Below are 57,671 nucleotides of genomic sequence, written 5' to 3' on the forward strand. Positions count from 1 at the left end.
GTTGAAGGCTTTAATGTTAATGAGCCTATATCTATATCCTTCAAAGATACTCCTGTGCAGACTGTTTTACAGGTTTTATCAGAGTTTGCTGGGTTAAACTTGGTTGTAAGTAGTAGTGTGCGTGGAAACATGTCTATAGACCTTAAGAATGTTCCGTGGAACGAGGTTATGAATATTGTTCTTGTTAGCAAAGGTCTTGCTACTAAGAAGATGAGTAGTATCCTGTATGTTGCGACTGCAGCTGAAATCGCTGCTCAGGAGCAATTAGAGCTACAAACAAAAAGGTCACTAGAGAATAATGCTACATTGGTAACAGAATTCATTCCTCTAAATTACACCACAGCTCAAGCAGCTCAAACAGTTATCACGTCTATGGCAAAACAGAATGGTGGAATTATGTCACCACGAGGTAGTATAACTTCAGATGCTCGTACAAACACTCTCATAGTAACAGATACAGAAGAAAAAATTCCGCGTATTAAAGAAGTTGTGAATGAGATTGATATACCTAATGATCAGGTGCTAATAGAGGCAAGAATTGTCGAGGTTACTAGAACAAGCGGATTAGAGCTTGGCTTTAACTACACAGTTAGCCATCCTTCGGGCGTTGATATAGGTCTTAATACATACGGTACGCAGACAGATGCTGATGATACGAGTGTAGTTGCAAGTACTGCTAAGTTAGCATACACATTGGCAGGTGGTCTTAATTTGGAAATGGAGATTAGAGCTTTGGAGAATGAATCTTTGGCTAATGAGGTATCATCTCCACATTTGGTTGTCGCAAATAATGAAACTGCATTTATTAAAGATGGTACAGATGTACCGTATCAGCAGGCTACTGCATCAGGGGCAGCATCAGTAGCATTCCAAGAGGCAGTTTTAGAGCTACAAGTTACACCTCAGATTGCACCAGACGGTAATATTGTAATGGATGTGCTTGTGACGAAAAATAGTGTTGGAGCATCTTCAGGTAAGACTTCGACTGGTGAGGACTTGCCTCCAACTATTAAGAAACGAGAAGTAACTACAAAAGTTATGGTTAAAGATAGTGATACAGTTGTAATTGGCGGTATCTATACCAAAACTCAAACAGAGACTCGCAATAAGATACCATTTTTAGGTGATATTCCATATCTAGGTTATTTATTTAGTTTTACTAAAATTAGTGATAGTGATGCTGAACTTTTAATTTTTATCACTCCTAAGATTATTGAGTCACAACTCCAAAAATGATAGTAGATAATAGTTGCAATAATATTAATATTTAGGTATCTTATAGCCTATAATTTTTTATGTACAAGGGGTGATTAGTAACAAACTATCACAGTGTGTAATCAACTTATAATTTTGAGTCAAAAATGATAAGAACAAAAAATATTTTCTTAATTGGTCCAGTTGGTGCTGGAAAATCTACTATTGGTAAGCAATTAGCAAAACAGTTAAAATTAGAGTTTATAGATTCTGATGATACAATAGAAAAAAAATGTGGCGTTGATATTAATTGGATCTTTGACCTAGAGGGGGAAGAAGGTTTTAGGCAGCGAGAGAGAGATGTTATCGCTGAAATTTTAGCGGAAAAACAAAATATAGTATTGGCTACCGGTGGTGGAGCTATCCTTGATTCTGATACTAGATCATTACTATCATCACGTGGCAAAGTTGTCTATCTTGAGGCGACTATTGAGCAACAACTCGAGAGAACTGCTAAAGATACAAAGAGACCTCTTCTGAGAGTCGATGATAAAAGACCTGTTTTAGAACAGTTAATGGCTGAGAGAGAGCCTTTGTATAGAAGTATTGCTGATGTTGTGGTTGAGACAAATGGTGCAACGGTTAAAAATATAGTTAATAAAATATCTACATTCCTAGTTGAAGAAACAATTCTGTGATTAGTAAATTATTAGTTAGTCCCACATCTAGTGCAGCTTATGATATTTTAGTAGACTCCTCACTAGATTTTTCTCATATTTTCCCATGGATAGAAAACAAACAGATTTTGGTCGTTACAAACACTACTGTAGCTGACTTGTATCTCAGTATGTTTTTAGACTCAGTACCTAATGAGTTAAACATCAAAACATGTATACTTGAAGATGGGGAGCAATATAAGTCACAACAGAGCTTGGATAAGATTTTGTCATGTTTGTTGGAGAATCAGTATACACGCAACTCTACCGTTTTAGTGGCATTAGGAGGAGGTGTTGTTGGTGATATCACGGGATTTGCAGCTGCGATATATCAGCGAGGAGTAGATTTCATTCAAATTCCGACTACACTATTGTCACAAGTGGACTCTTCTGTTGGTGGTAAGACAGCGATAAATCATTCTCTAGGCAAAAATATGATAGGAGCTTTTTATCAACCAAAGCTTGTATATACATCTGTACAGTTTTATCAAACTTTACCCCAAAGAGAATATATATCTGGTATGGCTGAAGTTGTTAAGTATGCTTTTATATCTAGAGATTTTTATATTTGGCTTGACTTAAATAGAGAAAAAATCTTAGCTAAAGATACTTCTACTTTGATTGAGATGGTAAAAAGAAGCTGCCATATTAAGTCTGAAGTCGTAGCTGAAGATGAAAAAGAAACTACAGGAGCTAGAGCTATACTTAATTTTGGCCATACTTTTGGTCATGCTATTGAGAAGTGTCAAAAGTATTTGGGGCTAAAGCATGGCGAAGCTGTGGGTGTTGGGATGGCACAAGCTATAGATTTTTCTTGCTATCTAGGGATGATATCAGAGCAACAAGCAAAAGACTTTAAAGGGTTCATAACTAGCTTTAGAATCTCAACTGACTTTCCTAAAGATATTTGTCAAAGAGAATTTTTAAATGCTATGCTTTTAGATAAGAAAAATAGCAATAAAGAGCTAAAATTTATTCTTATAAAAGACATTGGCAATTTAGCTTTGCAAAAACAGTCTAAAAGAGACTTAGAATTATTCTTAATAAACTCTAATAGAAAATAAGTAGTTACTTTGGTAATATGTTTTTATAAGTAACTCTTAATATGTTATGTAATATGAAAGGTAAAATTTTAGTAACAGGATTGATGTTTTTATCACTTTTAGGCGTTTCTTATGCAAGTTATGGTGTTTTAGATGATCAAGGTAAGGTTATAACTAATTGTGCTGATTTAGAAATAGAAAAAGATAATCAAGATAGGTTTTCAAGAGCTGTTTTTTCGAGGTGTAACAACAAAGAAGTGTTTTCCTATACTGGAAATTTTAGATATATCGATAGGTAGTATTGGTTTTCTTAATTTTAATCGAAGCAAAGTAGTTATTTGAAACTAGCTATACTGATGATTTAATTTTTATTTTCTATTAGATTTTTAGTAGCTTTTTTTAGTTCTTTTCTATAGTAGTCTAGATTTTTTGAAGACTCATCTTTCAAATCTTTAATTTGTTGAGTCAAAAAAGTAATTTGACTTTCTAGACTTTCTTTCAAGTCAGATATGCGTTGTTTAGATTGTTCTTGAACAAGATCGCAATATGACCTAGCATCCTTAGCTAATCTTTCTGCAGTCTCACGACGGATACTTTCCTTTACTAATGCAGAATATAGTTTTTTGATTTTGATTTCTTCATCAGGTTCATTAAGTAGTGTTGACCACTCATCTGAAATATTGCTAAATAAATCCAGTTCGTCAATATCTTGAAGTATTTTTGTAACATTTTGACTGATAGCCATTAAATTTAAATCCTTTTAGTATTTTTTTTGTTTGAATAAACTTATTTTAGATAGGTAATAAATGCTATGAATAAACCTAAAATTATAGAGCAAATAATACCGGAATGTTTAGCTAAATAAAAGAGTATTTTTTGAAATAATTCCTTTAACGATATTGGTTGTGCTAAGTGTATAGTATAAACTAGTGTAATCCTTATATTTAATAAGCTTGTCTATCATGAAAATAAAAAATGATCTTATATTCAATTCAGTTGAAAAAATAAAATATTCTGCACGTAGAGGGATGCTTGAACTTGATATAATCTTAGCGCCATATTTAAATAATTGTTATATGCAAGAAGATCTTACTGGTAAGAAACTTTTTGTTGAGTTTTTGGCTAGTGAAGATAATGATATGTTTGATTGGTTATTTAAAGGGGTAACTCCACCTAATAAATATAAAGAGCTTGTTGATAAAATTATTCAAGAGAAAAAGAAGTTTAATAAAAATATACTAAAGTAAATATAAGAGGAAACTATATGAATAACTTATTAAATCATTCAAGTGAGTATCCTATTTCAAGTGAAATAATGAATATCTCTAAATATTGGTTAGTAGAAGAAAAAGAAGCTGTAACTAAGCTTGTTGAAAAAGCTCACATGACAAGTGTCCAGAAAGCTCAGGTAAGAGAAAGAGCATATAGCCTAGTAGAAAAAGTTAGAAAAAATAGATTAAAAAAATCTGGTATCGATGCTTTTATGATTGAGTACGATTTATCGTCTGAAGAGGGCATAGTTCTGATGTGTTTAGCTGAGGCGTTATTAAGAGTTCCTGATAAATATACTATTGATTTGTTAATAAAAGATAAGCTTACAAGTGCTGCTTGGAAAAATCATGTTGGTAGAGAAAAGCATTTGTTTGTCAATGCTGCTACGTGGAGTTTGATGCTAACGGGTAAAATACTAAAAAATCCTCATGGAGCATATCGAAAAGTATTTCAAAACTTACTAAAAAAATCGAGTGAACCCGTAATTCGTCAGGCTATGAAGCAAGCGATGAAAATAGTTGGTAAGCAATACGTACTTGGTGAAACTATTGAAGAAGCATTAAAAGTATCAGAGGTAAAAGTCGCTAGAGGCTATAGCTACTCCTATGATATGTTAGGTGAAGCAGCGATGACAATGGCTGATGCTGACTACTACTATGAACAATATATACATGCTATTAATGAATTGGCTAAATATGCTACAAATAAAGAAATTAAAAAGAATCCAGGTATATCCATAAAACTATCTGCTTTGCATCCACGCTATGAGGTTGCCAAACACCAAAGAGTTCATCAGGAGTTATATCCAAAACTTTTAAAGCTTACTCAATTAGCTAAACAGTATAATGTTGGCATGAATATTGATGCAGAAGAAACTGAGAGGTTACAAATATCTTTGGAGCTAGTAGAGAGATTAGCTCATGAGCCATCTCTAGATGGATTTGATGGAATTGGTATAGTTGTTCAGGCTTATCAAAAAAGAGCTCCTTACGTACTAGACTACTTAGCTAATCTTGCTAAGAAAACAAATAGAAGATTTATGATTCGTCTTGTAAAAGGTGCATATTGGGATGCTGAAATCAAACATGCTCAAGAGCAAGGTTTAGATGGCTATCCGGTATTTACACGTAAATATCATACAGATGTTTCTTATCAAGCATGTGTAGAACAACTTTTTGAAAACCATCAATATATTTACCCTCAATTTGCTACGCACAATGCGCAAACTGTAGCTGTAGTTATGGAGTTAGCTAATGGTAATAAAGATTTTGAATTTCAATGCCTACACGGTATGGGAGATCCTCTATATGATAATATCGTAGGTAAAGAGGGATATGAGGAGATTCCTTGTAGAATATACGCGCCTGTTGGAGGCCATAAGCATTTACTTGCATATTTAGTTAGAAGATTATTAGAAAATGGCGCTAATAGTTCATTTGTAAATAGAATCGTTGATGAAAATTTACCTATTGAAGAGCTAATAGAGGATCCAGTTAAAAAAGCTATAGATTATGGCTGTGGTCAGCATCCTAATATACCTTATCCTAAAGATATAGTAGCTCCTAGGTTAAATTCACAAGGCTACAATACAAATGACTTTGCTGAACTTGCTAGTATGTATAAAAATATTGAGAAATATACTCATAAAAATACATACAGAGCAAAACCAATAGTCTCTAATGTTGATATTGACAAAACAACTGCTGAAGAGGTTATAAACCCTAATACTGGAAATACAATAGGGTCTGTTATTAATGCTGATGCCAAAATGGCTAAAAGAGCATTGAAAAATGCTCAGAGTGCTTTTGAGGATTGGAACAATACTCCTGCATCCCAAAGAGCAGAAATCTTAGAGAAATTCGCAGATCTATTAGAGAAAAATACTAATGAATTTATCGCTATAGCTATGATTGAAGCGGGTAAAACTTTATCAAATGCAATTGATGAAGTTAGAGAAGCTGTAGATTTTTGTCGCTATTATGCAGCTCAAGCTCGTAAAGAATTTAATGGACCTATTGATTTACCAGCGTTATCTGATCATTTGAAACAGATTGAGTTTACAGGTAGAGGAGCTATGGTATGTATTAGTCCTTGGAATTTCCCATTAGCAATTTTTTTAGGTCAGATAACCGCTGTATTAGCTGCTGGTAATACAGTAGTTGCTAAGCCAGCTGAGCAGACTCCAATCATTGCCTATAAAGCTGTTAAATTACTATTCAAGGCAGGTCTTCCTAAAGGGGTGTTGCAGTTTACTCCTGGAGATGGAGCAACTGTTGGTAGTGCTTTGGTTCAAAGTCCTGTGTGTAAAGGTGTAATATTTACAGGTTCAACTGAGGTCGCTGGAATTATAAACCAAACGTTAGCATCAAAATCTAGTGAGATAGTACCGTTTATAGCAGAAACAGGTGGACAAAATGCTTTAATTGTTGATTCATCTTCACTTCCTGAGCAGGTTACTGCTGATGTTATACGTTCTGCTTTTGATAGTGCCGGCCAACGATGTTCAGCATTACGTATATTATGTTTACAGGAAGATATAGCAGATAATTATATCAAAATGATTGTTGGTGCTATGAAAGAACTTAAAATAGGTGATTCAAAATACATCGATACAGATGTTGGACCTGTAATAGACAAAGAAGCAGCTGATAATCTAAATGCGTATATAGAAGAGAAGAAAAAACAATTTAAACTAATATATCAATCACAGCCAAATGAAGATACTCAAGAGGGTACTTTTGTATTGCCAACAGCATTTGAAATAGAGAAACTATCTGACCTTGGTAGGGAGCAGTTTGGTCCGATTCTTCATATCCTTAGGTTTAAAGCTAATGAGCTTAATAAACTTGTAAAAGATATTAATTCTACTGGATATGGTCTGACTGCTGGTGTTCATAGTAGAATTAATGAAGTTATGAACTATGTTAAAAATAATATTAAAGCTGGTAATGTCTATGTCAATAGAAATATTGTTGGTGCTGTTGTAGGTGTTCAGCCTTTCGGTGGACAAGGTAAGTCTGGTACTGGTCCAAAAGCAGGTGGTCCTTATTATATGCATCGTTTGGCAAATGAGAAGCTATCAGGTGTTGGAGCAGTAGAAGAGATTTATAATCCTGAAAAAATTTCTAACGATGAAAAAGCCACAAATAAACTAATAAAAGATAAGTACAGTATTAGTAGTATTGTGGCTGGTGAGAAAGCCAAAAAGGATAAATATATCGATTTAAAATCGGCTGATGGCAAGAATATTGGTAAAAAACATATTGCTTCAGTAAGTACTGTAGATAAAGCTATAGAAATCGCCAATGCAGAAGCAGATATTTGGAATCATATAAATGCTGAAGACAGAGCTGTAATTATTGAGAAATTCTTAGATTTATTAGAAAAAGAACGTCATCTAGTAGCATCATGCTTGGTCGCAGAGTCAAATATATCTGTAGAAGATGCTCATATTCAGATTGATAAAACTATACAGCAGGTAGCATACTACTGTTTACAGGCTAAAAAAGAATTTGCTCATCCTGAACTACTGCCTGGACCAACAGGTGAAATTGATGAACTAAGCTTGAAAGGTCGCGGTGTAGTAATTAGTATGTGTTCAAGCTGTGACATGTTAATAAGATTTGTTGGTCAATCTACAGCAGCACTATTAGCTGGTAATACTGTAGTTACAAAGCCGGCATATACAGGCAACCTTACAGCTTATAATATTGTTAAGTTAATGCTTAAAGCAGGAGTTAACCCTAAAGTTATCCATCTAATCTTATCTGATGATGAGGAGATTATTTCGGCATTACTCTTTAATAGTAAGGTAGCTTTAGTAGCTTTTTCTGGAAGTATTTCTTCTGTTAAACAGATTCATCAGGCTTTAGCGTTACGTAGAGGAGCAATTATCCCGTTTGTTGCTGAGAGTGTTGCTAAAGATGGTAAGTGTACTAGCTTGGCAATAGAAACAGCATCGCCTCTATATTTGCGTAGGTTTGTTGTAGAAAAAACAGTTAGTGTTGATACTACAGCATCTGGTGGTAATGCCTCTTTAATGAGTCTAGAGGAATAAAAAATATTGTAAACTCATATTCTTGATGATAATTTAAAAGTTACGTTGTTAAATTTTTTTGTCAGTTAATGATCGAAAACTATCAAATAATCATAGCTTAAAAATATGAAAAGTATTTTTTTGTCTAGTTTTAAATCAATTATAAGGAATGAATATGAGTGATAATGTATCTGTAAAAAAGATGTCGTTGTTTAGTGCCGTTTTAATCGGTACTACTTGTATGGTCGGCTCAGGTTGGCTATTTAGTGCTCAGCTTACAGCTAAAAATGCTGGTAACTGGGCGTTCTTAGCATGGATCTTAGCAGCATTAATTGTTGTGATGATTGCGCTATGTCTTGGTAAAGTTGTATCTCTGTATCCAGTAAGAGGAGCTACTACTAGATCGAGCGCGATATCTCATAATAGTATTTTTGCAATGCCATTTGCTTTTGCAAACTGGTTTGGTATTGTAGTGGTTATTTCATCAGAGGCTTTAGCAACTACACAATATTTATCAGGTGTTAAAGCTATGGAGTGGTTGATGCACGATGGTGTTTTAACTATGTCAGGGATGACTTTTGCACTAGTTGTACTATTTATATATCTAGTAATTAATTTTTATGGTGTCAAACTACTAGCTAGAGTTAATAATGCTATAACAGTTTTTAAAATGGCGGTTCCATTTATAATTGTTATTATATTTATAGCTTATGCACTTATGCATAGTTCTGATCATGTAAGTATGTTCTCAGATGATATCCCTAATAATTCCCAGTTTGGATTTAGCTCAGCATTAACAGCTATTGTTGCAGGTGGTTTAATATATACTTTCAATGGCTTTCAAACTGTAGTTGCTTATGCTAGTGAAGTTAAGAATCCTGGTAGAAATATCCCATTAGCTATTATTCTAGCGCTACTAATAGTTCTGACTTTATATCTAGGCTTACAATATGCATTCATGCAAGCGGTACCTCATCAATATCTTTTAGAAAAAGGTGGTTGGGCTGGTTTAGATTTTGATTCACCATTATTACAGCTAGCGACATTATTAGGACTTGGATATATATCATTTTTGCTTATAGTTGATAGTGTTGTTAGTCCATCCGCTACGGGGTATACATATTTAGGTGCATCTTCGAGAATGCTATATGCAATGTCCTCAGAAGGGCAGATGCCTAGATACTTTGCTAAGATTACTCCAGTTGTAAATATTTCGCGTAGATCTCTTCTTGCAAACTTTATATTGTCAGTTATATTTCTGTTTTTCTCAGACAACTGGACAGGTTTAATGTTGGTTGTGACAGGCTTTCATATTATTGGATATATGGCAGCACCTGTGAGTATGGGAGCTTTAGCACCACGTACTAGATTATTTGGTTTAGTTGTATTTGTAGTTTTGACATTACTACTTAATACTGTGGAGATTCAAACACAAATTAATATGAGTGCTATACTCGTAGTTCTTATAACTATATATGCAAGTCTTGAGTTTAGAAGAGTTGGAATTAAGAACCTTCTGATGCTTATATTACCATTTATAATTTTTGTTTGTTTGACTACACCTATCACAAACTATTTTGCTGATGCAGTTGTTGGTATTGTCTTCTATTGGTTTGTGACTGATAAGCGTTATGTAGCATTTTGTAGATCTACAGCAAATGAGAAGAATATTATTGTCGATTAATGCTTTTTAGCTATAGTCATTAAACTTTTATCTATCTATAATACATCTCTAATATTATCAATTTATTTTGAGTAATGAAAAATGCAAAATGGATTTTAATAATCCTTTGTTTAGGTTATTTTATAGACTTTTATGATTTAACGGTGTTTAGTGTTTCTTATGTTGATTTATTAAAGCAACAATTTGGAATTTTTGATTCTACTAAAATTCAACAAACTTATTACTTGATAAATAATATTCAAATGGTTGGTATCTTAGTCGGTGCAATCCTCTTTGGTATCTTGGCTGATAAGTTTGGGCGTATTACTGTTATAAAATATAGTATTTTGCTTTATTCGTTGACTACTTTATTGTGTATATTTGTGAATAATATTTACATTTTTATGCTGCTAAGATTTTTAGCATACTTGGCTCTAGCGAGTGAGTTTGCTGTATCTAGTGTTTTGATAGTAGAATTTTTTCCGCCTCGATTAGCCGCTTGGGGAATGAGTCTTTTGTATATTTTAGGTGTAATGGGTGGAGTTGTTGCTACACTTTTTGGTGTTTTCTCTTACAAAGTGATGTTCGTTTTCGGTGGATTTGCTGGTTTGGGTATATACGCATTTCGAAGAGTGTTAGAAGAGTCCCCACATTTTATAGAGTTGTATAAATCTGATAAATTTAAAAATACGGGAAGTATTAGTTTTCTTATCAGAAATTATAATAAACCACTGATTCTTAACTTTTTAATTACGCTGCCTTATTTTTTTGTAATAACTGTAATGTTTGCACTGGTGAAATTCATCGCGAATGACATAGATTTTGCAAGTTTAGTTAAGCTGTTTCTATTTGGATTTTTTGCAGGAAATATTATTAGTAGTATTCTTAGCGGAATATATAACCAATATTTTAAATCACCGAGTTTATTTTTTGTAATAAATATAGTTATATTTCTAGTGAGTATCTTTGCGTATAAATATGTATCTAGTGATTTCATATTTTTCTATGGAATACTTATTGGGCTTATTGGTGGTGGTTATAACATTATGTGGGCACAATATGCAGCCACTGAATTTCCGACAGAAGTTCGCTCATTAGCTACTAATATGATATTTGCCTTAGGTAGGACTAGTAGTATTTTCTTTGGGATTATTTTTGCTTATTGGATTACTAATGAAAGCACATTTAGAATGAATGTAAATATCTTAGCTGTATTGGTAGCTATTATGGTTTTACTAATAATAATGTTTTATAAAAGAGAGAAGATATTAAATAAATAGAGATTAATATTTATGAGTAATAAGATTTTATTTGGGATTACTGGTAGTGTATCAGCTTTTAAGACTATAAATTTGATAAGACTTTTTATTAAAAGTGGTGTTGAGTGTAAAGCTATAGTCACTAAAGGAGCACAGCAGTTTATAAAGCCTGAACTTTTAGTTGCTTTAGGCTGTAATGTCTACACTGATGAATCTTTGAATATGAGTGAATATAGTCAAAGTATGGCACATATTAATTTATCACGTTGGGCTGATAAGATATTTATAGTTCCTGCTTCAGCAAATACTATTGCAAAATTAGCTCATGGTTTAGCTGATGATTTATTAAGTCAAACAATATTAGCTAATGAGGATAATTCTAAAGTATATATAGCTCCTGCTATGAATGTAAATATGTGGCAAAATCAACTAACTCAGCTTAATATCACAAAGCTTCAAAATATAGGATTTAATTTGATTGCTCCAGATCAAGGCATTCAAGCTTGTGGAGATATAGGTAGTGGCAGATTACATGAGCCTGAAGTTTTATTTGAGTTATTGAATGTTGCTCAAGATTTCAAAGCTAAAAAAGTAGTGATAACAGTAGGAGCAACTGTAGAAGATATCGATGGTGTTAGATACTTATCAAATTACAGCTCTGGTAAGATGGGTATTGCTTTGGTGAGAGAATTACTTGTAAGAGGAGCAAATGTAGTAGTATTAAAAGCAAAAACTACAATAAGTTTTGATATTAAACATCCTAACTTAGAAATCATTGATACTAAAAGTGCTGATGATATGAATCAGGCAATGCTCGAGAAAGCTAAAGATAGTGATATTTTTATTGGTTGTGCTGCAGTAGCTGACTATAAGATCAAAAATAAATTTAATAATAAAATTAAAAAAACTGATGAAACTTTAACTTTAGAGTTTATTAAAAATCCTGATGTTTTAGCAAATTGTAAAAAGTCATATCCAAGTATTTTTGCTATAGGCTTTGCGGCTGAGTCTGAAAATATAGTTGAATATGCTCGATCTAAGCTTGCCAAAAAAAATCTAAATATGATAGTTGCTAATTCAACCGAAGTATTTGGTAATGATAGTTCAAGTGTAACAATCTTATCTGAAAATAATTTAAAAGAGTATAATAATATATCAAAATCACAAGTTGCAAAATTGATATTAGACTATGCTAAAAGTATCTACTAGAAGAATTAAAACTGCACCAAACTTCCTAAATGTAATTTCATTAGAAAATGATAATATCCAATTAGAACTATTAGATATTGGAGCTACTGTATATTCTCTTAGAATTAGAAATAACAGTGGTAAGTTTGAAAATATAGTCTTACAGTATGCAGATATAGAAAATTATTTTAATAATCCATCATATTATGGTGCTAGTATCGGTAGGGTAGCTGGGAGAATCAAAGATGGTCAGTTTATCTTAAATAATAAAAAGTATAGTGTTAGTAAAAATGAGAAATCTATTAATACTCTTCATGGAAGTTTTAATAATATCTCTCATCAGCGATTTGATTATACAGTTAATCAAAATAAAGTTAAATTTAGTCGTATTCAAAAATCATCAGATGATGGTTTTCCAGCAGATGTACAGATTGATATAACTTATGAATTACAAGAAAATTCACTAATAATCTATTTTGAAGCTATAGCTAATGAAGATACATTATTAAATCTCACAAACCACAATTACTATAATTTATCTGGAGATTTTAAAGCTACTATAGAAAATCATAAACTACAAGTATCTGCAAAGAGAGTAGTAATAACTGATACGAACAGTATACCTAAGCAAATTATAAAAATTCCTTATGAAATGGATTTTAGTCAAGAATCAGTTATTGCAGATAAATTAGAAACTAATTTTGAATATTTTAGTGGTGGTGGGATAGATCATTGTTATATTATTGATGGGGCTATTAAATTGACAGATGAGATCAGTGGACGAAAGCTTGTAGCAACAAGTTCTTATCCAGCTACGCAGATATATACTACTAATTTTCCTGATGGTTTGAAGTTATCAAATGGTTTAAATTCACAGAAATTTCATGCAATATGTTTTGAGCCACAGTTTGTACCAGTAATTGGCAAAAACTATGATAAGTCAGATATTAAGCTCAAGAAAGGGCAGCAATATAAGCAATTTATTAAGCTTAAATTTTAGAGAACCTCTTAGGTAATAAAATATTTAAAAATTATTAATAATAAGAAAAGAGAAGGTAATATATATAAAAGCTTTAGAAGATTATTTGTAAGTTAAATTATATGCATATAAAGTCTGAGATAGAAAAACTAGAGCGACAACAAATAGTATTCCAAAAGCAATTCCTAATTCTTGAAATATATAACCAAAAATACAAATAAATATGATTAGAAGAAAAATAAGAAAAATAGAACTAAGTATAACAAATTTACTTTTACCTAGATAAAGCAAAGTTGGAACTGATAGAAACCCTATCCAAACAAATCCTTGGACTAATATAAAGATGATAAATATATTGTTGCCTTTAATATATTCTTGGCCATAAATAGATAATATGTCCTGACCATATAGGCATACTACTAAAAACATTAATGTACTTAATAAAGTCATTGCTATTATATTTCTTGTAATTATTTTCCTTAGTCTAGTCATGGATTTTTCATGTATTGCTATCACAATATAAGGTAAAACTAAAGATTGCATGCATATTATAATAATATTTGAGATTATTTGTGAAGAAAAAGCAGCAACAGCAAATATACCAACCATTCTTTCATCTACTAAAAATATTTCAGCTCCAATAACGCCTAAGTATGAAATAGTAATTATAACTAGATTATAAGGCAAACCGGATAACCCAATAGATATCCATTCTTTTATTCGTAAATTCTCTGCTTTAGAATTATATATATTTAGTTTCTTTAATACCATTATAAATAACGTTAAACATATACCTATCCAAGGTAGCATAATTAGTAAAATTATTATATTTGTACTACAATGCAAATTATTTATAAATATAGTTAGTGTAACAGCTAACATCATTGAAGTAAGAAGCAATCTGAAAATGAAATTTGCAGAAATTGGCTTAAATAAAGCTATCAATATCTTATAAAAAAAGAAACTCATAGCCATGATGGGTATAAAAATAGTGGTTATAAATATTGGATGCAGATGGGTAAAAGATAAAATATATTTAGTAATTATATATCCAATGAAAGCAATTAAATAATAAAAAATAGACATGAATAATACTATAATAAAAGTATAGATTAAAAAAGATTTAATAATGGGTTTATTATTAGATTTTACTGCAAATCCAATAACTTTAAAAGCCGCTATATCTGCACCAAGTAAGCATATAATATAAGCAATTGTAGTGGCGCTATAAGCTACAGAATAGTCTCCAAAGTCGCTAGTACTTAATTTTTTAGTAAGTATAATTTCCATTCCTAAAAAAAGAAGTGATGTGCTAATTTGAATCATAAGTAAAAATATAATGGTTTTAATATTTAATGATGAGGAAGAGTTTTTTTTAAGCATTATTTATAGTTTGAAAAAATAATGATTGTATCTGATTTCTAACTAAAACAAAATATTATTTATAGCATAAGATTAATGTTTAAATTTAAGATGCTATACAGCTAAGATATTTAATTTCTTATGCAACTCTAATGCCTTGTCTCGAGATTTTTTGAGGTCTACTACAGGTTTTGGATAATTATCGCCCAATTTAACTCCTGCTTCTTGTAATACTAGCTCGCTTGCTTCCCATGGCTTTGCAATTAGCTTATCCGGTAGAAACTTAAGTTCAGGTACATACTTACGGATATATTCAAAAGCTTCAAATTTTTCAGCTTGTAGTACAGGATTAAAAATTCTAAAGTAAGGAGCGGCATCTAGACCACAACCAGCAACCCATTGCCAGTTAGCATTATTACTAGCAAAATCAGCATCAAATAAAGTATCAAAAAACCATTTTTCTCCATATTTCCAGTGGATAAGACAGTTTTTGATAAGAAAGCTAGCAACTATCATACGTACGCGATTATGCATATAGCCAGTCTGCCAAAGCTCTCTCATGCCCGCATCTACTATCGGGATGCCAGTATGTCCTGTTTGCCATTTTTTGAGAAGAGTAGGATCATTATCCCATTCAAAACTATCAAATTTTTGGTCGATGTTCTTGTTATGTAGTTCAGGATAATAATATATCTGATAATAAGAGAAATCACGCCAAACTAACTCTTTGATAAAGTGCTCTTCATTGTTACCAATATAGTCTAGACTTTGCACGGCATTAAAAATTTGGTTAGGTGATATCTCACCAAAGTGTAAATATGGAGATAATTTAGAAGTTGAGTCTGTACTCATGAAGTCTCTGGCTGTTTTGTATTCTTTTACTTTACTATCTAGAAACTCCTCAAGGATTTGATGCGAGGCAACTTCGCCAATTTGCCATTGATCTATTATATTTTGCCAAGAAAGTTTTGGCTCTAATAGTTTTAAAGAGCTTAAGTCAGCTGCAGTCTCTAGCTTTTCTAGCGAATTAAAACATGGTTTGGCAATATTTGAGCGATATTTTCTAATTTTGATAAGCTCCTTGTAGAACGGAGTGTATACTTTATAATGTGTGCCATCATCTTTTTTACATTGCCATGGTTCGATAAGTAGACTTCCATTAAAACTACTTATATTTATATCTTGCTCTTGCAGAAATTGTTTAATCTGAGTATCTCTATCAATACTGTACTTGTCATAACATCTATTCCAATAAAAATCTGTGATATTATTTTCTTTGACAAGTTTTTTTATGATTTTTAGAGGGTTACCTCTAAAAAAATGGAGTCTATTATCTAGAGATTTATTTAGGCTGTTCAAAGAGTGATGAAGCCAAAGTTTACTAGCACCACCAATCTCTTGATTCTCGTCTAGTATAAATATTGTAATTGTTTCATCTGCTTGACTAGCCTGATGTAAAGCAGGGTTATCCGCAAGGCGTAAGTCTTGACGAAACCAATGTATAGCTATTTTTTTAGACATATTTCACCATCTATGATTTTGTATAACATATCGACATGCTCATCAGAGTCATTTAAACATGGAATCAGATTAAACTCTTTACCACCTTTTTCAATAAAGTTTTCTTTTTCAGTGATTGCTAGCTCTTCCAATGTTTCTAGGCAATCGGCACTAAATCCTGGGGCTATAACTACAACTTTTTTATTTTGCTTTGCAAATTCTTCTAGTTTGACAGTTGTATATGGTTCTAACCATTTTTTAGGACCAAAACGAGATTGAAATGATAATTCAAAATCTATATCAGGATATTCATTTTGCAGGTTTTCTTTGACCAAGCGATAAGTTTTGTGACAATGGCAATAGTAGGGATCACCTTTATCAAAATATTCCTTTGGTAAGCCGTGGAAAGAAAATAAAATTATATCCGGATATGAGTCTGTAGCTTGCAGATAATTTCTAATTTGTTGACTAATGGTTTGAATATGAAACTTATTATCATAGTAAGGATTTATTGCTTTGATAGTAGGTTGCCATCTTAGCTTTAATAAGACTCTATAAACCTCATCATACACAGTTGCAGTAGTAGTCGCAGAATATTGAGGATATAGTGGAAATACTATTATCTCAGTTACCCCTTGATCTTGTAAGCTTTTAATCTTACTTTCAATGCTTGGATTACCATAACGCATCGCACAATCTACTATATAATTATCGCTTCTTTGATCTAGTTTTTTCGCTAGATTCTCGGTGTATAGGAGCAGAGGTGATTTATTATGTGCTTTATTCCATACGGCTTCATAAGTATGGACATTCTTTTTTGAACGAATTGGTAGAATAATTAAATTTAAGATTAGCTTCCATAATAAAGGATTAGCTTCTATTACTCTTCGATCAGATAAAAATTCTCTAAGATATTTTTTGATGGATTTTGCATCATAGTTATTTGGTGTACCTAGATTAACTAACAAAATAGCTTTTTTATTATATTTGTTACTATATTGTTGCATAGTTACTTATGTATATATTTTTACTAAGAATAATTGTAACAAAATATCGATAGTCTAAAGTTAAATTTTTTTCATATAAGTAACTAAAAAAGGTTATAATTAATTTTGGCCTAAAAGCCTTTTAAAGGAGATATAAAATGAAAAAGATAATTTTAATGACACTTGGTTTGATGAGTGTAGCAATCAGCTACTCTTATATGCGTCCAGCAAATCCATATACAATGTATTATGGTCCTGAAGTTGAGCAAGAGAGAGCTCAAGGTGCTGCTTATGTACCACCAGATAGACAATTCATTAATTCAAGATATGGTGAATATATAGACAATAAGCAAGTAGAATTTAGCCCTGGTGATGATGCAAATAGACTATTTTGGTCATATAGTCAGCCATAGGTTGGGTTATTCTTAATAGAAACTTTTTGTAGAAGATAAGCTTATGAATACAAGAAGAGCTCGAAAACTAATTAGAAAGAGAAGAAGATTAGAAAATTCTAAATTACTCGGCTTTGCTGTGCATAGAATTACAGATAAAAGTCTATGGATTGCTAATTATGACACTGTGGCAAGAGGTGTTTTTGTCGGCTTTTTTTGGATGATGATTCCTTTGCCCCTGCAAACGACTCCTGTAGTTATTTCAGCTATAATTTTGAGAGCTAATATACCAATAGCGATTTCAACAGTATGGATTAGTAATCCTTTGACTTGGGTACCGATGTATTTGGGAAACTATATATTTGGATGCTTTTTGCTTGGAGAGCAGGTTTATATCTCAGACTGGGAAACATTTGATTCTTATATGCTCAATCATTTACATGAATTTTGGAAACCGTTGTTTTTAGGTAGTTTTGTCGCAGGCTTGTTAGTGGCTAGTGCTGGATATATGGCAGTGCATGTACTGAGGATTGTTAATCATTTTTTGGTTAAGAAGAACTAGGTCAAAATAAGAAAATTAAAATGAAGATTGTTGAAATAAGGTTAATTATCAGACACTAAATAATAAATTTAATCTAGCCGTTAATTAGTATATTTAGTATTATTTTACGATATATAAAGTTTTGAACTATTTTTTTATAAAATGCAACAATGGCACCAGTTAGAATTTACGCTAAAATCTAAATATTTTGATATAGTCGAGGATTATCTCTTTGATAACAATGCAGGTTCTGTAACAAGAATAGATAAATCCGATGATATAGTCAGTATTACAGTCTTATATGAGAACCATCATAATATAGATGTTATCATTGCTAATATTCAACAAAAGTTTGAAAATATAGTTGAAAGTGAAATAAATTATAAAATAATCAAAGATCAGCAGTGGGAAGCTGCTTGGTTATATGATTACGAACCTATAGAAATAGGTAAGAATATAGTTGTTTATCCAAATTGGAAACAGCTACCTCAAGATAATGAGCATACTTATATAATAGTTGATCCTAGTATTGCTTTTGGCTGTGGTAATCATGAAACAACTAAAATGTGTCTTGAATGGTTAGAACAGCATATTAGCAAAGATTCGAAAGTACTAGACTATGGTTGTGGTACTGGAGTCTTAGCTATTGGAGCTGTTAAGCTAGGGGCAAGTTATGCCGAAGGTATAGATATTGATCCAAACTCAATAGAATCATCTATTAAAAATGCTCAAGAAAATAATGTTGCTGAGAAAACCCACTTTAGTGATAACCTACCTACACAACAGTTTGATTTAGTTGTGGCAAATATTTTTTCAAATGTACTTATAAGTCTAGTTGATAGTATTACATGTAGTCTAAAGCATGGTGGTAAATTAGCTTTATCAGGTATAATAGAAAATCAAGTTGATGAAGTTCAACAAGAGTTTAAAAAATATGGTATAAGCTTTGGTCAACCCAAACAAATGGGGCAATGGTTTCTATTAGATGGTGTAAAAGATGGGCTTTAAAATAGCTGATATTGAAATAGAAAATAATGTCGTACTTGCACCAATGGCAGGTTTTTGTGATAGTGCATTTCGTACTATATGTAAAGAGCATGGAGCAGGACTGATATATACCGAGATGGTAAGTAACAAAGCCGTAGTAGAGCGTAACTGGGAAACTATAGAAATGCTCTACATGGAAAACAGTGAAAAACCACTTGGGATACAAATATTTGGTACAGATTTAGAGAGTTTTGTTGGTGCTACAAAATATATCGCAGAGAATACTGAATGTGATTTTCTGGATATAAATATGGGCTGTCCTATGCCAAAAATTGCTAAAAAACTACAAGCTGGAGCAGCACTTCTTAAAGATGTCGATAGAATTCATGAAATACTAACAGCTGTAGTAAAGGCAGTACATAAACCAGTAACTGTAAAAATGCGTATTGGTTGGGATGATGAAAACATCAATGCTATAGAGGTTGCTAAAGCATGTGAGGATGCTGGTGTAAGTGCTATTGCTATCCATGGACGTACGCGTGAACAAATGTATACTGGTAAAGCAAATTGGGATATTATCCGTGATGTCAGAAAAGCGGTTGATACTGTGGTTATTGGTAATGGCGATGTGTTTTGTCCAAAGAGTGCAAAAGCAATGATTAACCATACAGGAATAGATGCTGTGATGGTGGGGCGCGCATCTCGTGGTAATCCTTGGATTTTTAGGCAAATTGCCGAGTATCTCAATACAGGTGAGCTAATACCGCCACCAACAGCTTTTGAACGAGTTGAAGTTTTAGGAGAGCATTTGAAAAGGCTCATCAAACTTAAAACTGCAAAAGTAGCTGTTAAAGAAATCCGTACTCATGCAAGTTTTTATCTTCAAGATTTACCTAGCTCAAAAGAGTTTAGGCAAAAACTAAATCAGTTAGTGGATGAGCAGGAGATTTTTATGGCTTTAGAAAAGTATAAAAAATCAATATAGTAATTTAAAAAAAATAAGATAAAGAAGATAACTTTTGGATATAAATAATATTTTTTATTTATACTTAACTTTTGTTATCAATTATAAAGTTAGGGTATGAGAGGTTTAATATGCTTAAAGATAGAATTATAAATTTTTTAAAATGGTTTGATACAAAAGATAAAGCAGCAATAGCTTTTTCTTTGATTTTAGGTTTTTGTGGTTTTTTATTTTTAATATTAGAAACAATTCTTTTAAAAAAAGATCTAATGATTATTGGAATTGCTCTTTTAGCTATGAGTGGAATATTCATAACAATGCAAAACCTTATAATCAAGAATTATAAAGAAGATATGTCTTTTTTTAGATATCGGGCAGAGAATTATGAATCTAGTATAGTTATTTGGAAAATATTTATGATATTTATTTTATTTGGAACATTTATCTTAATAACATATTTTTATAGTAGCTTAATTAAAGAATTTCAGAAAAATTATTTTGATGTTTTTTTGATGATACCTCTTACAATATTTCTAGCATTAGTTTATTTCTTTTTTCAGAAAAGAATTTATATAGCTGAAGTACTACACGAAGAGTACTCACATAAATATAGTGTAGAACTAGAATATAAAAAATTGCTTAGTGAGAATGAGCAAGATAAATTAGAAGAATTTCCTACCGATGAATTACATAAGCTATGGTTAAGAACATTAGAAATAAATCCTGCTAACTCAATAAAAGTTAGTAAGAGTAAAAAAATGGATATAGGATCTTTAGAAAAAATATCTCAAATAATAAAAAATATAAAATAGTAATAACTATATATTAAAACAATTCCATCTGCCTGTCATCAACTTCTCCAAGCCTTATACCTATACCAATCAATCGAATAGGGTGATTTTGTTTCTGATGTAATTCAATTATTAGATTTTTTATCACTTCTTTATCTAGTATTTTTGCTACTCTAGTCAGACTGGTTTTATTAAATTTTGTATCTGTAAATTTGACAACAATACCAATAATAGACTTATAATGCTCGTCAGTTATACGACTAGTCAATTTATCATATAAACTTGGTAGTTTCTCTAGGCAGGCCTCGAGAGTCTTTAGATCTTCAAGGTATGTATTTTCAACACTTACAGATTTACGAATACGAACTGGATTAACTTCACGATTATCTATACCTCTAGCATAGTTATATAAACTACTTCCAAATTTACCAAACTTATCTACTAGAGTAGCTAATCTTAGTTGCTGCAAATCTGAACAAGTCTCGACATTCATACTTTTTAGTTTTTCTTGGGAGACCTTACCAACACCAAAAAGTTTCTTAACTGGTAAATTTTTAACAAAATCATTAACTTGCTCAGGAGTGATTACATATAAGCCATTAGGTTTGTTAATATCACTAGCTATCTTTGCAAGTAGTTTGTTTGGAGCTACTCCAGCTGATCCTGTGAGTCCCGTTTTGTTAAAAATTTCTTGCTTAATCGCTAGAGCAATTAGTGTTGCACTATTTTTATATACTGTAACATCCGTAACATCTAGATACGCTTCATCAAGAGATAGAGGCTCCACTTTAGTTGTAAAAGAATAAAATATCTCACGAATAATCGCAGAATCTGCTTTATATTTTGCAAAGTCCGTATTTAGAAGTATAAGATCTGGACACTTTTGAAGAGCGATAGCTGTTGGCATAGCAGAATGTACACCATATTCTCTAGCTATATAATTACATGTTGATATCACACCGCGTTTGGGATTTGTACCACCTACAGCAAATGGTTTATCTTTGAGGCTCGGATTTGTTTTTTCCTCTACCTGAGCAAAGAAATAATCCATATCAATATGTATGATTTTTCTTGTTTTACTCATAAGGATATTTGCTGTATAAGTTTTTGGTTGACAACTACTCGCTATTATACACTCTAATGGATTGTAGTTTTTAATTTAGGATATATATGAAAAAGATAATTATACTTATAGTAAGTTTTATGGCCTTTAATTTATGTTTTGCGAGTAATCCAGAGCTATATTTATTTTTAGGAGGAGGTTCTGTAAAAGATCATCTCAAAGTAATTGATAATCCTCAGGTAAAAGGTGCTCAAATAGTTTATTCTTGGAAAAGGTTGGAGCCAGAAGAAGATAACTATGATTTTTCAGATATCGAGGAGGATTATCAATTACTCAAAAAATATAATAAAAAGCTATTTATACAGCTACAAGATAAATCATTTGAAATTAAGCGTATTCCAGTTCCAAAATACTTACAATCTAAAACTTATGATGATGGAGTGCTCAGACAAACTGATTTCGCAGGAGAGGGGCAGCCTTTAGGTGCTGGTTGGGTTACTAAACAATGGAATCCTAAAGTAAACAAGAGATTTCATAAGTTGATAGATCAGCTAGCTAAAAAATATGATGGTAAAATAGCGGGTATAAACTTACCTGAAACATCTATTGATATAGATGATAAGTTTTTAACGGATAAGTTTTGTAAGACTTATGTAGATTCGGTAGTTAGCAATATGCTTTATCTTAAAAAACAGTTTAAGCAAAGCAAAGTAGTCCAATATATCAATTTCTTACCGTGTGAATGGAATAATGATCATGGCTTTATGCAAGAGATATTTGATATAGCAATCAAAAATAATATCGGCATAGGTAATCCTGACACAGTACCATATCGAAAAAGTCAGATGAAAAATAGTTATCAATTTTTATATAAATATAAGGCAGATATAAATACTATAGCTATTGCAGTTCAAGAGCCTGATTATACATACACAAATCCAAAAACATTGAAGAAATTTACACCAGCAGAATTATATGATTTTGATAAGAATTATATTGGAGCTAATATTATATTTTGGAATATTCAACAGCCTCAGCTTGATAGCGTTTTAAAACTCTTTGCAAATGACTAACTATTTATAAATATCTGCAAATTCATCAACATTTGCATCTTCTTGCCATGAGTATTCTAGCTCAATACTTTTTTGTTTAGCTACATCATAGCCTAAGATATCCGCGATAAAACCAAGAGACATATCTATGCCTGCACTTATGCCAGAGCTTGTATAAATATTACCATCTTTTACCCATCTAGCTTTGTCGATCCAGTTTACATCTGGAGCTATAGATTTTGTCCATTTTAGAGCTTTTTTATTAGAGGTGGCTTTTTTGCTATTAAGCAGATTTGTTTGTGAAAATAAGGATGAACCTGTACAGACTGTAAGTATATATTTAGCATTATTTGCTAATCTAGTTAATTCAGTTATTAATTTTGTATTGTATATTAACTCTCTTGTACCAATACCCCCAGGCACAAATAATATCGAGTCTTTTGAATTAGCATCTGAGAGTTTTTTGGTATTTATACAGACATTCTGACTACTATATACATTACCACCTTCTAGAGAATAATACTCAAGTTTGAAGTGTTCTTTGAAACTCCCAAAAACCTCAACTGGTCCAAAAACATCTAAGGTTTCAAACTCATTAAATAAGACAACAATTATATTTTGCATCATAGATACCAATATAGATAAATGCTTTGATTAGTATAGCATTATTAGATCTGTAAAATGATTTATAAAAATACTAAATAGTGTAAACTTTTAGTCTATATTTTATAAAGGTATTTTTTATATGTTGTTGATTGTCATAAAAATAATATTATCAGCTTTAATGGTACTAGGATTAATATATATATCTGAGAAAAGTCCTAGATTAGGAGGTTTATTTTCAGGTTTACCACTTAGTGTTGGTCTTTTTACTTATTTTTATGCGCGTGAGAATGGATTACAGTTTTTGATAGATTCAATGCCTTATGCACTTGTAGGGTTTGCTTCTATGCTGTTATTTACTATTGGCTTTTATTTCGGTAGTAAGCTTTTCTCTAATCAACGATTTATTAATACCATTAGCGCACTTGGTATAGGATTTGTCGCTTATTTCACAAGTGCTTACATTTTTACAAAGTTTAATATTACTTTGTCATTAGGACTAATAATTTTTATAATCACAATGATATTAACTATTATCTTCTTTAAGATAGTTGTCAAAGAAAATTCGGCTACAGAGAATATTAAGCTTGAGCCTGTTAATATATTTAAAGTTATAGCTTTTAGAATTTTTTTAGTAGCTTCGTTTGTCCTATTAATCACGGGGATTGCCAATATAGTAGGACATGAATGGGCAGGGATCTTTTCATCATTTCCTGTAATGTTAACCTCTGTGATTGCTGTTTTAATCTTTAGATACAAGAATTTATTATTTCCAGGAGTGCTAAAACATTTTTCTTATGGAGTATCAATACTAGTTATATATGATTTATTAATATATTGGTTATATCCAATTATGGGTATTAATTGGGGTACTGTAGTTGCTTATATTGTTTGCTTTGTGTATCTATCATTACTAAATAAACTAAATCAGTAGCTTATATTTGAAAATCACTTTTATATAAATACTCAATGTATATAATTTAGCTAATGAAATATTTATATTAAAACAAATGATTTTCTTTAAAAATGTATCTTATCAAGTAGAGATAAAAGAACTTTTTGATAGTATTAACTTTTCAATCTTTCCTAATCAAAAAATAGGTCTTGTGGGCAAAAATGGTACGGGTAAAACGACACTTTTTAACCTTGTACGAGGCAATCTAACACCAGATAAGGGCGATATTGAGATTGCTAAAGATACCCGTATAGTTACTGTTAAGCAAGAGGTTGATGATTTCGAAGCTAAAGTGATAGATTATGTAGTCAATGGTATAGAATCTTTAAAACAATTGAAGATCCAAATGCAAAAATCTTTAGAGTCTGAGAACTTTGTAGATTACTCAAAATATCATGAAGAGTATGAATCTTTAGGAGGTTATGCAATAGAGTCTCAAGCTGGTAAACTGCTGTCAGGTTTGGGTTTTAGCGTTAGTCAACTCCAACAAAAGGTAAAAGAGCTATCAGGTGGTTGGCAGATACGCTTAAATCTTGCTCAAGCACTACTGCAAGAGTCAGATATTTTATTACTTGATGAACCAACCAACCATTTAGATTTAGATGCTGTACTATGGTTAGAAGAGTATCTACAAGAATATAAAGGTTCTTTACTACTTATTTCACATGATAGAATCTTTTTAGATAATGTTGTCAAGCAAATATTTCATATCGATAATAAGAATATAGATACTTATACTGGTAACTATTCATCTTATGAAAAGCAGTCTTATGAGCAAAAAGTACTACAACAAAAGCAGTTTGAGAAACAACAAAAGCATATTGCTCATTTACAGAGTTTTGTTGATAGATTTAAAGCTAAAGCCTCAAAAGCAAAACAAGCACAAAGTCGTGTCAAGATGTTAGAAAAAATACAGCGAATAGAAGCTGTTAAGTCAGATTCTGAATTTAGCTTTGAATTTAAGCAAGTTAAAGAGCATCTAGGAGGTACTTTGGTCAGTTTACAAAATACTGATCTTGGTTATGGTGATAAGAAGATCTTAAATAATGTAAAACTAAATATCTATAATGAGATGCGTATAGGTCTATTGGGTTTAAATGGAGCTGGTAAGTCAACTTTGATTAAATCTCTAATTGGTGAGATTGATATTTTATCAGGTAAGATTGAAAAGCATCCAAATCTTAGAATAGGGTACTTCTCGCAACACTCATTAGATATGCTCGATTCTGAAGCCTCGCCATTATTACATATGCAACGCTTAGACTCACAAGCAACTCAAGAAAAGCTTAGAACTTTTTTAGGCAGTTTTAACTTTGTGGGCGATAAGGCTTTGGCAAAGGCAGGAACCTTTTCTGGTGGTGAAAAGGCTAGATTAGCTCTAGCAATGATTGTATATCAAGAGCCTAACTTTTTATTACTAGATGAACCAACAAACCACTTAGATATTGGCGTTCGAGAGGCTTTAACTGTAGCATTACAGAGTTTCCAAGGAGCTATAATATTAGTTTCGCATGATAGATTTTTATTAGAATCAACAGTTGATGAGTATATGCTTGTTGGTGAAGGGCAGGTTAAGCCTTTTGATGGGGATATGAAAGATTATTATAAGTATATTCTTGAAGTTAAAAAGACTGAGAATAATATATCAAGTAAGTCACCAGAATCTAGTGATGATACTAAAAAGCAAAATAGAAAATTATCTGCAGATAAAAGAAAACAGCTAAAACCTATACAGGATAAAGTTAAAAAACTTGAGAAAGCATTAGAAAAATTACAACAGCAAGATCAACAAATGCAAGATGCTCTCCAAAATCAGGATTTATATGATGATAAACAAAAACTTCAGCAAACTTTACTTGAGCATTCTCAGTTAAAAGAAAAAATAGAACAAACTGAATTAGAATGGTTTGAAGCTTTAGAAGAATTAGAGGTTTTAAAAGAGTAAATAGTTGTTATGTTTTAAATACTAATTAAGATTTTACTGAAACTCATTCTCTATTTCTTCTAATGTTTTGCCAGCAGTTTCTGGAATAAGTTTTTTAACAATCAATAAATATACAAATGAACTTATAAAAATAATTCCAAACATAATATTAAAGCCGTATCTCTCGCCTATTTGCAAGAAGTATCCGATAAAGAAGAATGCAAATAACATTGAAACTACACCTGCTATGAAAATACCAATAATTCTTACTCTGTTAGGTAATAGTTCATTTATAAGGGTTACGATGACTCCAGAAGGACCAAATGCTAATCCGGCAATACATGTTATTAAGAACAAAATTACTAGTATGTAATTATAGTCAAAAGTAGGTAGGCTATATAATACTACTAGCAGTATCATGCTTATTAATGCAATTGTTAGTCCTGTAAAGATAACTTTTTTTCTTCCCCACTTATCTATATAAAAGATGGTTAATATAGTGACTCCAAAGTTAACAAATAAAATTAGAGAGTTTGCTATATGAGTTATATAAATGTTATTTGTTAATGGTGAAAGAATTAGCTCTGAAGAAAAAATAATAAAATTAATACCAGTCAACTGATTTAAGATTAAGATTGTTGTTACTAATAAAACAGGCCAAATATCTTTTCCAATTAAAATTTTTTGTAAAAAAGTCTTAGGCTGGTGTTCTCTGAGGCTAACTCTAACTTCTTCGATATGCTTTTGTATTTCCAGCTTTGTCAAAGTAGGTTGAGTTTTACTTATGACTAGATATGCATCATCGTACCTCTTTCTTAATACAAGCCAAGTAGGGCTGGGAGGCAATATACAAATCAAGCCGAGCAAAACTATTACAAGAAATATTGTAATGTATAAATATTGATACCAGCTAAGAGCATTATAAAAGAAAAATATTATAACTCCTGATAAACACATTCCAGCTGTCCAGAATAGTTGAAATAAAGTTACATACATACCTCTTCTATTAGCTGGAGATATTTCTGTAATATATATAGGAAATGCATAAGTACAAAGTAAAATAGCAGCCCCTTGAATAAATCTGGCTACTATTAGAATATTATAGCTATTAGATATTACAAAAAGATAAGTTCCTATGATATACATTATTGCAAAAGAAATTATCATTGCTCTTCGACCAATTCGATCTGTAGCTAGCCAAACAACTTTTGCTAAAATACCTCCTAGGAATACTAAGCCTAATAAAATAGATAACTGGTGATTATCCAGGTCGAAGTTATATTGAATATCTTTACCAATGCCTCCAACAATTGCTAAGGCATAGCCACCAATAATAGCTGAGATGATATATACAGGAAGAATAAACTTAAAACTGTATCTAAAATTTAAATTCATAAATCTAACTCCGTATATATCGAGTCTATTAATTGTCCATACATGCCTGTTCTATAAGTTTTGCCTTCAAAAATTCTAGGATAGATAATAGGACTATGCACACTGTTCGACATAATTATAATGGTAATCTTATTTTGAGAATCAGAAATAAAGCATTGACCTGTAAATCCAGTATGTCCTATAGTTTGATCACTACATTTTTCACCAAAAAAAGGTCTGTTTTTGCGTCCATTTGCTGTCCAAAACCCTAATCCAAAAGAAGGGTTAATGTTAGATGGTTGACTAAATTCTTTTATGGTGCCTTGAGTAAAAAATGTATTTTCTTGATATAACAGGCCTGCTAGTTTGGTAATGTCGTCAATAGTAGAAAATAATCCTGCATGACCAGCAATACCGCTCATTGAGTAGAGTGCTTTTTCATCGTGAACTAAGCCTCGAAGAGTATCAGTTTTTATATTATTAAAATTAGTAGTACCACAATTAGTATGGCCGTCAATTTGAGTTGCTACTATTTGATTTGGTAAATAGCCTTTTTCCAAAGGATTAAAACAGGTATTTTGAGCACCGGCTTTCGAATAGATATTTTTTTCTAGAAAATCATCCATTCTTTGATTAGTTATAGTCTCAATTAAACATCCTAATATTTTCATACCTATATCTGAGTAGATACAATACTTTTGTGCTGGTTCAATGACAGACATCTTTGTTTTTAAGAATCTGATAGTAGTTTCTCTGTCTTGGCTATATAGAGAATCTGCAATATGATTATTATAAAAATCAAAAAACGGAGCTACACCAGTAGCATGATTTAATAAATCTCGAATAGTTGGGATATAAGAGGTATTCTCAAATTTAAACTCTGGAATATATTTTGTTATCTTATCATCTAGTTTGATTTTTTTTCGCTCATATAAGTACATGACTGCATAAGTGGTTGCAAAAATTTTTGTCAGAGAAGCTATATCAAAAAGCATATTATCTCTTAAAGATTGTGGGTTACTGACAAGATTTCCTTCTTGATTATATCTATATGCGTAACCAAAATTATTTTTATAAATAGGTTTGTTATGAAAAACCACATTCACAGCTACTCCTGAGAAGCCATGTGAAATATCATGGTTAATAATATTTTCTAAATTTTGAAAATCCATTTTTAATATTTATCTATACTACCTATGAATATTAAAACATAGCTTTATACGAAATAGATATTTAAAATTTTTGTAAGGGATATAAAAGAAACTAATTATGAGAAAAAATTAATAAAAAGTAGAGTTAGTGCTGATAAGCATCATCCCAGTTACCTGTTAGACCTGCAACCTCATATTCTGTTACTCGGTTCTCAAAGAAGTTTGTATGATCAGCACCATTTAAGATCCACTCTAACCAAGTAAGAGGATTTTTATCAATACTATATATTTCATTTAAACCAAGTTGATTTAAACGTCTATCTGTAATGTGACGAATATACTCTTTTACTTCATCAGCTTTTAGACCATCGATAGCACCAATCTCATAAGCTAAATCAATAAATTTATCTTCAAGTTCAACAGCTTTGCTAGCCATTAGATATATTTCTTTTTTGAATTGATTATCAACTATATAAGGATTTTCTTGGCAGTACATTCTAAATAATGCAGCATTACCTTCGACGTGCATTGATTCGTCACGGATTGACCACTCAACAACTTTACCCATACCTTTCATTTTACCGAAGCGTTGGAAGTTGAGTAACATTGCAAATGATGCAAATAAGGCTACACCTTCATTAAATACTGTCTTAGCAAGACAAAGTCCTAAACCACGACGAGTACTAGGATCCGCATCCATCATAAAATCGATTTTATCGGTCATTGCTTTATATTCTAAGAAAGCATGATACTCAGAATCTGGAAGGCCAAGAGTGTCATTCAAAAGAGCATATGCTCTTTGATGAATACCTTCACGTGCAGCAAATGAGCCAAGCATATTTCTGACCTCATTATTCTTAAAAGCTGGAATAAATTGATCATAATAGTTTTGACCAACAGCTACATCCGATTGAGTAAATAGCCTTAGAATATTAGTAATATATTCTTTTTCAACCTTGGTGATTTTACCATTTTTCCAGTCAGTTACATCTTCTGATAAATCTATCTCGTCTTCTATCCAATGAGCTTTCTCATGTTTGACAGTTAGATCAACTGCCCAAGGATAGCTAAATGGCTTGTATGTCTTAGAAAAAGTTGTTAGAGAAGAACCTTTGACACGAGCAATAACTTCACCAGCTCTAGCCATTAAATTGTCATAGCCACCAATATGTACATCGTTAACAAATATTTGTGGTACTGATTTAACATGTTCCTCAACGAGTAGGATATTCTTATTTACTTCTGCATAGAAATTTAGTCTCTTTTCATCATCGTCAAGAGTAATTTGTGTAAAAGGAATATCATTTGCACCAAACCAACTTTTAGCGAGGTCACAAAAAGGACAGTTCGTTTTTGTATATATTTTTACTTCCACTATTATTACCTATTTCTTAGCTAAGATTTCTTTCTCATTGGCTTTAAGATCTGTAAAGCCACCAACATGCTCATCATCAATGAATATTTGTGGTACAGTTGAAATCGGGAAAGCAACTTTACCACTTTGATTCATTTCTTCGTAAAATCTAAGACGTTGAGAGTGATCATCCATTATGGTTTCTTCAAAGAATATTTCATTCTCATCAAACCATTGTTTCGCCCATACGCAAAATGGACAGCCATTTCTAGTATATATTTTTACTTTCATATTTTAGCCCTCACAAGCGATACATTCATTCTCAGATTGTTTTAACTCTGAGAATTCTACAAGCCTATTTTTTTCAACCTTCTTAGAGATATTTTCGGCTCTATTAGAAGTCTCTGTTCTTAAGTAATATAATCCTTTACAACCATATTTCCAAGCATTGAAGTGAACTTTATGGAGATAACCACGAGAAGCTCCAGCTGGAAAAAATATATTAAGAGATTGCCCTTGGCATAGATGGTTTTGACGTTGTCCACCTAAATATACAACCCAATCTTGATCCATTTCTATTGCTGTTTTAAATACAGCTTTAATATCATCACTCAAGAATTCTAGCTGTTGAACAGAGCCGCCATTAGTAATAATATCTGACCAAACTTCCTCAGTATTTTTACCAACCTTTTCTAACTCTCTTTCTAAGTATTTATTCTTAGTTAAATGTGAACCAACCCTAGTTCTTGAGGTAAAAGCATTTGCTTTCCAAGGCTCGATACTTGGCGAAGTGTTTAATATAAGAGAACTATTGGCATTAGGTGCTATTGCTAATAAGTGAGCATTTCTACGACCAGTACCAGCCATATCAGGAGCTTCACCTTTTTCAGATCCCAATATTAGAGTCTCTTCTACAGCTTGCTCTTTTATACGCTTAAATATCTCTTCATTAATTTCTTTGGCTTTTTGAGATTCAAATGGAACATTATGCTTCTGTAAATATGAGTGAAAGCCCATAGCACCCAAGCCAAGACTTCTTTCACGAGAAGCACTATATCTAGCTTTAGAAATTTCATCTCCAGCATGATCTATGAAAAACTGTAAAACATTGTCTAAAAATCTAATTAAATCTTTAATTAGAGATGTACCTTTCCATTCATCATACTTTTCTAAATTTACTGAAGAAAGACAACAAACTGCTGTACGCTTTTCATCAGTTACTAAATGAATCTCATTACATAGGTTAGAGCCTTTAATTGTTAAACCAAGCTCTTTTTGTGATTTTGGTAACGCTCTATTCGCAGTATCGATAAAGTTTAAATAAGGTTCACCAGTACGATAGCGAGTCTCTAGAATTGTTTCCCATATTTTACGAGCTTTGACTATATCTCTAACAGTTTTGTCATCAGGATCTACAAGTTTCCAATCTGCATCGTCAGCAACTGCTTGCATAAAGTCATCAGTTAAATTAACTGCATGGTGTAGATTTAAGCACTTTCTGTTCACATCACCTGTTGGTACACGTATACCCAAGAATTCAACTATATCTGGATGAGAAACATCCATATAAGCAGCATAAGAGCCTTTGCGAGTTTTACCTTGTCTATAAGCAACCATATCTGCATCAACTGTGTGCATAAAGGGTATCGGTCCTGGAGCTTTATCTGAAACAGCTCTTACATTTGACCAGTGTCCACCGACACCACCACCTTTTACTGAGAGCCATCTAAGCTCAGATGAGTGTTCTATAAGGCCTTCTAATGAATCTGGAACATAAGATAAAAAGCAACTTATTGGCAATGATTTAACTTTTGCACCTGGAAGAGGGGCATTTGAAAGCACCGGAGATGCAAACATAAACCAACCTTTAGATGCAGCATCATATATGCGTTGCGCAAGGTTCATATCGCCAAAAGAGTATGCAACAGAAGCTCTTGCAAAAGCATATTGTGGAGAGGGTTCATTCTCTAGACAATAGTAATTAGTAAGCAATTGTTGTGCTTGTTCTGATAGCTCATGATCCTTAGATATATCTATATGGATGCCAAGGTATTTTTCATTAGACATAATAAACAAAAACCCTATTTAAATTTAAAGTAATTTCAAAAATATTATATTAGTAACAAATCTATACTAATTTAGTATAATTTCTTTTTTAACTAAAGAAATTTTATCAATTTTTTTTGATTTTAGAATACCAAAAAGTCAAATATTACACTTGACTTTGATAAATCACTTTTGAGATGTAGACAGTACAATGGTTACTGTCTAGACATGCTAGAAAATTATTTTGATAAAATTTCAGCAGCGGCAATATTAAGCTCTTTAACTGCATTAATTGATACTTGAAGTTGCTCTCTTTCTTTATCAGAAATTTCAACTTCAATAGGTCTTACGCCATTAGCAGAGATCTCTGTTGGAACACCTACGAATAGATCTTCGTCAACACCATACATACCAGCTTTTACTTTTGCAGCACATGGAAGAACCATCTTCTTATCTCTTAGATAACTTTCTGCCATTTGTATACCAGCAGCAGCTGGAGCATAGTAAGCAGAACCTGTTTTAAGTAAAGCTACAATTTCACCACCACCACTTCTAGTTCTAGCTACTGTAGAATCTAATCTTTCTTGGCTAATTTTGCCTTCTTTGACTAGTTGCTCTAGAGATACGCCCGCAACATTAGACATTTTTGTAAGAGGTACCATAGTATCACCATGTCCACCCATTACATAAGCCTGAACTTGCTGTACAGAGACATTAAGCTCATCTGCTAAGAAAGTTCTAAATCTTGCAGAATCAAGTACACCAGCCATACCAACAATCTTATTATCAGGTACACCGGAGAACTTTTGTAGCATATTTACCATGATATCAAGAGGATTCGTGATACATATAACAAATGCATCTGGGCAGTTGTGTTTGATACCTTCGCCTACAGATTGCATTACTTTAATGTTGATGCCAAGTAAATCATCACGAGACATACCAGGCTTTCTTGGTACACCAGCTGTGACTATTACCACATCAGAGTGTTCTAGATCTTTATAATCATTTGTACCTCTAACTTTGAAATCAACTCCTTCGATAGGGCAAGTTTGTAATAAGTCTAGAGCTTTACCCTGAGGCATGCCTGGAGCTATATCAAAAAGAACCACATCACCTAGCTGCTTGATTAGTGATAAATGAGCAAGTGTTCCACCAATATTACCAGCACCAATAAGCGCTATTTTCTTTCTAGCCATTAAAATCTCCTTAATTATGCTAAAAAATGAATCAAAATAGATATTTCATAATTATAACTAATAGTTTAGCTGTTATTCAATGAAAACTTTTGTAACGATTATAGTTTATAATTATAATAATTTTCAATTAAACTTATTTGTCTTTTTGTATGTTAAAAAAAATTATGAGTAATGCAGGCTTACTAGTGGGAATTGTAGGTCTAATAATATTTATGTTTGGTTTAGTTGAAACAGATGTTGCTCAGAAAAATCTTATAGTTTTTTTTGCAACTTTTTTCTTATTCTTATCAGCTGTAATCCAAAAAGAGCCGTTTTTTAGTGGTTTGCAAGGTATTGCATTTGTTAGTGCCACTATGGTGTTTTTTAGTTTTTCTCAGATATATAATTTACTAGTATTCATAGTATTGGCAATTATATTCTCAATTACTTATTTTAGTAAGTATAAAATAAATATAGCTAGAGTTTGTGCTTTTATAGGGCTTGTGGCGTTATGTTTTGGTATACTATTGAGTAGAAATGAACCTATGATTGTATGTGGTATAGTTCTGGCTATTTATGCTGTATTTTCAATTAAAGAAGGTTATACGGTGGGTTGGGTGTTCTTGATACTCAATCTGTTGTTTGCAATTGTCGCAGCTAATGCGATATTTGGTTTTATTTAAGAAAGGACTTCAGTTATGAGAAAATTATCTTTTTTAGATCGAATTGTTCAAGAAATTGATAGTTATGCAAGATTTACAAAGCATCCTCTTAATCCCAATAGAAAGTCTCCAGCTGGTGATATAAGAGATGGTAAGTTATCTGATGAGGATAAAAAACACGCAGCTGGACTGATGCGAGTTGATTATACTGGAGAAATTTGTGCTCAAGGACTTTATAGAGGACAAGCATCTGTAGCAAAATCAGTTGAAACAAAAGAGCACTTATATCACGCAGCTGACGAAGAGTATGACCATTTAGCTTGGTGTGCGGAGCGACTAGATGAGTTAGAGGCAAAGCCTAGTTTACTAAATCCATTTTGGTACTGGGCGTCTTTTGGTATAGGAGCTACCGCTGGCTCTATTAGTGATAGTCTAAGTTATGGTTTTGTTGTGGAGACAGAAAAACAAGTTATGAAACACCTGGATTCACATTTAAAAAACTTACCAGTTAATGATAATCGCTCACGTGAGATACTTAAACAAATGTACCTTGATGAATCTGAGCATGCAATTGAAGCAGAGAAAGCTGGAGGCAAAAAGTTACCTAAACCTGTAAAAGCTATAATGAAGCTTCAGTCAAAAGTAATGACTACACTGGCGTATAGATTCTAAATTTTACAGTCTTTCAACTGTGACTTATATAAATTAGTATAAGCTTTAACTTTATTTGCTATATTTTTATCTTCTTCGATTTTAGCCTTATTTTTGAATGTGCCAGCTTTGTAGCGCTTATATCCAGTTGCTCCGAGCATATATGCCATATATAGATTTTCGATATCACTCATTTTAAGTTTTAGAGATTTTGAAAGTTGTGCCATATACCAGCCTATAAACTGTACACTATCATCGAAATTATTTCTTTTAGCATTTTGCTTAACTTCTTCTTGGAAGTGTTTCCATGTACTGTTTATAGCTTGAGCATATCCATAAGCAGTTGAGTAACTGCTTTTAGCTTCGGCATCGAAACGAGATTCTTGATATATAAGACCCATTGCAAAAGCTGGGGATAGATTATATTTATCTTGAGCTTTTTTTAGTGATAATTTCCAGTTAGGGTTTTGATCTAATATTTCACAGGCTCCCATATTTGCATCAACTTGTACATCTGAGGAGTTACTAGAGAAAAAAACGGCAGCTGCTACAATAATTACAACAAGTAGTACATATCTAAGTCTAAACTTTTTTGGCATTTTCTAAATGACTTTTTAGTTATATTAATCATTAAGGGTAAATGATATGAGAGTATATTTCTAGGGTTTAAAATATTTTATTGATTAAAATGATTTCCAACAATTTCTTTGATAACAATACCTGCTATCGTAAGACCAAATAGCGAAGGCATATAGCTAAGAGTTCCATTTGTTGCTCTAGATCTGCCATGTTGATTTGGCTCGGGAGCATTAGGTGGGAGAGGGTCTATACCTTTTTGTGTTGAAAAGATAGCTTTGACTCCCTTTGCAACATGTAATTTTTTTAATCTTGTTCTCATCGCCCTTGCTAGAGCACATACATCAGTTTTATATATATCTGCTACTTTTATCTGCGTTGGGTCTGTTTTTCCACCGGCACCCATACTTGATATTGTTTTTATACCTAAGTCTTGATGAGCTACCTTAACGAGGTTTACTTTAGCATTAAGTGTATCAATAGCATCAATTACATAGTCATATTTTTCATTGCTAAGTAGCTCAAGAGTATTTTCTGGGTTTATAAAAGTTTTTAAAGCGTTAACCTTACATTCTGGGTTTATATCTGAGATGCGCTCTTTCATAATATCAACTTTTGATTTTCCAATAGTGCTATGAAGAGCAATTAGCTGTCGGTTAATGTTTGATGGATCTACTACGTCCATATCAACTATAGTAAGCTTGCCAATACCTGCTCTGGCAAGCGCCTCTATAACATATGAGCCTACTCCGCCACATCCAGCTACAAAGATATTAGTATTCTCAAGTTTATTAATACCAGTTTCATCGACTAAAATACCGGTCCTCTGTGTAATAGCATCAATCATAGTTTTATATGTATACCTTATTTATGTCATCAATGTATTTATATGCAAATAGGTTAGCATAGGTTTCACCAGTTACATGGTCAATTTCATTAATATCAAGCTGTACCGGTAACCAATCAGTAGTGCTTGTAACAATTTTGTTATTATCCAAAATAAAACCATCAACTATAGCATTGGCATTTTGCATAAATTTATCATAATTAAGTCGAGTTACTACAGAGTCCTCTTTGAGTGCAAATAGATACAAAGGAGTTCTGGTTTTTTTACCAAAATTAACAATATCTGCAGCTTTCATTGTCTCAATAAGTTCTTTATTGGTAAATATTTTTTCATTAAATAAGTCATACATTGAGTTGTTACCAGTAGGTATAGCGTAATGAGAAGCAGATTCTTGATTAGGAAACTTCTTGTATAATGCACTATTAAATATTACTCCAGCAAATTGTGTATTTGGTAAATGCTGCTGCAAAAATAAAGAATCGAAGTTATAGTGTTTGTTTTCAAGATTACACTTTTCTTGTGAGAATGTTGAACAATTCATTTCAAAGAAACCTTTATCAATATCGTTTGTGCTTATAGTTTTAGATACATTGCTATAATTTAGATAACTCATAAAAGTGTTTGCCATTAAACCAGGTTTTAGCATCGATGTGATAAGTTTACTGTGTAAAAAATACTTACTAGAGTCATTGTTATCAGTCATAAAGTCTAGAGTGGTATTACTTACATCATAAGCTCCACTTAATCCAGCAGCAGCTCTATATCTATATAGTGTATCTAACTTATCTACTCCTTCACAGTCACCACGCCATCCTAAACATTTGGCTGTCCATATAGAATATGCTCCACCTTCAGAATAACCAACTGAAAATAGATTTAGTGTTGAGTTATCTTTCAGACCATATTTTTTGCGGATATCACTACTAACATTATTCAATAAATCAACAGCTGTATTTATGGTTTGTTTCGGATATAAAACATAGGGGTGATAGCTTTTATAGTCATCTCCTTGACCAATATAGTCAGGAGCAACAACAATATATCCATTAGCGGCATATACTCCAGCGTAAACAGTATTTAGATACAAGCTAGTCTTATTTTTTTTATCTAGATTAGAAGGAACTCCAGCATTATCAAATACAGTAGGGTGATAGTATAAGACTACTCCCTTTGGATGATTGGTGTTAGGAAGCATTACAAGTCCAGATACATGAGATGTTATTTTTCCTGTAGCTGGGAAAGAATTGGTTGTAGTATATGATATTTTATCAAGTTGGATGTCTTTTATATTTTTATTACCAAGAGAGCCGACATCTATGCCATAATCTTTTATGTTCTTAAAATTTTTATCACAATCCTCTTTTGATAGATTCTTATTACAAAAATATTTTGTTTTGAAATCGTTTTCGATATCTTTAGTTGTCCATGTTGCCGTATTTACTACTTCTGTGTACCCCAAAGAAGATATCAGTAGTAGTCCTAATAGTGTGCTTTTTTTTATCATGTGATTTTACTCTAATTAATTATATATCTATGTTAATATTTCTAACATCAGTTACTGTCATCCCAGCCTTTAGAGCACTAATAAGACCTGGTACACCATCTTCAAACACATGACAATCACGAGGTTTAACATTGTATTTATTCGCTAATAATGTAAATGCATCAGGTGAGCTTTTATTTGGGTGTGAGTCATCTGCTGTAATTATGCTGTCAAAATAATCAGTAAGTCCCAGAACATCTAAAGACTTAATTACATTGGCTTGTTTGCCACCAGATATTACTATCATGGGTATCTTATTATGATAGTGTATAACTAAGTCAACTATAGGTTGGATAGGTCTAGTTTGGCTTAATAGTTCATAAGAAGCTTCTTTAATTTTTTCAGCGATTATGGGTGTTTCACTTTCATCAAATTTGAATACTTCTTTGAGTATATACTCACTAGGTAGTCCGTTATATTTATCAAAGTCGATAGATTCGACCTCTGGCTTGGTATTTTTCAATACACTAAGCCAAGCATTAACGTGTATTTTCATATTGTTTGCGATTGTGCCATCACAGTCAAAAATTAGAAGTTTTGTATTTTTGTGAACAGGTAAAAGCATATTAAATTTTGTTAATAAGTATTGTTATCAATATTATATACGATAAATAGAGTTGACATAAGTATAATTAGAAAGCAAAATTAAGAGCGTTAAATTTTAACATTGACCATAAAACTTTGTATAAATGGAGGAATGAATTATGGTATTAGTAGGTAAAAAAGCACCTGTATTTAATACACCAGCTGTTTTAGGAACTGGTGAAATTGTTGATAGCTATGACTTTGCTAAAGCTATCCAAGGTAAATATGCTGTTGTGGTATTCTATCCACTAGATTTTACATTTGTTTGCCCATCTGAATTAATTGCTTTAGACAAAAGAACAGCTAAGCTAAAAGAGCTAGGTGTTGAGGTTGTAAGTGTATCAATAGATTCTCATTTTACACATAATGCATGGAGAAATACTCCAATTAATGACGGAGGTATTGGACCAGTTCAGTACACTATGGTTGCAGATATTAATCAAGAAATTGTTAAAGCTTATGATGTTCAGTCTGAAGGTGGTATGGCATTTAGAGGTACTTTCTTGATCGACAAATCAGGTATCGTTCGTCATCAAGTTGTTAATGATCTTCCTCTTGGTAGAAATATGGATGAAATAACTAGAATGGTAGAAGCGTTACAGTTCCATGAAGAACATGGTGAAGTTTGTCCTGCTGGTTGGAATAAAGGTGATGAAGGTATGAAAGCATCTCCTGAAGGTGTAGCTGAATACCTATCTGATCACGTTGTAGATCTATAATTTATCATTTATTCTTATACTTTCTAATTTAAAATCACTATTTTTGCTCATAGATGAAAAATATTTTTTTAATATTAATAAGTTTGCTAGTGCTGACTTATGATGTCTATGCGGCAAATGATGTTGCAGATATAGATACTCAAAAAAAGTTAGTTAATACTGATAAATCAAAAGCTAATACTTCTCAAGATAATTCTGCTTTAGATACGGTCGAACAGTATGAAGGAGAATCAATAGCTCCCGGCACAACGTTTGATGTTGGAAAAACTCTTCTAAAGCTGTCTCGTGCTAATAAAGTTAAGCTTCCATTCTATCAAGGGATAAAAAATAATGTAATACTTTCTCAAGCAATGCTTAATACCCAGCAAGAAACCGGAGATCCTGAGTTTATCATTTTATCACGCCAAAACGGTTTGCTAAAAGATGACTATCTATATGTGGGGGGAATGGCTTCTTTTATTCCAACCTGGGGGCGAGATACTCAAAATGGTGTATCATCACGTTCAATTAACAACTATTCACTAGAGTATTATGTAGCAAGTACTTTAGGCGATTGGACATCTGTTTTTGCTTCTTTAAATACCTATACTATGGATGGTAAGTGGTCAGCAACTCCTGGTGGAGTATATTTTATATTAGGTAATTTGAATAAATTACCTGTTTATTCATATGCTGCGCTATCAACTGTGAATTTTGGGAATTTTGATGAGTCTACTAATATTATACCTACCTTAACACGTTTGTATTTTATGCAATCTGGGGGTAATGTGAATCTTTCGTATAATAAAGATGGCTTGCAGACAAATTTTGTATTCTTAGCTTCATCTAAGGATGATTTTTTGAAAGTAGCTAATGCATATGAAGGTAACTCTAAGTTAAGTTTTTCTGTAAATATGAAATATACCCAAGACTTACAAAGTGTTGGAGACTATTGGTATGTTGGAGCAGCGTACTCAAATGTTTCGGGCTTTACAAATGACTATAATGACAACGTCGGAGTCGTGGACTTTAATGTGGGGATGAATATTAGCAAACTTGAGCTTGTTAATGAATTTGTGTTTACAGATAAGGGTGTAACCTCAATGACAGATGTTTCGGGAGGTTTTAATTTAAGAGAATCTTTTGCATCATCAATTTTTCCAGATTTAAAGTCGAATGATTTTTTGACTAGTGGAGGTAATGTCTTTGGCTGGTCTTCACAGCTTGACTATACAGCGAATGTTATGAATAAGGATTTTGTACCATTCGTGAGTTACTCTCAAATCCAACAAGCATCTGATAATTATGCGGCATCTTTGGCAACTGGTTTTAGATATAATGTTTTTGCTGATGGGTGGCTTGGTTTTAGCTATACGTATGTTAAAGGAAGGGCAAAAACCTTCTCAGAGCAAGATAATATTATGACTATGTATTTGAGAATATTTATATAAAATTAGATTGTTTGAGTATATGGTGTGATTAAATATAATTGATAGTAATTAGTAGACTATAATGTTATATTAATGCACACTAAAGAATTTAAAGGGGATTATTATGTCTGAGTATCCTTCATGTCCTAAATGTCAATCCGAATATGTTTATCAAGATGGTGAGTTACTAATATGTCCAGAATGCGGTTATGAATGGCAAATTAATGAATCTATTGATGAACAGTTGGTTATCAAAGACTCAAATGGTAATCTTCTTGCTGATGGTGATACTGTAAGTGTTATCAAAGATTTAAAATTAAAAGGTTCATCAAAAGTTATTAAAGTTGGAACTAAGGTTAAAAATATTCGTTTAGTTACTGGAGACCATGATATAGATTGTAAGGTTGATGGTTTTGGGGCTATGAAATTAAAATCTCAATTTGTTAAAAAAATATAAAATGAAGTATATAAGGTTATCTTTTTTTCTTATCTTTGGATTTGTATGTAGTTTTTGTTATGCATATTACATAGAAGAGAATGGCAAAAAAATTCCTGTGAGTAAAAGAGTGGCTGATACTATAGATGATATAGAAATAAAAGAAGGTGAAGCACTAAGCCAACAACAAATAGTTGACATAATAGAAGAAATGACAAGGACTTAGATAGCAAAGAATTGTAGTTTCATGTTTAGAAAGATAGTAGCTTTAGCAAGTATTTTAGTATTATTCCCATTTAGTGTATCTGTCAGTGCTGATACAAGTTCTGATTCAGCTGATGCTAGTTCTGTAGAAAGTGGCTATGATCCTGATAATATTCGTCGGCTTGAATCTAATGCTTATAGAAGAGTCTTTCCTAACCAAGACTATATCTTTAATAAAGCTCCACTAAGTACAGCACAGCAAGAGAAAGTTGCGCAGCAAGCTATTCAAGACTTATCAATTAAAGAAGGTGAGGCTCTTACAAATAGTGAAAAACGAGCACTAGCTAAGAAAACCTTTGATACTAAAGTTAACCAAGCACTAAATATTGACTCTATAAAAACTTCTTGGTTTAACGGCTTTAGAGTTAGTGAAACGTTAACTCATGCAATGCTGAATGTTCAGGAAGATACTGGAGATCCTCTATTTATGCTCCAAGCAAGACAGCAAGGTATTTTAGATGATAATTATATCTACTTTGGAACAAAAGTAGCATTGATTGATTGGCAAAGACTAAATAGAGTTCCCCAAGGAGGTGAAAATAGACTTTTTTCTTATGCAGTAGATTTTTATGCGGCATCAACTATTTCTAAATGGTTTACGTCACTCGTTGGGTTTACGTTATATCAAGATCACAGTGATGAAGGCTTCAATGTACGTCCAAATACATTATATTTTATTCTAGGAAACCTTTCAGAAAGTCCATTTTTTGGTTATGTGGCAAACTCAACTGTGATGTACGGTAACTTTGATATTGTTTCGAACTATGTCTCGACGTTGACTAGGACATATTTTATGCAGTCAGGTGGGAATATAAATCTTTCTTATCATACACAAGATTTGCATCTAAATGCGGTACTTTTAAATGCAAACCCTGATAGCTATTTTGGTGTAACTAATGCTGCTAGTAAAAGTGGTGTGGGGTTTTCTTTAAATAGTAAATATGTCTACGAGATGGATACAGTAGGGGATTATCAGTTTTTTGGAGCTGCGTATTCAAATGTATCAGGTTTCCAAACTAAAAATGGTGGAAATGTTGGCGCATTTGATTTGAATTATGGCCTAGCTATTTCAGATATTAACTTTGAAGCAGAAGCTCTTTTAACAGATAGGGGTGTTGGAGGAGTCAATGACTCTTCATCTGTTAGCCCAAATAATATTGCTGGTGTACCTTTTTTTGGTTCCGTAAGGCCTAGTGCAGCTTTGATATATGATAATTTCTTAGGTACAGGAGAAAATGTTGCTTCTTGGTCATTACAGTCAAGTTATACAGCAACAATATATGGTAAAAGATTTATTCCTTATGTTGATTATTCACAAGTTTTACAAAATAAATCAAATTTTGCTTATCAATACGGCGCTGGCGTAAGATACAATGCTTTCTATGGCTCTTGGTTGGGTTTAGATTATACAAATATTTACTCTCGTAGTAGTAATTTTAAAGAGAGACAGAACTATCTTTCTCTCAACTATACGTTATATTTATAGTAATCTACTGTTATAATAAAGCTTAGTAACAAAATAGAGAAATTTTGATGTCTAGGCAAGTTTTTATAGATACTGAGACGACGGGTTTTGATTATAAAATAGGTAACAGGATTATAGAATTCGGGGCTGTTGAAGTCATTGATAGGAAAGTTACAGGTAATAATCTACATTTTTATTGTAATCCAAATTATGAAGTTGAGGCTGGAGCTTTAGCAGTTCATGGTCTAACTAATGAGTTTTTGGCAGATAAGCCACTCTTTGAAGAAAATGTTGAAAAGATGATTGATTTTCTTAAAGGTGCCGAAGTTATTATCCATAATGCTGCATTTGATGTGCCATTTATAAACTGGGAGCTTGGGCTTCTGAAAAATAATAAGTATGGCACTCTAGAACAACATGTTGCGAAAATCGTTGACAGCTTGGAACTTGCTAGGAAGAAACATCCTCTTCAGAAAAATAATCTAGATGCTCTTTGTAAAAGGTACTACATTAGAAATGATCATCGTACTTTCCATGGAGCATTATTAGATAGTGAGTTATTGGCTGATGTATATCTTGCAATGACAGGGGGACAAACTAATCTTACTTTACACACTGCAAAAAATGCTAGTAAAGATAATATAGATATTGATTTTGGTAAATTAAATTTACGCTCAGCTAATGAAACAGTTATTAATACCTCTGAACATGATAAATATCTTTGTGAGTTATTAAGGTTGGAAGAGTCAGCTAAATGGTAAGAAAAATAATATTTCCCGAAGCTAAAAAGGAAGACTTAATCTATGCTGGCAAGGATTTTTTTGCTCGAGATTTGTTCTTAGAAAAGAATACTCATCAAGTTTGGTTAGAACTAAAAGAAGCAGCAGAAAAAGAGGGTATTCTTTTGTATATAGTTTCTGGTTTTAGAAGTTATGATTATCAGCAAAAAATTATAGATAGAAAACTAGCTAGTGGTCAAACACTTGAACAAATTATGCGAGTAAATGCTCTGCCTGGAGAGAGTGAGCATCATACAGGTAGAGCTATAGATTTGACTACTGGAGATGAAAAAGAAGTTTTAACAGAATCTTTTGAAAATACATTAGCTTTTGAGTGGTTAAGTAAAAATGCTCACAGGTTTGGTTTTAAGATGAGTTTTCCGCGTGATAATGATTATGGGTATATTTATGAGCCTTGGCATTGGTGTTATCAAAGATGAAAAAGAAAAAATCCAATAAGCTATTAATATTAGCGTTGTCAGTAGTTCTTTTGAGCTCGTGTACAACCACAAAAAAAGATGTCACAAAAATAAAATTTGCATCTTATAATTATCCATGGATATTTGCTCCAGTGCGAAAAAATCTCGTAGAAGATAATATATCTGAAGCAATAAATGAAAATAATAATATCGCTAATATAAAGCAGTTAAAAAACCTTAATAATTTGGAGTCTGGAAGATTACTGCAGTTTAACGATAACTACTTAGATTCTATAAAATTTTATGATCTAGCGATTAAATCTATCCCTAAAGATAAAGACCAGTCATTAGAGCAAGCAAAAAAGTTTTTATTAAATAAAAATACATACAACTATTATGACATCAAAACATCATATAATATTCCAGACTATGCAATAAGCTTTTTGTATACATATCAAGCACTAAATTATTTAAAAACGAATGATGTTAATCAAGCACTTAAATCACTGGATAGTTTAGAGACTGCCAAAATATGGAGAAATGAACAAAATATAATAGCAGGTGGTATGAAGGAGCTTGCTAAAGAGGATCTTGATAGAAATGATATCACTAGCGATGAATTAGGCTTAGATAACTTTAAGTCATTAAAAGCCATGCTTGAATTTTCATCAATAATTCCTAATGCTTATGGTAATCCAATGACTTACTATCTAAAAAGTTTATTGGACTCAGCTATTTCAAAAAATTATCAGGAATCTTTGAACGACCTTGAAAATGCTCAAAAATATACAATTGGTAACAAATATCTTGATCAAACAGCTAATGAGTATCGATCTGCAGTAGCTGGTGAAATATCTCCCTTTTCTATGGGAATGGGTAGAGTTGTGGTTTTTTATGAACAAAGCCTTGTCAATATACGTAAATCTGCACAAGTTAATCTTGATTTAGGCAATATAGGAATCAAGAAACTGGAGTTTCCTGTATACAAAACAAAATATAGTTTTTTTGAGCCGAAAAGAGTAGTAATTTCATCGGGAGGTAGTGCATTAGTAGATACTTATACAGAGACATTACTTGACACGACACTATATGCTATGAAATCGCTCATAGAGAGTTACTCTAGAGTTGTTACACAAAGTGTTGTTATTGAGGCATTTAAATATGATTATGATAAAAATTTTCCTCTAGGAGGGCTTTTGGGCAGTCATTTAAAATTTGACCTATCAAATACTGATCCGAAGCGAGCAGATATGAGATCATGGTTGTTATTACCCAATAGCATTGACCTATTCGAACAACAGATTGATAGTGGCAACTATACAATTCAGGTTAATAATATTCGTCAAAAAATAGATGTAAAACAAGGCAAGACTACTTTATTGTGGATTGTAGATATTGGCAAATTCAAAAAAGTATATTATTTTATTTTTTAGTAGTATAAAGTTGCTCTTGTTATATTTTAAATTAACTAATCATTTGTATTTTTATTATTTTCTATTAAATAATTTCAAAGTAATCTAATTAATCTAGCACGAATTATATTTACTCATAGCAGTCCAAGTGATATAAATTAAAGTACAAGAGGCGTAATTTTGAGGTATTTATGAAAAATATCGTAATACTTGGTGCCGGCAGAGTCGGGTCTTTGGTTAGCTGCTTACTGGTTGAAAGTGGTGACTATACTGTTCATTTAATTGATAGATACATTCCTCATGACAAACCAGTTTTGGAAAAAAATGTAGATAATTTGATATACGTAGAGTTAGATGCTACAAACTCTTCAGACTTAAAAAACTATGTGCAGCAGAATGATATAAAAACTATAGTTTCATGTTTACCGTTTTTTCTTAATAAAGATATAGCTAAGATAGCAGGCGAGTTAAAGCTTAACTACTTTGACTTGACAGAAGATGTAGAGGCTACCAACTATATCAAAAGTATAGCAGATAAAGCAGAAAATAGTTTCTTTGCACCGCAATGTGGCCTAGCTCCAGGATTTATAAGTATTGTATCTAATAATCTTATGCAAGAGTTCGACTCAATTGATACCGTACGTATGAGGGTGGGAGCTTTACCTTTAAATGTTTCGAATACACTTCAATATGGTTTGACTTGGTCTACAGAAGGCCTAATAAATGAATATGCAAAGCCTTGCGAAGGAGTCGTTGATGGTAAAAAAAGAACTCTAGCTCCATTAGCTGATGTTGAAGAGATTAAAATAGATGGGCTTACCTATGAGGCTTTTAATACCTCTGGTGGTATTGGCTCGATGATCGAGACTTATGCAGGTAAGGTTAAAAATATAAACTACAAAAGTATCCGTCATCCAGGGCATTGTGATAAGATGAAATTCTTAATGCAAGATATGAAGCTAGGCGAAGATTTGGATACTATGGTTAAAATCATGGAAAGAGCGATTCCAAGAATTAATCAAGATGTAGTTCTTATCTATGTATCAGTAGATGGTATCCGAAAAGGTCTAAAAGCAGAGCGTCATTTTGCACAAAAATATCCTTCAAAACGTATGTTTGGTAAATATTTCTCAGCATTACAATTAACTACTGCAACAAGCTTGTGTGTAAGTATAGATCTATTGCTTAGCTCTAAAGATAACCCTACAGGATTTATAAACCAAGAATCTATATGTTTACAAGAGTTTTATGATAATAGATTCGGTAAGTACTATAGAAATTCAGGACTTTTGATACAAGCAGATTAATTTAGGGGGACATAATGAGTATTTTACAAGAATTAAATTTAGGTTTAGAAGCATATATAACTGATGATAATAAAAATGTTATAGAAACTTTAAGTCCAGCAACTGGCGAGCTTTTGGCTAAAGTTAAAAATCAAAACCTAGATGATATGCAATATGCTATTATAAAGGCTACTGAGGTTGCTAAACAATGGCGTCAAATTCCAGCACCTAAAAGAGGAGAGTTAGTTAGACTTATTGGCGAAGAGCTCCGTAAAAATAAAGATCATCTAGGAAGCTTAGTATCTCTTGAGATGGGTAAATCTAAGCAAGAAGGTGATGGCGAAGTTCAAGAGATGATTGATATGGCAGATTTTGCTGTAGGACAATCACGTATGTTATACGGTGTGATGATGAATTCTGAGCGTCACGATCATAGAATGTATGAGCAATGGCATCCATTAGGAGTAGTTGGAGTTATTTCTGCATTTAATTTCCCTGTAGCTGTGTGGTCTTGGAATGCTTTTATAGCTGTCATTTGTGGTAATACTGTGGTGTGGAAACCTTCAGAAAAGACACCATTATGCTCAATTGCTGTACACAATATATGTCAAAAAGTAATTCAAGAGCATGGTTATCCTGAAATTTTTTATACAATAATTTCTAAAGAGATTGAGGTTTCAAAAGCATTGGTTAATGATGAAAGGGTAAATTTAGTATCTTTTACAGGTTCTACAAAAGTTGGTCAAGATGTAGGACAACAAGTAGCAAAAAGATTTGGTAAGTCAATTTTAGAGCTAGGTGGTAATAATGCTACAATTATTGATGAATCAGCTAATCTAAAATTAGCAATACCAGCAGCTGTTTTTGGAGCAGTTGGTACAGCAGGGCAGAGATGTACTTCTCTAAGAAGACTATTTGTACATGAATCAATCTATGATTTGGTCAAAGATAAAATGGTCAATGCTTACAAACAAGTTACAGTTGGAGATCCGTTAGATCAAAAAAATCTTATGGGACCTCTTATAGATCAAGCATCAGTTGATAATTTCTTAAAAACTGTAAATCAAGCTACAATAGAAGGCGGTAAAATTTTAACTGGTGGTAAAAAAATTGCAAAAGCTGGCTTCTTTGTTGAGCCAACAATAATTGAAGCAAATGCTAATATGCCAATAGTGGCAGAAGAGAATTTCTGTCCTATTTTATACATAATGCCATTCAAAGATATTGATGAAGCAATCAAATTTAACAATAGTGTTAGATATGGTTTATCAAGCTCTATATTTACTGATAATATCCAGAATGCAGAGAAGTTTTTATCTAGTTCAGGCAGTGATTGTGGTATTGCGAATGTGAATATTGGTACATCAGGTGCTGAAATTGGTGGCGCGTTTGGAGGTGAAAAGCATACTGGTGGCGGTCGTGAAGCTGGCTCAGATGCGTGGAAAGCATATATGCGACGTCAGACTAGCACAATCAATTATGGTAAAGATTTACCATTAGCTCAAGGAATCAAATTTAATCTGGAGGATTAGTTTATGAGTTTTAAGATTTTAGATAAACTTTGGGATCAGTATATTGAAACTAATTCACATGTTAAGCAAGTTTATGATTCTTTTGTGGCTGAGGGTGAAAAGCCTGTCAATGATCATATAGCATTAAGAACGTTAGATAATCCAAAAATAGATATAAATGTGCTATCAAAGCCCTTTATAGATATTGGCTATAAGGTATGTGGACATTATGACTTTGACGTCAAGCGATTAAAAGCTATTCATCTTGAACATAGTGATCGTAATCAGCCTAAAGTGTTTATTAGTAAGCTTCTAGTTAGTGAATTTAGCCCATTCTTACAAAAAACGATGGAAGCTTGTGTAGAAGGTATACCTAATAGTTTACTGAAGAATCCTGAGGCTTTGTTAACATCAGGTGCAAGTTGGAGCTTTATAAGTTACAAAACTTATCAAAAACTTCTTGAAGAGTCTGAATATGCCGCTTGGTTTTATGCTTTTGGTTTTAGAGCGAATCATTTTACTGTCTTTATTAACGATTTGAAAAAATTTAGCGAAGTTTCTGAAGTTAATGATTTTCTAAAATTGAATGGCTTTGTATTGAATAGCTCAGGTGGAGAAATCAAAGGAACACCAGCAGATTATTTAGAACAATCAAGTACAATCTCAGGCAACTCTGAAGTTAAATTTATAGAGGGGTGGAAAGAAATTCCTTGTTGTTACTATGAGTTTGCAAAACGCTATCCTGATCAAAGTGGTAAGTTATATCAAGGTTTTGTAGCCAAATCAGCAGATAAGATATTTGAAAGTACTAATGCTAAATAATCTATTTATAGTTTTTTGAAATTATCTCACTAATCTTGGTAAATAAGTCCTCATAGATAGAGCTTTTACGCATAACTAAATCAATCTCTCTGTAAAAATCTCTATTATCAATATCAATATATTTAACATTTTCAGTTTTTATGCGTGCTGTTTCGGGAATTAGTGTAATGCCCTCATCAATGGATACCATTTGTCTTAATGTTTCTAAGCTACTACCTTTGAAATCATTATTATTAAAATCTTTTAATGAGCAGAGTTTTAAAGTTTGATCTCTCAGACAATGTCCTTCATCTAATAGCATAAGATTTTGCTTAACTATTTCAGTTATGCAAATTTTTTTGCTTTTTGCTATGGGATTAGTCTTTGCTACAGCTACGTAGAATTTATCATTAAAGACTTTTTTTCTTTTAAACTGATAGTTATCGGTAGGAGTCGCCAAAAGAGCAAAGTCGATCTTACCTTGATCAAGCATACTTACAAGAGTATCAGTTTTTTCTTCGATTATGGATATACTCAGATTAGGGAAATCTTTCTTGATAGCAGGTAGTATTTTTGGCATTAAATACGGACATAATGTTGGAAATGCTCCTATTGAGATACTTATTTTTCCATTATTTAAGTGCAGTTCTGATATTTTTTTTAAGTTTTTTACTTCATCTAGAATCTTATAGGCTTGATTAACTATTTTCATACCGGCTTTTGTTATAAGTACTTGTTTTGTACCTCTTTCAAAGATTTGTATACCTATAAGCTCTTCAAATTTTTTTATTTGCATACTAAGAGCTGGTTGACTGACAAAGCATTTTTCTGACGCTGTAATAAAGCTTTTAGTTTCATATACAGAAATGATATATTCAAGAGTACGAGTATTCATATAAGTAAATCTTATAGCTAGTATAAATATAATATATTTTAAATTATTTATTAAAGCAATACAATAACAGTGTAACTTAACAAAACACAAGGAGTTAGACATGACTAAAAGAGTACCTAATGTAACTTTTAAGACTAGAGTAAGAGATGAAAGTATTGGTGGATCAAACCCATTTAGATGGCAAGATGTTTCATCTGCTGATATTTTTGATAACAAAAGAGTAATTGTTTTTTCATTACCTGGAGCGTTTACTCCGACTTGTTCTACTTATCAATTACCTGGATTTGAGAATAATGCGGCTAGATTTAAAGAGCTGGGAATAGATGAAATTTATGTTTTATCTGTAAATGATAGCTTTGTAATGAATAAGTGGATACAAGCACTAGATGTTAAAAATATTAAACCAATTCCTGATGGTAATGGTGAATTTACGGAAGGTTTGGATATGCTTGTAGATAAATCAAATCTTGGCTTTGGTAAGAGATCTTGGAGATATGCGATGATTGTTAATAATCACGAAATCGAAAAGTTGTTTGTAGAGCCTGGTAAGCGTGATAACGCTGAAGATGATCCTTATGGTGAGTCTTCTCCTGAAAATCTTCTAAAATACTTAGAAGCTAAATAGTAATAAGTGGAGTCTCAAATGAGCAAAAAAATAGTTCTAATAGGTGCAAGCGGAGTAATAGGATCAGCGACTTATGATAAGTTCATTAGCACTGGTTATGAAGTTATTCCTGCAACATTCAGTGGAAGTAATGGTTCACACCGTATTGATATAGAAGATATAGAATCTATCAAGAATTTCTTTGAAAAAGTAGGTTCTTTTGATGCTTTAGTATCTACTACTGGTAAAGTAGCTTTTAAAGCTGTTGATGATTTAACTCAAGAAGACTGGAACTTCAGTTTTAAAAATAAGCTACTTGGACAAATCAACCTAGTGCAAATTGGTGCAAACTATATCAATAAGGGTGGTTCATTTACATTGACTACTGGGATATTGAATGTTGAACCAATTGCTTTAGGTGCTGTGGCAGCTACAGTAAATGCTGCAGTAGAAGGGTTTGTAAAAGCAGCAACTCTTGAGTATAAGGACTTCCGTATAAATACTGTTAGTCCAACTGTAGTCAAAGAAGCATTAGCAAAATATGGACCATTCATTGTGGGCTATGAACCTGTAGAAGCAGAAAAAGTAGCTAACGCATATCTTAAGTCAGTAGCAGGTATTGCTAGTGGCAGTGTTATAAAAGCTGGTTATTAATTTTTTTATCAAAAAACCATTCTAGACTTAAAGTTCTTAACAATATTGACCAATTCTATTCATATATATACTATTTCATTAAGTGCCTATTTTAATAATGCGTTCGATATGTATTGCTGCGCTTAATAATGATTGATATTTATTTCAATGAGGAGAGAACATGAATAAGATACTAACTACAGCAAATGGTGCTCCAGTACCTAATGATAATACAAGTATTAGTGCAGGTAAAAATGGTTCGCTAACATTTGATAATTTTAGATTATTTGAAAAACTAGCTCATTTTAATCGTGAGAGAATCCCTGAACGTGTAGTACATGCACGTGGAACAGGAGCGTACGGTACGTTCACTCTTGAAAAAGACTTATCAGATTTGACAGTAGCTGATTTTTTAAGAGATCAGAATAAACAGACTGATGTTTTTGTACGATTTTCTACTGTTGGTGGAGGTCAAGATTCTAGTGATTATGTTAGAGATGTGCGTGGTGCAGCTATCAAATTTTATACCAAGCAAGGTAATTTTGATATTGTAGGAAATAACACACCAGTATTTTTCATAAGAGATCCTAATAAATTCCCAGATTTTGTACACTCACAAAAAAAGAATCCTCAAACTAACCTACCAGATCCTACGGCCCAGTTTGAATTTTGGTCAAGAAACCCACAATCTTTGCATCAAATGACAATATTGATGTCTGATAGAGGTATCCCAAAGAACTATAGGCATATGCATTTATTTAGCTCTCATACACTTAGCTTTTATAATCAAGAAGGTAGCCGTTTTTGGGTTAAGTGGCATTTTAAAACACAACAAGGAATTAAAAATCTCACAAATGAAGAAGCATCTAGGCAGCCAAGCTATGGAGCTCAAAAAGATTTGTTTGATGCTATAGCAAGTGGAAACTATCCAAAATGGGATGTTAAGTTGCAAATTATGACTGAAGAGCAAGCGAAACAATTTAGTATAAATCCTTTCGATTTAACTAAGGTTTGGTCACATAAAGATTTCCCACTTCAAAAAATAGGTGTTTTAGAGTTAAACCGTAATGTTAATAATTATTTTGCTGAAGTAGAACAAGCTACTTTCGCTCCTAATAACTTGGTGCCTGGTGTTGGAGTATCTCCAGATAAGATGTTACAAGCTAGACTACTAGCTTATCAAGATGCTCATAGATATCGAGTCGGTGTAAATGCAAGTCATATACCTGTAAATGCTTCAAAATGTCCAATGCATAATTATCAGCGTGATGGAGCAATGGCTGGTACAGCTCTTAATGTATCACAGAATGAAATGCCTAATTTTTATCCAAATGCGCATTCTGATTCTCCTTCAGATGCTAAACAATATATAGAGCCACCTATAGAAATAGAGGGTTATATTGATTATTATGATGCACAAGGTGAAGATAACTATTCACAAGCTGGAGATCTTTTTAGATTAATGAGCGAATCTCAACAGCAACAGTTAGCTAATAATATTGCAGAAGGATTGATACATGCTAGTCAAGATATCCAAGAAATAATGCTTGACCAGTTTGCTCAAGCTGATAAAAAATACAGAAAAAAGGTTGAAGAAGCTCTTCAAAATATCTAAATAATATTTATTTCTTATTCATTTTCCATAATAAGCTACTAATGTAAGCCCGTCTATTTTCTTTACAAGCGACCATTAGTAATTTAGTAATTTTTAGATTATGCGCATCAGAAAATAAAATAATCAGCATTTCTCTAATATAGTTAGTATCTAAAGTAATGTAGTTATCCGTACCAATACCTAGTTTGATACCTTTTTTCTCCCACCAGCTGAAAGGGTGGTCTTTGTAGTCTGGGATGGCTGTAGTTAATTTGAGGTTAGAAGAAGGAAGACCAACAACACCAATATTTTTACTGATAATTCTATTTAGAACATCATGTTGATATCTTTCTATTTCAATAGCTGTATGGAATTTTATTTTTGTAAATTCTAAAATTTCATCAGAATTTAGTTTTATTCCATTTGTGATTTTATCTCTAATTGAAGAGTTATTTTCATTCCAATGAATTTCTTGTATTTCACGATATTCCATAGATTTGTCATCAAGAGGCTGAGAGTTCTTATTAAGTTTTAGAACCTTTTGTAGCAATCTTTGAAAGTAGTAGTTTGGATTAATACCTATTGACAGGCCATGCTCTAGCGTATCAATATTCCAAATATTTAGAGCATTATCAACTGCTTGCACGCCTTTCTTTAGTGTGTGGAAAGTCTCTCCATGATGTGAGCGAATTTTAAAACCATAATATTGTAGTTTTCTAATTCCTTGTTTTAATGTTTCAAAATGGACTTTTTTGTAGATATTTTTTTCATCACCAACAGTATCTATATCCTTCATCACATTCTGTAGAAATGGATACTTTTCTAATATATCGATTAGACAATTTACTTGGTATTCAAAACTTTCTTTTTTTGTTTTAAACTTTGTAGCATCAAAAAAATTAGCTTCTTTTCTAAATGATGGAGAAAGCACATAACCAAAATCTGGATATTCTTCTTTGAATTTTTCAAAACCTTCATAAAGTCCAAGAACTACATCTTCTTCTGTTGCTAAGTCCTCATTTAAAATCGCTTCTTTTTCATCACTTGTAGAGCGTGATAGTGTGAATTTAAGCCTAATACTTCCAACATTATATTTATGATATAGTTCACTAGCCATGTGATAAGCGGCATCTATATGATCTTGTTTTGTATTGAGAATAATTTTTGCAAGATATAAAAGATCTAAATATCTTGAGAATTTTTCACCATCTTTTAAAACTATAAGTTTTTCAACATCTTCTACAGAATTTATTGGTAGTGCATTTTCGCCATAGATATTTACTATTTTTTGGCTATAGATATTACCATTTTTACCATCTAAAAGTTTCTTGAGGCGCGGATAAATAAACTCTGCTGAGAGAGAGCCTGTTAGGTGGATATGCTCTTCATGATATTTAAGAGGAAAACTCTTTAAAAAGTCATAAAATGCTATACCAATAGGGTGATTTAGTAAGTCTTCTATATCTAGCTCATCATTATTAAATAATTTGAGTTTTTTTATAAAATCTTGAAGACATTGCGATTCATGCTCATCTAGATTCTCATAACTTAGTAGTTCAAGAGTATTAAATATTGATAAACCATTTGTTTCAATAATTATTTTATTTAACTTTTTATTTAGAGAATTAATTTCAGACATTGATTAATTTGGTTAAAATCTTTTTTAATCGTGTAATTATAAAGTTATTTTTATCTATGATAAAGTAGAATTATTAGCAGTGTTTAGTTTGAGTGGAGTTAGCCCAATGAAAATAAATTTAAAAGATATCAACCTTGAAGCATTTAAACCAGGAATTTCTAAAAAGTTATTAGCTAAAGATGAATTCAAGAAACTTTCAAATAGATTTTATTAGATTAGAGCCAAATGCAAAATTAAGCCAACATAGTCATCCAGATGTTGAATGGGTATATGTTATAGATGGTTCTATGAGTGATGAAAGAGGAGAGTTTAGCAAGGGTGATTTTTTTATCAATCCTATTAACTCACAACATTCTGTTGTTTCAGGAGCTAATGGTTGTGATATTTTATGTTGTTGGTGTGGAGAAATTAAAGATTGTTAATATGACTTAAAACTTTTTGGAAAACTTCTTCGATAGATAGGTTGCTAGTATCAACTAAAATAGCATCATCAGCAGGCTTCAAAGGAGCTACTTTTCTATTTCTGTCTTGAAAATCTCTTTGTTCAATATCATTTTTGATTTTATTAAAATCAGGGTTTTCACCTTTTGTCAGTAGCTCATCATATCTTCTTTGGGCTCTAACTTCTGAACTAGCATCTAAGAAGAATTTGTATTTAGCATCAGGGAAAACGACTGTACCCATATCTCTACCATCTGCTACAAGTCCAGCAGCAGTTGCAAAAGAGAGCATTTTATCATGTAACATTTGGCGTACTTTTGGATATGCAGAAGTTTTTGATGCTAGCATCCCAGTTTGTTCAGTACGGATAGCTTTAGTCACATCAGCATTATTTAGAAGGACTATTATAGAATCATTTTGAACTTTAAACAATATATCTAGTAATTCAAGCTTACTACAAACATCATCTTCATTATCTAAATTAGCGCCAGTATTGAAGCAGTGTAATGCAGCTATTCTGTATATTGCGCCACTATCCAAAAGTTTATAGTCAAAGTGCTTTGCTAATTTTTTTGATAATGTTCCTTTACCGACACCACTTGGTCCATCTACAGTTATTATTTTAGAATTGTTCATTTTCAAAACCTTGCATAAATTGTACTAATTTTTCAACATCTTCTAGACTAACAGCATTATAAAGACTAGCTCTACAGCCACCGAAACTTCGATGTCCTTTTAAGCCATAAAAGCCAGCTTTACTAGCCTCATTTAGAAATTTATCAGTTAGTTCTTCATTTGGTAGATGAAATATAATATTCATGTTAGAGCGATATTCTAGCTTAATTTCATTTTTGAAAATCTTTGAATTATCAATAGCTGAGTAGAGTAGATTTGCTTTTTGGTTATTGAAAGTTTCTACATTCTTCAAATTATCAAATTTGTTAATTAAATATTCTAGTGTCAACTCAAAAGTAACCCATGAGATAACAGAAGGAGTATTGTAAACTGAATTTGATTTTTTGGTAACTAGATAGTCAAATACTACTGGAATATTATCTTTTGCTTTAATTAAAGAATCTTTGACGATAACTATAGTTAAGCCTGGTATACCAGCATTTTTCTGCGCACCAGCATATATCAAACCGTAATCACTAATATTGATAGGCTTTGATAGAAAGCTTGATGACATATCACAAACTATTTCTGTATTGCAAGACTTGGCAAGTTTGTTAATCTGAAAACCATCTACAGTCTCATTGTCTGTATAATATATATAATCGTATGTATCTGCTTGGAAACTTTGAGCAATATTATTATCATACTTCACAGCATCTACAGACGTAAATTTAGTAGCTTCCTTGGCAGCTTTTTCTGACCATTGCCCACTACATACATATAATGCTCTATTATACTTATCTGATAAATTCATAGGTATAGCAGCAAATTGTGCCGTAGCTCCAGCTTGCATCAGAAGCACAGAGTAGTTATCCGGAATATTAAGTAAACTTCTGAGATTTTTTTGAATAGAGGCGTGTACTTCATCAAAAACTTTATCACGATGTGAAATAGACAATAAAGATACACCTGTATTTTTATAATCAACCATCATTTGTTGCAACTGTTCTATTATAGATGTAGGCACAACAGCAGGGCCTGCACAAAAATTAATTTTCATAATCTAAAAAAACCTCTAATAATTTGAGCTTATTGTAACATAATTATTTTTCACATAAATGATATGTTTTTTACTTGTAAACACTATTTAATCCAATCTCTTGGCTTTATATATTCATATACTTTTTCTTCTTCAGAACCAGGCTCAGGTTGCCAGTTATACTTCCAAGTAGCCATAGGTGGCATTGATGATAGTATTGATTCTGTGCGTCCACCACTTTGAAGGCCAAATATTGTACCTCTATCGAAGACTAGATTAAATTCGACATATCTACCACGACGGTAAAGTTGAAAATCTTTATGCTTTTGTGAATATTCGATATTTTTTCTTTTTTCTACTATTGGTATATAAGCATCTAAGTATGAATTTGCACAATCAGCCACAAATTTAAAACATTCATCAAAAGATTTGTCATTTAAATCATCAAAAAACAAACCTCCAACGCCTCTACATTCATCACGATGTTTGAGATAAAAGTATTCATCACACCATTTTTTAAAACTAGAATAATAGCTAGCGTCATGTTTATCGCAAACATTTTTTGCAGTTTGGTGCCAATGAATAGCATCTTCTTCAAAAGGGTAGTAAGGGGTTAGATCAAAACCACCACCAAACCACCATATAGGATTATCTGTATCAGCACCAGCAACGAAGATTCTAAAGTTAGCATGAGATGTTGGCACAAAAGGATTACGAGGATGAATAACTAACGAAACACCTGTGGCAATAAATGATTTACCAGCAAGTTCTTGTCTTTTTGCGGTAGCAGATGGTGGTAAAGCATCTCCGTGTACTCTAGAGAATGCAACGACGCCTTTTTCAAAAATTTCGCCCCCTTCTATAATCATAGAGTTACCATAGCCTTTGAGTTTTTGTTCAGGAGTGTTTGGCTTTTGCCATTTATCACTAATGAATTTAGCTGAGCTAGTTTCAGATTGCTCAAGAGTAAATGTGATTTTTCGTTGTAGTTGAGTTAAAAAGTTCTCAAATTGTGTGATTTTTTCTTGCATAAGAGTTATAGCCTTTTATGTTGAGAATTTTATCTTAAAAGAAATATTTAAATATATTATATTTTAACAGTAGGAATATAAAATTGCTTGTAAAAAAAATGATTTGAATTTTGATTGTTTATAAGTAGAAGTTAAATTTTACTTTTTGCTTTTTTACGAGCCATTTCTTTTGCTTGTTGTTTTTGTTGTTTGTTCAATTTTGCTAATTTTTTGGCATCATCACCAACATGTGAAAATCCTCT

Annotated in this window: 57 protein-coding genes (2 of these 57 cut by a window edge); 35 read left to right on the forward strand and 22 right to left on the reverse strand. The window is 32.2% G+C overall.

The features are described 5' to 3' along the window. From F7308_RS06185 to F7308_RS06200, 4 genes are all read left to right on the forward strand, one after another. Positions 1 to 1,236: the 3' portion of a type IV pilus secretin PilQ gene (locus tag F7308_RS06185; RefSeq protein ID WP_013922996.1), read on the forward strand. 519 nt of this gene lie to the left of the window's left edge; 1,236 of the gene's 1,755 nt are visible here — the last part of the coding sequence; its start codon lies off the left edge, out of view; its stop codon occupies positions 1,234 to 1,236. A 125-nt stretch (positions 1,237 to 1,361) separates the two neighbouring features. Beyond that, the gene (gene aroK / locus F7308_RS06190; RefSeq protein ID WP_013922997.1) at positions 1,362 to 1,892 is read left to right on the forward strand and encodes a shikimate kinase AroK; all 531 of its coding nucleotides are present in this window, start codon (positions 1,362 to 1,364) and stop codon (positions 1,890 to 1,892) included. Beyond that, a complete protein-coding gene (gene aroB / locus F7308_RS06195; RefSeq protein ID WP_013922998.1) occupies positions 1,889 to 2,974 on the forward strand; it encodes a 3-dehydroquinate synthase in 1,086 nt (361 codons plus the stop codon). Before aroK ends, aroB begins: the two co-directional genes overlap by 4 nt. 53 nt (positions 2,975 to 3,027) lie before the next feature. After that, positions 3,028 to 3,252: a hypothetical protein gene (locus F7308_RS06200; RefSeq protein WP_041263936.1), complete on the forward strand. Its 225-nt coding sequence runs from the start codon at positions 3,028 to 3,030 to the stop codon at positions 3,250 to 3,252. A 62-nt stretch (positions 3,253 to 3,314) separates the two neighbouring features. On the opposite strand, the gene F7308_RS06205 is transcribed toward F7308_RS06200, so the two are convergent. Next, positions 3,315 to 3,698, reverse strand: coding sequence for a hypothetical protein (locus tag F7308_RS06205; protein WP_013923000.1), 384 nt, complete (start codon positions 3,696 to 3,698; stop codon positions 3,315 to 3,317). A gap of 217 nt (positions 3,699 to 3,915) precedes the next feature. Here F7308_RS06205 and F7308_RS06210 point away from each other — a divergent pair, with 217 nt between their 5' ends. The 6 genes from F7308_RS06210 (at position 3,916) to F7308_RS06235 (ending at position 13,371) form a co-directional block, all read left to right on the forward strand. After that, a complete protein-coding gene (locus tag F7308_RS06210; RefSeq protein WP_013923001.1) occupies positions 3,916 to 4,200 on the forward strand; it encodes an FAD assembly factor SdhE in 285 nt (94 codons plus the stop codon). 17 nt (positions 4,201 to 4,217) lie between these two features. Beyond that, on the forward strand, positions 4,218 to 8,282 hold the full coding sequence (gene putA / locus F7308_RS06215) for a bifunctional proline dehydrogenase/L-glutamate gamma-semialdehyde dehydrogenase PutA (protein WP_013923002.1): 4,065 nt from the start codon (positions 4,218 to 4,220) through the stop codon (positions 8,280 to 8,282). A 154-nt stretch (positions 8,283 to 8,436) separates the two neighbouring features. Then, the gene (locus F7308_RS06220; RefSeq protein ID WP_013923003.1) at positions 8,437 to 9,945 is read left to right on the forward strand and encodes an APC family permease; all 1,509 of its coding nucleotides are present in this window, start codon (positions 8,437 to 8,439) and stop codon (positions 9,943 to 9,945) included. A gap of 74 nt (positions 9,946 to 10,019) precedes the next feature. Beyond that, positions 10,020 to 11,204: an MFS transporter gene (locus F7308_RS06225; protein ID WP_013923004.1), complete on the forward strand. Its 1,185-nt coding sequence runs from the start codon at positions 10,020 to 10,022 to the stop codon at positions 11,202 to 11,204. 12 nt (positions 11,205 to 11,216) lie between these two features. After that, positions 11,217 to 12,392: a bifunctional phosphopantothenoylcysteine decarboxylase/phosphopantothenate--cysteine ligase CoaBC gene (coaBC, locus tag F7308_RS06230; protein ID WP_013923005.1), complete on the forward strand. Its 1,176-nt coding sequence runs from the start codon at positions 11,217 to 11,219 to the stop codon at positions 12,390 to 12,392. Next, entirely contained in the window at positions 12,373 to 13,371 is a 999-nt protein-coding gene (locus F7308_RS06235; protein ID WP_013923006.1) for an aldose epimerase family protein, read from the forward strand. Before coaBC ends, F7308_RS06235 begins: the two co-directional genes overlap by 20 nt. A gap of 81 nt (positions 13,372 to 13,452) precedes the next feature. Here the strand turns inward: F7308_RS06235 and F7308_RS06240 are convergent, their stop codons facing one another. The 3 genes from F7308_RS06240 to hemH all read right to left on the reverse strand — a co-directional run bounded on the left by F7308_RS06240 (position 13,453) and on the right by hemH (position 17,219). Beyond that, positions 13,453 to 14,733, reverse strand: a complete 1,281-nt coding sequence (locus F7308_RS06240) for a polysaccharide biosynthesis protein (protein ID WP_013923007.1) — start codon at positions 14,731 to 14,733, stop codon at positions 13,453 to 13,455. 93 nt (positions 14,734 to 14,826) lie between these two features. Beyond that, positions 14,827 to 16,233, reverse strand: coding sequence for a cryptochrome/photolyase family protein (locus F7308_RS06245; RefSeq protein WP_013923008.1), 1,407 nt, complete (start codon positions 16,231 to 16,233; stop codon positions 14,827 to 14,829). After that, a complete protein-coding gene (gene hemH, locus F7308_RS06250) occupies positions 16,218 to 17,219 on the reverse strand; it encodes a ferrochelatase (protein ID WP_013923009.1) in 1,002 nt (333 codons plus the stop codon). The genes F7308_RS06245 and hemH overlap by 16 nt, the downstream gene beginning before the upstream one ends. Before the next feature lie 137 nt (positions 17,220 to 17,356). Between hemH and F7308_RS06255 the strand changes: the two genes are divergently transcribed. From F7308_RS06255 to F7308_RS06275, 5 genes are all read left to right on the forward strand, one after another. Continuing rightward, a complete protein-coding gene (locus tag F7308_RS06255; protein ID WP_013923010.1) occupies positions 17,357 to 17,611 on the forward strand; it encodes a hypothetical protein in 255 nt (84 codons plus the stop codon). Between the two features lie 43 nt (positions 17,612 to 17,654). Next, a complete protein-coding gene (locus F7308_RS06260; protein WP_013923011.1) occupies positions 17,655 to 18,152 on the forward strand; it encodes a DUF2062 domain-containing protein in 498 nt (165 codons plus the stop codon). A 141-nt stretch (positions 18,153 to 18,293) separates the two neighbouring features. Beyond that, positions 18,294 to 19,139 (forward strand): 50S ribosomal protein L11 methyltransferase, encoded by an 846-nt coding sequence (gene prmA / locus F7308_RS06265; RefSeq protein WP_013923012.1) that lies wholly within the window; start codon positions 18,294 to 18,296, stop codon positions 19,137 to 19,139. Continuing rightward, a complete protein-coding gene (gene dusB, locus F7308_RS06270) occupies positions 19,129 to 20,103 on the forward strand; it encodes a tRNA dihydrouridine synthase DusB (protein WP_013923013.1) in 975 nt (324 codons plus the stop codon). The genes prmA and dusB overlap by 11 nt, the downstream gene beginning before the upstream one ends. A 110-nt stretch (positions 20,104 to 20,213) precedes the next feature. Next, positions 20,214 to 20,894, forward strand: a complete 681-nt coding sequence (locus F7308_RS06275) for a hypothetical protein (RefSeq protein ID WP_013923014.1) — start codon at positions 20,214 to 20,216, stop codon at positions 20,892 to 20,894. 13 nt (positions 20,895 to 20,907) lie between these two features. On the opposite strand, the gene dinB is transcribed toward F7308_RS06275, so the two are convergent. Continuing rightward, positions 20,908 to 21,957: a DNA polymerase IV gene (gene dinB / locus F7308_RS06280; protein WP_013923015.1), complete on the reverse strand. Its 1,050-nt coding sequence runs from the start codon at positions 21,955 to 21,957 to the stop codon at positions 20,908 to 20,910. An 86-nt stretch (positions 21,958 to 22,043) separates the two neighbouring features. Between dinB and F7308_RS10310 the strand changes: the two genes are divergently transcribed. Continuing rightward, the gene (locus F7308_RS10310) at positions 22,044 to 23,009 is read left to right on the forward strand and encodes a hypothetical protein (protein ID WP_013923016.1); all 966 of its coding nucleotides are present in this window, start codon (positions 22,044 to 22,046) and stop codon (positions 23,007 to 23,009) included. Here F7308_RS10310 and F7308_RS06290 read toward each other — a convergent pair whose 3' ends face one another. Further along, positions 23,010 to 23,612, reverse strand: a complete 603-nt coding sequence (locus tag F7308_RS06290; protein ID WP_013923017.1) for a DJ-1/PfpI family protein — start codon at positions 23,610 to 23,612, stop codon at positions 23,010 to 23,012. A gap of 121 nt (positions 23,613 to 23,733) precedes the next feature. Between F7308_RS06290 and F7308_RS06295 the strand changes: the two genes are divergently transcribed. Both F7308_RS06295 and F7308_RS06300 read left to right on the forward strand, forming a co-directional pair. After that, positions 23,734 to 24,525, forward strand: coding sequence for a hypothetical protein (locus F7308_RS06295; protein WP_013923018.1), 792 nt, complete (start codon positions 23,734 to 23,736; stop codon positions 24,523 to 24,525). 76 nt (positions 24,526 to 24,601) lie between these two features. After that, a complete protein-coding gene (locus F7308_RS06300) occupies positions 24,602 to 26,491 on the forward strand; it encodes an ABC-F family ATP-binding cassette domain-containing protein (protein ID WP_013923019.1) in 1,890 nt (629 codons plus the stop codon). A 33-nt stretch (positions 26,492 to 26,524) separates the two neighbouring features. On the opposite strand, the gene F7308_RS06305 is transcribed toward F7308_RS06300, so the two are convergent. From F7308_RS06305 to mdh, 6 genes are all read right to left on the reverse strand, one after another. Then, the gene (locus F7308_RS06305; protein WP_013923020.1) at positions 26,525 to 27,865 is read right to left on the reverse strand and encodes an MFS transporter; all 1,341 of its coding nucleotides are present in this window, start codon (positions 27,863 to 27,865) and stop codon (positions 26,525 to 26,527) included. Continuing rightward, positions 27,862 to 29,016 (reverse strand): serine hydrolase, encoded by a 1,155-nt coding sequence (locus F7308_RS06310; RefSeq protein ID WP_013923021.1) that lies wholly within the window; start codon positions 29,014 to 29,016, stop codon positions 27,862 to 27,864. The genes F7308_RS06305 and F7308_RS06310 overlap by 4 nt, the downstream gene beginning before the upstream one ends. 124 nt (positions 29,017 to 29,140) lie before the next feature. Continuing rightward, positions 29,141 to 30,373, reverse strand: coding sequence for a ribonucleotide-diphosphate reductase subunit beta (locus F7308_RS06315; RefSeq protein ID WP_041263735.1), 1,233 nt, complete (start codon positions 30,371 to 30,373; stop codon positions 29,141 to 29,143). Between the two features lie 6 nt (positions 30,374 to 30,379). Continuing rightward, positions 30,380 to 30,640 (reverse strand): glutaredoxin, encoded by a 261-nt coding sequence (locus tag F7308_RS06320; protein WP_041263737.1) that lies wholly within the window; start codon positions 30,638 to 30,640, stop codon positions 30,380 to 30,382. 3 nt (positions 30,641 to 30,643) lie between these two features. Further along, positions 30,644 to 32,416 (reverse strand): ribonucleoside-diphosphate reductase subunit alpha, encoded by a 1,773-nt coding sequence (locus tag F7308_RS06325; protein ID WP_013923024.1) that lies wholly within the window; start codon positions 32,414 to 32,416, stop codon positions 30,644 to 30,646. 218 nt (positions 32,417 to 32,634) lie between these two features. Beyond that, a complete protein-coding gene (gene mdh, locus F7308_RS06330; RefSeq protein ID WP_013923025.1) occupies positions 32,635 to 33,594 on the reverse strand; it encodes a malate dehydrogenase in 960 nt (319 codons plus the stop codon). Positions 33,595 to 33,743: 149 nt separating this feature from the next. Between mdh and F7308_RS06335 the strand changes: the two genes are divergently transcribed. Beyond that, positions 33,744 to 34,256: a hypothetical protein gene (locus F7308_RS06335; RefSeq protein ID WP_013923026.1), complete on the forward strand. Its 513-nt coding sequence runs from the start codon at positions 33,744 to 33,746 to the stop codon at positions 34,254 to 34,256. Positions 34,257 to 34,271: 15 nt separating this feature from the next. Further along, positions 34,272 to 34,907: a 2-polyprenyl-3-methyl-6-methoxy-1,4-benzoquinone monooxygenase gene (gene coq7, locus F7308_RS06340; RefSeq protein ID WP_013923027.1), complete on the forward strand. Its 636-nt coding sequence runs from the start codon at positions 34,272 to 34,274 to the stop codon at positions 34,905 to 34,907. Here coq7 and F7308_RS06345 read toward each other — a convergent pair. The 4 genes from F7308_RS06345 to F7308_RS06360 form a co-directional block, all read right to left on the reverse strand. Continuing rightward, the gene (locus F7308_RS06345) at positions 34,904 to 35,485 is read right to left on the reverse strand and encodes a transglycosylase SLT domain-containing protein (RefSeq protein ID WP_013923028.1); all 582 of its coding nucleotides are present in this window, start codon (positions 35,483 to 35,485) and stop codon (positions 34,904 to 34,906) included. The genes coq7 and F7308_RS06345 overlap by 4 nt on opposite strands. Positions 35,486 to 35,562: 77 nt before the next feature. Further along, positions 35,563 to 36,309 carry a tRNA threonylcarbamoyladenosine dehydratase gene (locus F7308_RS06350; RefSeq protein ID WP_013923029.1) on the reverse strand — a complete coding sequence of 249 codons (747 nt, stop codon included), beginning with the start codon at positions 36,307 to 36,309 and terminating at the stop codon, positions 35,563 to 35,565. A 4-nt stretch (positions 36,310 to 36,313) separates the two neighbouring features. Then, complete coding sequence (locus F7308_RS06355; RefSeq protein WP_041263937.1) at positions 36,314 to 37,810, reverse strand: alpha/beta hydrolase family protein; 1,497 nt, start codon at positions 37,808 to 37,810, stop codon at positions 36,314 to 36,316. A 22-nt stretch (positions 37,811 to 37,832) separates the two neighbouring features. Then, positions 37,833 to 38,417, reverse strand: a complete 585-nt coding sequence (locus tag F7308_RS06360; RefSeq protein ID WP_013923031.1) for an HAD family hydrolase — start codon at positions 38,415 to 38,417, stop codon at positions 37,833 to 37,835. Positions 38,418 to 38,556: 139 nt separating this feature from the next. Between F7308_RS06360 and F7308_RS06365 the strand changes: the two genes are divergently transcribed. From F7308_RS06365 to F7308_RS06415, 11 genes are all read left to right on the forward strand, one after another. After that, positions 38,557 to 39,156 (forward strand): peroxiredoxin, encoded by a 600-nt coding sequence (locus F7308_RS06365; protein ID WP_013923032.1) that lies wholly within the window; start codon positions 38,557 to 38,559, stop codon positions 39,154 to 39,156. Positions 39,157 to 39,209: 53 nt separating this feature from the next. Then, entirely contained in the window at positions 39,210 to 40,586 is a 1,377-nt protein-coding gene (locus tag F7308_RS06370; RefSeq protein ID WP_013923033.1) for a hypothetical protein, read from the forward strand. A gap of 103 nt (positions 40,587 to 40,689) precedes the next feature. Then, entirely contained in the window at positions 40,690 to 41,022 is a 333-nt protein-coding gene (locus tag F7308_RS06375; protein ID WP_013923034.1) for a zinc ribbon domain-containing protein YjdM, read from the forward strand. A 1-nt stretch (position 41,023) separates the two neighbouring features. Continuing rightward, positions 41,024 to 41,227: a hypothetical protein gene (locus F7308_RS06380; protein ID WP_013923035.1), complete on the forward strand. Its 204-nt coding sequence runs from the start codon at positions 41,024 to 41,026 to the stop codon at positions 41,225 to 41,227. Between the two features lie 21 nt (positions 41,228 to 41,248). Next, positions 41,249 to 42,751: a hypothetical protein gene (locus tag F7308_RS10205; protein ID WP_013923036.1), complete on the forward strand. Its 1,503-nt coding sequence runs from the start codon at positions 41,249 to 41,251 to the stop codon at positions 42,749 to 42,751. A 47-nt stretch (positions 42,752 to 42,798) separates the two neighbouring features. Further along, positions 42,799 to 43,491 (forward strand): DNA polymerase III subunit epsilon, encoded by a 693-nt coding sequence (gene dnaQ, locus F7308_RS06390; protein ID WP_013923037.1) that lies wholly within the window; start codon positions 42,799 to 42,801, stop codon positions 43,489 to 43,491. Next, complete coding sequence (locus F7308_RS06395; RefSeq protein WP_013923038.1) at positions 43,485 to 43,949, forward strand: M15 family metallopeptidase; 465 nt, start codon at positions 43,485 to 43,487, stop codon at positions 43,947 to 43,949. The genes dnaQ and F7308_RS06395 overlap by 7 nt, the downstream gene beginning before the upstream one ends. Continuing rightward, positions 43,946 to 45,361, forward strand: coding sequence for a hypothetical protein (locus F7308_RS06400; RefSeq protein WP_013923039.1), 1,416 nt, complete (start codon positions 43,946 to 43,948; stop codon positions 45,359 to 45,361). The genes F7308_RS06395 and F7308_RS06400 overlap by 4 nt, the downstream gene beginning before the upstream one ends. Positions 45,362 to 45,531: 170 nt before the next feature. Next, on the forward strand, positions 45,532 to 46,647 hold the full coding sequence (locus F7308_RS06405) for a saccharopine dehydrogenase family protein (protein ID WP_013923040.1): 1,116 nt from the start codon (positions 45,532 to 45,534) through the stop codon (positions 46,645 to 46,647). A gap of 14 nt (positions 46,648 to 46,661) precedes the next feature. Then, positions 46,662 to 48,158: an L-piperidine-6-carboxylate dehydrogenase gene (gene amaB, locus F7308_RS06410; protein WP_013923041.1), complete on the forward strand. Its 1,497-nt coding sequence runs from the start codon at positions 46,662 to 46,664 to the stop codon at positions 48,156 to 48,158. 3 nt (positions 48,159 to 48,161) lie between these two features. Further along, the gene (locus tag F7308_RS06415; RefSeq protein ID WP_013923042.1) at positions 48,162 to 48,959 is read left to right on the forward strand and encodes a DUF1338 domain-containing protein; all 798 of its coding nucleotides are present in this window, start codon (positions 48,162 to 48,164) and stop codon (positions 48,957 to 48,959) included. A gap of 1 nt (position 48,960) precedes the next feature. Here the strand turns inward: F7308_RS06415 and oxyR are convergent, their stop codons facing one another. Next, on the reverse strand, positions 48,961 to 49,833 hold the full coding sequence (gene oxyR, locus F7308_RS06420) for an oxidative stress transcriptional regulator OxyR (protein ID WP_013923043.1): 873 nt from the start codon (positions 49,831 to 49,833) through the stop codon (positions 48,961 to 48,963). A 100-nt stretch (positions 49,834 to 49,933) separates the two neighbouring features. On the opposite strand from oxyR, the gene F7308_RS06425 reads away from it, so the two are divergent. The 3 genes from F7308_RS06425 (at position 49,934) to F7308_RS06435 (ending at position 52,685) form a co-directional block, all read left to right on the forward strand. After that, positions 49,934 to 50,458: a peroxiredoxin gene (locus tag F7308_RS06425; RefSeq protein WP_013923044.1), complete on the forward strand. Its 525-nt coding sequence runs from the start codon at positions 49,934 to 49,936 to the stop codon at positions 50,456 to 50,458. 18 nt (positions 50,459 to 50,476) lie between these two features. After that, positions 50,477 to 51,091 (forward strand): short chain dehydrogenase, encoded by a 615-nt coding sequence (locus tag F7308_RS06430; RefSeq protein WP_013923045.1) that lies wholly within the window; start codon positions 50,477 to 50,479, stop codon positions 51,089 to 51,091. Between the two features lie 160 nt (positions 51,092 to 51,251). Next, a complete protein-coding gene (locus tag F7308_RS06435) occupies positions 51,252 to 52,685 on the forward strand; it encodes a catalase (protein ID WP_013923046.1) in 1,434 nt (477 codons plus the stop codon). Positions 52,686 to 52,692: 7 nt separating this feature from the next. Here the strand turns inward: F7308_RS06435 and F7308_RS06440 are convergent, their stop codons facing one another. Beyond that, the gene (locus F7308_RS06440) at positions 52,693 to 54,303 is read right to left on the reverse strand and encodes an amidohydrolase family protein (RefSeq protein WP_013923047.1); all 1,611 of its coding nucleotides are present in this window, start codon (positions 54,301 to 54,303) and stop codon (positions 52,693 to 52,695) included. A gap of 179 nt (positions 54,304 to 54,482) precedes the next feature. On the opposite strand from F7308_RS06440, the gene F7308_RS06445 reads away from it, so the two are divergent. Continuing rightward, the gene (locus F7308_RS06445) at positions 54,483 to 54,725 is read left to right on the forward strand and encodes a cupin domain-containing protein (protein WP_232215340.1); all 243 of its coding nucleotides are present in this window, start codon (positions 54,483 to 54,485) and stop codon (positions 54,723 to 54,725) included. Here F7308_RS06445 and cmk read toward each other — a convergent pair. From cmk to trhO, 4 genes are all read right to left on the reverse strand, one after another. Beyond that, a complete protein-coding gene (cmk, locus tag F7308_RS06450) occupies positions 54,712 to 55,380 on the reverse strand; it encodes a (d)CMP kinase (RefSeq protein WP_013923049.1) in 669 nt (222 codons plus the stop codon). The genes F7308_RS06445 and cmk overlap by 14 nt on opposite strands. Further along, positions 55,367 to 56,419 carry a 3-phosphoserine/phosphohydroxythreonine transaminase gene (serC, locus tag F7308_RS06455; protein ID WP_013923050.1) on the reverse strand — a complete coding sequence of 351 codons (1,053 nt, stop codon included), beginning with the start codon at positions 56,417 to 56,419 and terminating at the stop codon, positions 55,367 to 55,369. Before serC ends, cmk begins: the two co-directional genes overlap by 14 nt. An 83-nt stretch (positions 56,420 to 56,502) precedes the next feature. After that, positions 56,503 to 57,429 (reverse strand): oxygen-dependent coproporphyrinogen oxidase, encoded by a 927-nt coding sequence (gene hemF / locus F7308_RS06460; protein WP_013923051.1) that lies wholly within the window; start codon positions 57,427 to 57,429, stop codon positions 56,503 to 56,505. A 131-nt stretch (positions 57,430 to 57,560) separates the two neighbouring features. After that, on the reverse strand, positions 57,561 to 57,671 hold the final stretch of the coding sequence (gene trhO, locus F7308_RS06465; protein WP_013923052.1) for an oxygen-dependent tRNA uridine(34) hydroxylase TrhO. 882 nt of this gene lie beyond the right edge of the window; the window shows 111 of its 993 coding nt (coding positions 883-993); its start codon lies beyond the right edge, outside the window; its stop codon occupies positions 57,561 to 57,563.

It is taken from the genome of Francisella salina, assembly GCF_000219045.1.
In the GTDB taxonomy this organism is placed as follows: Bacteria; Pseudomonadota; Gammaproteobacteria; order Francisellales; family Francisellaceae; genus Francisella; species Francisella salimarina.

Excerpts from the sequence above, each read along its gene's own strand:
- aroK (WP_013922997.1), top strand. The coding sequence starts at position 1,362 with ATGATAAGAACAAAAAATATTTTCTTAATTGGTCCAGTTGGTGCTGGA.
- F7308_RS06200 (WP_041263936.1), top strand. The coding sequence starts at position 3,028 with ATGAAAGGTAAAATTTTAGTAACAGGATTGATGTTTTTATCACTTTTA.
- F7308_RS06205 (WP_013923000.1), bottom strand. The coding sequence starts at position 3,698 with ATGGCTATCAGTCAAAATGTTACAAAAATACTTCAAGATATTGACGAA.
- F7308_RS06210 (WP_013923001.1), top strand. The coding sequence starts at position 3,916 with ATGAAAATAAAAAATGATCTTATATTCAATTCAGTTGAAAAAATAAAA.
- putA (WP_013923002.1), top strand. The coding sequence starts at position 4,218 with ATGAATAACTTATTAAATCATTCAAGTGAGTATCCTATTTCAAGTGAA.
- F7308_RS06220 (WP_013923003.1), top strand. The coding sequence starts at position 8,437 with ATGAGTGATAATGTATCTGTAAAAAAGATGTCGTTGTTTAGTGCCGTT.
- F7308_RS06225 (WP_013923004.1), top strand. The coding sequence starts at position 10,020 with ATGAAAAATGCAAAATGGATTTTAATAATCCTTTGTTTAGGTTATTTT.
- coaBC (WP_013923005.1), top strand. The coding sequence starts at position 11,217 with ATGAGTAATAAGATTTTATTTGGGATTACTGGTAGTGTATCAGCTTTT.
- F7308_RS06235 (WP_013923006.1), top strand. The coding sequence starts at position 12,373 with ATGCTAAAAGTATCTACTAGAAGAATTAAAACTGCACCAAACTTCCTA.
- F7308_RS06240 (WP_013923007.1), bottom strand. The coding sequence starts at position 14,733 with ATGCTTAAAAAAAACTCTTCCTCATCATTAAATATTAAAACCATTATA.
- F7308_RS06245 (WP_013923008.1), bottom strand. The coding sequence starts at position 16,233 with ATGTCTAAAAAAATAGCTATACATTGGTTTCGTCAAGACTTACGCCTT.
- hemH (WP_013923009.1), bottom strand. The coding sequence starts at position 17,219 with ATGCAACAATATAGTAACAAATATAATAAAAAAGCTATTTTGTTAGTT.
- F7308_RS06255 (WP_013923010.1), top strand. The coding sequence starts at position 17,357 with ATGAAAAAGATAATTTTAATGACACTTGGTTTGATGAGTGTAGCAATC.
- F7308_RS06260 (WP_013923011.1), top strand. The coding sequence starts at position 17,655 with ATGAATACAAGAAGAGCTCGAAAACTAATTAGAAAGAGAAGAAGATTA.
- prmA (WP_013923012.1), top strand. The coding sequence starts at position 18,294 with ATGCAACAATGGCACCAGTTAGAATTTACGCTAAAATCTAAATATTTT.
- dusB (WP_013923013.1), top strand. The coding sequence starts at position 19,129 with ATGGGCTTTAAAATAGCTGATATTGAAATAGAAAATAATGTCGTACTT.
- F7308_RS06275 (WP_013923014.1), top strand. The coding sequence starts at position 20,214 with ATGCTTAAAGATAGAATTATAAATTTTTTAAAATGGTTTGATACAAAA.
- dinB (WP_013923015.1), bottom strand. The coding sequence starts at position 21,957 with ATGAGTAAAACAAGAAAAATCATACATATTGATATGGATTATTTCTTT.
- F7308_RS10310 (WP_013923016.1), top strand. The coding sequence starts at position 22,044 with ATGAAAAAGATAATTATACTTATAGTAAGTTTTATGGCCTTTAATTTA.
- F7308_RS06290 (WP_013923017.1), bottom strand. The coding sequence starts at position 23,612 with ATGCAAAATATAATTGTTGTCTTATTTAATGAGTTTGAAACCTTAGAT.
- F7308_RS06295 (WP_013923018.1), top strand. The coding sequence starts at position 23,734 with ATGTTGTTGATTGTCATAAAAATAATATTATCAGCTTTAATGGTACTA.
- F7308_RS06300 (WP_013923019.1), top strand. The coding sequence starts at position 24,602 with ATGATTTTCTTTAAAAATGTATCTTATCAAGTAGAGATAAAAGAACTT.
- F7308_RS06305 (WP_013923020.1), bottom strand. The coding sequence starts at position 27,865 with ATGAATTTAAATTTTAGATACAGTTTTAAGTTTATTCTTCCTGTATAT.
- F7308_RS06310 (WP_013923021.1), bottom strand. The coding sequence starts at position 29,016 with ATGGATTTTCAAAATTTAGAAAATATTATTAACCATGATATTTCACAT.
- F7308_RS06320 (WP_041263737.1), bottom strand. The coding sequence starts at position 30,640 with ATGAAAGTAAAAATATATACTAGAAATGGCTGTCCATTTTGCGTATGG.
- F7308_RS06325 (WP_013923024.1), bottom strand. The coding sequence starts at position 32,416 with ATGTCTAATGAAAAATACCTTGGCATCCATATAGATATATCTAAGGAT.
- mdh (WP_013923025.1), bottom strand. The coding sequence starts at position 33,594 with ATGGCTAGAAAGAAAATAGCGCTTATTGGTGCTGGTAATATTGGTGGA.
- F7308_RS06335 (WP_013923026.1), top strand. The coding sequence starts at position 33,744 with ATGTTAAAAAAAATTATGAGTAATGCAGGCTTACTAGTGGGAATTGTA.
- coq7 (WP_013923027.1), top strand. The coding sequence starts at position 34,272 with ATGAGAAAATTATCTTTTTTAGATCGAATTGTTCAAGAAATTGATAGT.
- F7308_RS06345 (WP_013923028.1), bottom strand. The coding sequence starts at position 35,485 with ATGCCAAAAAAGTTTAGACTTAGATATGTACTACTTGTTGTAATTATT.
- F7308_RS06350 (WP_013923029.1), bottom strand. The coding sequence starts at position 36,309 with ATGATTGATGCTATTACACAGAGGACCGGTATTTTAGTCGATGAAACT.
- F7308_RS06360 (WP_013923031.1), bottom strand. The coding sequence starts at position 38,417 with ATGCTTTTACCTGTTCACAAAAATACAAAACTTCTAATTTTTGACTGT.
- F7308_RS06365 (WP_013923032.1), top strand. The coding sequence starts at position 38,557 with ATGGTATTAGTAGGTAAAAAAGCACCTGTATTTAATACACCAGCTGTT.
- F7308_RS06370 (WP_013923033.1), top strand. The coding sequence starts at position 39,210 with ATGAAAAATATTTTTTTAATATTAATAAGTTTGCTAGTGCTGACTTAT.
- F7308_RS06375 (WP_013923034.1), top strand. The coding sequence starts at position 40,690 with ATGTCTGAGTATCCTTCATGTCCTAAATGTCAATCCGAATATGTTTAT.
- F7308_RS06380 (WP_013923035.1), top strand. The coding sequence starts at position 41,024 with ATGAAGTATATAAGGTTATCTTTTTTTCTTATCTTTGGATTTGTATGT.
- F7308_RS10205 (WP_013923036.1), top strand. The coding sequence starts at position 41,249 with ATGTTTAGAAAGATAGTAGCTTTAGCAAGTATTTTAGTATTATTCCCA.
- dnaQ (WP_013923037.1), top strand. The coding sequence starts at position 42,799 with ATGTCTAGGCAAGTTTTTATAGATACTGAGACGACGGGTTTTGATTAT.
- F7308_RS06395 (WP_013923038.1), top strand. The coding sequence starts at position 43,485 with ATGGTAAGAAAAATAATATTTCCCGAAGCTAAAAAGGAAGACTTAATC.
- F7308_RS06400 (WP_013923039.1), top strand. The coding sequence starts at position 43,946 with ATGAAAAAGAAAAAATCCAATAAGCTATTAATATTAGCGTTGTCAGTA.
- F7308_RS06405 (WP_013923040.1), top strand. The coding sequence starts at position 45,532 with ATGAAAAATATCGTAATACTTGGTGCCGGCAGAGTCGGGTCTTTGGTT.
- amaB (WP_013923041.1), top strand. The coding sequence starts at position 46,662 with ATGAGTATTTTACAAGAATTAAATTTAGGTTTAGAAGCATATATAACT.
- F7308_RS06415 (WP_013923042.1), top strand. The coding sequence starts at position 48,162 with ATGAGTTTTAAGATTTTAGATAAACTTTGGGATCAGTATATTGAAACT.
- oxyR (WP_013923043.1), bottom strand. The coding sequence starts at position 49,833 with ATGAATACTCGTACTCTTGAATATATCATTTCTGTATATGAAACTAAA.
- F7308_RS06425 (WP_013923044.1), top strand. The coding sequence starts at position 49,934 with ATGACTAAAAGAGTACCTAATGTAACTTTTAAGACTAGAGTAAGAGAT.
- F7308_RS06430 (WP_013923045.1), top strand. The coding sequence starts at position 50,477 with ATGAGCAAAAAAATAGTTCTAATAGGTGCAAGCGGAGTAATAGGATCA.
- F7308_RS06435 (WP_013923046.1), top strand. The coding sequence starts at position 51,252 with ATGAATAAGATACTAACTACAGCAAATGGTGCTCCAGTACCTAATGAT.
- F7308_RS06440 (WP_013923047.1), bottom strand. The coding sequence starts at position 54,303 with ATGTCTGAAATTAATTCTCTAAATAAAAAGTTAAATAAAATAATTATT.
- F7308_RS06445 (WP_232215340.1), top strand. The coding sequence starts at position 54,483 with ATGAATTCAAGAAACTTTCAAATAGATTTTATTAGATTAGAGCCAAAT.
- cmk (WP_013923049.1), bottom strand. The coding sequence starts at position 55,380 with ATGAACAATTCTAAAATAATAACTGTAGATGGACCAAGTGGTGTCGGT.
- serC (WP_013923050.1), bottom strand. The coding sequence starts at position 56,419 with ATGAAAATTAATTTTTGTGCAGGCCCTGCTGTTGTGCCTACATCTATA.
- hemF (WP_013923051.1), bottom strand. The coding sequence starts at position 57,429 with ATGCAAGAAAAAATCACACAATTTGAGAACTTTTTAACTCAACTACAA.